Here is a 57,671-nt window from a genome sequence, read left to right as displayed (position 1 = left end):
GCCGCCCAACTCATCGGCATCGCCCGGGAACAGGGTATTAACCTGATCGACACCGCGCCCGCCTACGGCACCAGTGAAACCCGGTTGGGCCAGCTGCTGAAAGGACAGCGGGAGGCATGGGTCATTTGCAGCAAGGTCGGCGAGGAGTTCGAGCAGGGAAAGTCGTTCTTTGATTTCACCCCGGAGCATACCCGCTTCAGCATCGAGCGCAGCCTGCAACGGCTACGCACGGAAATGATCGATATTGTGCTGGTTCATTCCGATGGTAACGATGAGGCCATCATACGGGACTACGGCACCCTGGACATGCTGGCCCAGCTCAAGGCAGAGGGGAAAATTCGCGCCTTCGGCATGTCCACAAAAACCGTCGAGGGGGGGCTGCTGGCCGCCGAAAAATCCGATGCAGTCATGGTGACCTGGAATCTTCAGTACGACCACGAATTGCCGGTGGTCGATTATTGCCTGGCACAGCACAGAGGCGTCCTGATCAAGAAAGCGCTGGCCAGCGGCCACGCCGCCTTGTCGACAGGGGAAGATCCCGTGCAAAAAACCTTTCAGATGATTTTTCAGCATCCCGGCGTGAGCAGTGCGATTATCGGCACCATCAACCCCGCTCACCTGCGGGATAATATTGACAAAGCTATCCGGGCAACAGCTCCAGGAAACAGCAAGTAAGTAACCGCTTACTTTTTCTGAATTTTGCTGACGATAGCCGTTGTAGAACAGTCGTCCAGAAAATCCAGGGCTGCGATCTGACCGCCATAACCTTCGACAATTTGCCACCCCACCACTTGCTCGCGGCTGTAATCGCCCCCTTTCACCAGGATGTCAGGACGGATCAGCTCAAGCAGCCGCTCCGGGGTGTCGTCATCAAAAGACACCACCCAGTCGACCGCCTCCAGGCCCGCCAAAACCGTCATACGGCGGTCTGCCGGATTGATCGGCCGGCCTTCACCCTTGAGCCGGGTCACGGACGCATCGGAATTGATCGCGACGATCAAGCGGTCACCTAATTTCCGCGCCTGTTCCAGATAACCCACGTGGCCGGCATGGAGAATGTCAAAGCAACCGTTGGTAAATACAATCCTCTCGCCATGGGCGCGAGCATCTGCCACATCGGCAGCTAACTGCTCTTCATTGACCACGCCCCGCTCGGAGCCCTGCTCCTGTTGAATGGCGCGGCGCAGCTCCGGCATGCTGACGGTTGCCGTGCCCAATTTGCCCACCACGATACCGGCGGCAATATTGGCCATGGCCACGGCCTCAGGCAAGTTCTCACCAGCGGCTAGCGCTGCGGCCAGCACCGAGATAACGGTATCGCCGGCACCAGTGACATCGAACACCTCACGTGCCCTGGCGGGCAGGTGCAGCTCCCGCACCCCCTTGCGCAACAGGGTCATCCCCTGCTCGCTGCGGGTAATCAGCAGGGCATCGATATCCAGCTTCTCAAGTAATGCGGCACCCTTATCTTCCAATGCCTGTTCATTTTCACAGGGCCCCACCACAGACTCGAACTCGGCAAGGTTGGGCGTCAGTAGCGTAGCACCGCGATAACGCTCGTAATTGGTCCCCTTTGGATCCACCAACACGGGAATACCGGCATCCCGGGCGGCACGAATGAACGCCTGGGGTTGTTGCAGTGCGCCTTTGGCATAATCGGACAACACCAGTACACCGACATTAGCCAGTAGAGAGGCGACTTTCGCAGGCAGTTGATCGCAGTCCGCCGCCGCAAAACTTTCCTCAAAATCGAGACGCAATAATTGCTGGTGTCGACTGATCACCCGCAATTTTGTAATGGTCGGTTTTGTGGCAGAAACTTGCAGATCCGCGTGGATGCCTGCGGAATCGAGACGGGCCCGCAACGCAGTTGCGGCTTCATCCCGCCCGACAACGGCCACCAACGACGCGCCGGCGCCCAGCGTGGCAATATTCAGGGCCACATTGCCTGCACCGCCCATACGGTCTTCACACTGGGCTACGTTGACAACCGGGACCGGGGCTTCAGGCGATATCCGGGAAGTATTGCCGTGCCAGTAGCGATCCAGCATCAGATCACCGACCACCAGAACCTGAGCCTTGTCAAAGCGAGGAACAGTCAATTTCATCGGAATTATCCAAGGGTAAATTGAGGGTATCTTACCATAGGGCACGACCTTTATAATGGGCCCGCAGCAAGGACCGGAGTGTTATGAAAAAACTGACCAAGCAGGAGTATCAGGTCCTCCGGGAAGGCGCTACCGTGATTGAGGCGGACCCTTTCGGTGAAAAAGTGCTGCTTTTATCCGATGGCACCTATTTGAAGTTGTTCCGGGCAAGGCACCTCTTCTCATTGGCCCGGATATACCCTTACTCGAAGCGGTTTGTTCGCAATGCGCAGAAGCTGGCCGAAAAAGGGATCCCTACGGTGACAGTGATTGAGCTGTTTCGCATTTCATGCATCCACCGAACCGCCGTGCATTACTCCCCGTTAACCGGTAAAACACTCAAGAAGCTGGCCGACAAGATTGACCTCATCATCATAAACAAACTGGGCAGGTTTATTCGGGAGCTGCATGAGAAGGGAATCCATTTTCGCTCATTGCACATGGGGAATATTGTTGTCACCCCGGAAAACCGCCTGGGGCTTATCGATGTTGCCGACATGAAGATATACAGCAAGCCGCTGGACAGGGAATTTCGACTGCGAAACTTCCAGCACACCGCTCGCTACCCCGAAGATATGGCGGCTATCATGCGATTCCTCCCCGGTTTCATTCAGGGATACCAGGCCCGCGAGGGCTCCCCCTTTACAACAGATGAGCTGCAGGATTTATTGACGACCATCTACACCAAACAGAAGTAGCGGACTTATCGCATCCTCCCCTAAAAAAACCGTTTTGGATTTAGCATCACAATGATTGCGACTTCACAGTTTGAAGAAAAGACAAAAACACTCTTTTTTTACAGCGTTGTTTTTTTGCTGACAAGCCTTTTTTTTATCCCCGAAAAAAACCTTCACCTGAAATTATTTATACTATTTGTGTGTATTGCTTTCCCATTAATCGTCGTCAAAGGCCTGTGCAAATGGTCCGCCCTACTTGAATCACGAATAGTAATCGCCTCCTCCCTGTTTTTGGGTTTTTCCTTACTGAGCCTGTTCTGGTCCGAGCCAGAAAGAAGCAGCGACATTCTCAATCCAATTAAAAATATTTTTTATCTGGTCAGTTTCTGGGTTATTTTTTTATTTACGTTTAACGGGGCAAGCCACCGGTTACAGTCTCTCGTCAAATGGCTGATTATTGTCGGCAGTATTACCGCCGCCTGTTATGCAGCCTACCACTACCTGTATCTGGACTACCCCCTCACCAGACGGTTTGCCATTCCCGGCCCCCTGGTCGACAAGGTGCGAACCGGGTTTTGTCTTGGCGCAGGGGCCCTTCTCTGTCTCGCCAGCCTTCTCTATGAACCGGCCAACCGGGAGCGGAAGTCCACTGTCCTGCTGTTGCTGGTAGGGTTAACTGTTTTTCTGGTCACCCTGGTATTGACCCATACCCGATTGGCCATTACCGGAACCCTGTTTTTTGGTTTTGCCATGATTGTCTTTTCCCCCATCAATAAAAGAACCAAGTTTTTATTGATCGGGCTTGGCCTGATGTTACTGATAGCGGCCTGCATTTTTCTCGCACCACTCATTGATGCCTATATCGAAAAGGGACAAAGCTCCAGGCTTGATCTTTGGTCGGGCTATCTGAAGGAGTTCCATCATTACTGGTTCGGCCATGGCCATGGAACGACCATTTATATCGCTGAAGGCGGGCTAGCCGGTTGGAGTGCCTACCACAGCGTCTATCTCGGCGCCCTGCTATCAGGCGGCATTGTCGGCCTCAGTCTGCTGCTACTGATGATATTGACGGTATTGCTCACCGGCTGGAAATTGCGGGCCAACCCCTATGCCGTCGTGGCCACTGTTCTATTTGTATTCGCCTGTACAATGGGCCTGGTCAATCTCGATTCCGTGATTTCCAGACCGCGCGGCTATTGGCTGATTTTTTGGTTGCCGGTTATTGTATTATCACTCTACGAGTTGAAATCATTGCCCAGAAAAGCCTTTGTGTAACCAAAGATGAACAGTGATCAACGATATATTCTGCAACTGTGCCACTGCTACTACGATCCCTTTCTGGATTGTGCCCGGCAGTATGCCGTTTTGTTCAAGGATACGCCCTATAAGGTGATTACCGTTTTTATGACCGGGGAGCCAGACCCGGACGTCGCGAAAAAAGCTTGCTCTGATGAGGTCATTTTTCTCGGCCACAACAGCAAAGCCCTTGCAGGCGCCAAACTGACCGTTATCCGTGAAGTCAAAAAAATCGCCCGGCAATACCCTTTCTCTGCCTGTATTGCTCACCGCGCCAAATCCGCCTATGTGGGACTACTGGCAACAGAACTGCCCATTTTCAGTGTGCGCCACTCATTTGGCGATTTTGACCGCTTTGGCCGACGCCTCATGGGGAACCTGTTCAAATCCCGATTGACGTTACTTGCCGTCTCGAATGCCGTGCGCGATGAAATACGATCCCACCTGCCCGACTGGCCCGAGGAAAAAATCATCACGCTCTACAACCGTATTGATGTTGATGCCGCACGTCAGGGCCTGTTTGAACGTCGGGAGGCACGACATAAACTCCGGCTACCCGAGAACAGCTGGATACTGGGCAGCGTTGGCCGACTGCACCCCGACAAGGATCCGCAGACACTGATAAAAGGATTTGCCCGGGCACTGCCCAATCTTCCCGATGGTGCGCTGCTGGTCATGCTGGGTGACGGAAAACTGCTGCAACCACTGAAGGCGCTCGCCGCTCAACTCAATATCAGCGACAACGTCCTGCTTCCGGGCAACGTGATTGAGGCAAGGCGCTACTTCAGAGCCTTTGATGCCTTTGCCCTGACCTCGGACCACGAGCCATTCGGCATGGTTCTGCTCGAGGCCATGGCCGCAGAGCTGCCGATTATCTGTTCAGGCTGCGGCGGCGGTCCTGAGGTCGTGGGAGACACTGGCGAACTGTTCCCCTTCGGGGACGCTGACGCGCTGGCTGAAGGATTGATACGGGTTTCACAAAAGCAGCTGACAGAAGCCGACCACAATCGGATCTTCCAACGATTACAAAACCATTTCTCCGATTGCGCAGTCAGGGAGCAATTCTGGCAACTGCCTCAGGTCACCAGCACTCTGGGCAAAGCTGTTGCCGCTGATTCAGAACAATAATTCAAACAGAGTGACAACCCGGCTTGAGAACTTCGTCTATTCTTAAAATTATTCCCTACTTTGGCAAATGGCCCGAGTGGATCGACTTTTATCTTGAGAGCTGCCGGTATAACCCGGATATCAACTGGCTTTTTTATACGGATTGCGAAAAACCGGCAATCTGTCCAGCCAATGTCCAATTTATCGAAACCACGTTTGAAGACTACAAACAGCTGGCCAGTTCGCACTTGGGTATTGATTTCAACCCGGCTAACCCCTACAAGCTTTGTGACTTGAAGCCGGCATTGGGTTTTATCCACCAGGATCAACTAACCGGATACGATTTCTTCGCCTTTGGCGACATTGATATCATTTATGGCAAATTGAGGGCTTTTCTGACAGAGCGCGTACTGCAGAAATATAACGTAATCAGCAACCATGAACGGCGTATTTCAGGGCACTTTTGCCTGCTCAGAAATAGCGAGAAATATCGCAACGCCTTTCGAAAAATACCGCACTGGCAGCAACTACTTGAAAACGATCAACACCTGGGAATTGATGAATCGAAATTTTCAAAGGTATTCCTGCCGCACCGAAAGCATCCCAAATGGCTACAGTGTTTTTGGTCGTTATCGTCTTCTTACCAGCGAAATACGCTCTACAAGGAGCAATACTCTACAATCCTCTCTCCCATGCCATGGTGGGATGGGAGCATGAATCATCCTCAGCAATGGTTTTGGCAAAATGGGAAGCTGACCAATAGTAGCGACGGCGAGCGGGAGTTTATGTACCTGCACTTCATGAACTGGAAATCCAATACCTGGCTGCCGAAACCCCTTCGCAACGAGCCCTCTGCCTGGATGAAACTGGATAAGCTCGTTCACGTTGCCATTGATATCGCGGCCAAAGAGGGCTTCAAGATTTCACCGGAAGGTTTTACCGCGATCAATTCATGAAATGATCCACCACTGCGTTGCCTACGACGCCTTTTGACACGGATGCTCCCTCTACCCCGCATGATCAAGTCCTTCGGAAGAAAACCTCAAGGAAAACTGCTTTAGCAGCGCCTGAAGATCTCGGTTTTTTTCTATTCTCTCTATCTGAGTCTCCGTCAAAAATTCTCGCCAGCGTTGATCAAAGAATTGGGCGCCGCCTTTCTCCCTGACCCACTCATACTCTTTTTTCTGAGTACCGTGATGCTCAAAATTCCAGTAGCCCTTTTGCCCGGGCTCATAGTCGACATCGATCCATTTACAAATATCCGCCAACGTCTCGTCCGGCCTTAACGCCAGCTCTTTGTAGGTAACCATTCTGGCGGGCAACCCACTTGATTTCACAAAAGCGGCCATTTTTCGATTCTGGGAAATCCACTTGTAGATACAGACGGTCAACAGGTCGCCAAAAAGCAGCTTGCCGATTTTAAGTGGATTCTTTCTGATCTGCTTGATCCGCTCACGCAACCCAATCTGTTTTTCATCAAAACGCATCAGCCAGCGTCTCGCCAGGGCGCGGGGATCCCTGACAAGATGAATCAGACGAATATCGTATTCACTGCTGGGAATAAAGTTTTCAAACCATTCTGATTTTTTGGAAATGTCCACCAAAAACTCAACTTTATCATCGACCCTTGAGAATAATTCCTTATATAAATCCGGTTTCGGACATTCTTTTATATTGTGATAGAGGCGGCAGTCACCAAGATCCTCACAAATATAGCAGGAAACCGCATCAAAACTTTTATAAATATTTTTCAGTTCGCCAAGATGTTCGCCACGACTATGACTACCCAAAAGAAGTGAGAAGAAGTGCGATCCGCTGTAATTTGATGAAAGAATAAAAATTAGTTTTTTTTTCATTTTTTATAAAACCTATAAATAAAATTCTACGATTTTGGAATAATAACAATATCCCTGGAATTCTTGATTTTATTTAAGACAGAGAAATCTTTAACGGGAGCAAATCGAGTTTTTTCCCAGAGAAGGATATCGTGGTCGTAGGGAATTTTTTCACAAATATTTTCCAGCGGATAATGACGCCGATTAAATTCTAATGTAATAACTGGCTTATCTCTGAGAAGCCGACTTTTTGCGCCTTCTAAAACACCCGGCTCATAACCTTCAACGTCAATCTTTACCAAACAAACCCTTTTCTCTACATCGCTCAACAACGAGTCGATGGTCACAGACTGAACTTTCATCCCTGTTTTTTCGCTTGAAATATGCGAAATACCAATATTTACCTCCTCACTACAATCTTGAAAAAAAACGAATCCATTGCTGTTTGAAGCTGCCAGCTGATGTAATTCAACACGGTCGGCTGTATTTTTTTTTATATTTTTTTCAAGCCTGGAAAATATTTTCGGCGAAGGCTCAAATGAATAAACATAAACATGTTTGTTGGCAGCCAATGCGATTAACGTATGAATACCTACGTTTGCACCAATATCCAAAAACAGAGAGTCATCCAAGAGATATTTTTTGTAGAATGGATATATGTAATCTGGCACCGCATTAAAATAAACTACTGCTGTATTCAAGTCAGATGAAAAGCATTCAACTTCCGTTTTTTCATTTTTAATAATATTATTGAAACCAAGATTTATTTTTGTTTTTTTTGCATAAATTTTGATCGCTTTTTTAATTCTCCGTCCAAGGTATTTCTTTATTATTTTATTTTTAGACCTCAATATATTAGAGACCAAATGGTAAGATAAACTTTTCTTACTACTGTACGCAGCTTTTAGCAAATGTTGCAGCACTGACATTCTCCCTCGTTATTTAGCTTCATGCGCCCGCTTTTATCACCAACACATCTTCCATAATCAGATACTGCAAGTCGGAACCAAAAAACATATTCAGGGCATCGGTCGGCGAGCAAACCATGGGCTCTCCCCGACGATTCAGCGATGTATTCAATACCACCCCATTGCCGGTCAGCTTTTCCATCTCCTCCATTAACTCATAGTAACGGGGGTTGTATTCGCGCTTGAGCGCCTGTGCGCGAGCAGTGCCATCCTCATGGACGACTTCCGGCACTCGGGTTTTCCACTCATCGTTCACCTCGAAGGTAAACGTCATGAACGGTGCCGGGTGATCTATCCTGAACATCTGTGGCGCAACGCGATCCAGCATGCTAGGACAGAAGGGTCGCCAGCGTTCGCGAAACTTGATCTGCTCATTGATCCGGTTCGCTACTCCCGGAGCACTTGGGCAGCCCAGAATGGAGCGGCCACCCAAAGCACGCGGACCGAACTCCATCCGGCCCTGAAACCAGGCCACAGGATGTCCCTCCGTCAGCAGGGCGGCAATTTTTTGCGGAACCTGGTCAATCAACTGGTAGTCGGGCTTGTTCGGATGCACCTCACAGGCGCGAATACAATCTTCATTGCTGTAGCTCGGCCCGAGGTAAACGTGCTGCATGGGCTCCGGCTGGATGCCGCGCTTCACCAGTGCATAGGAGGCAGCACCCACCGCCGTGCCGGCATCTCCGGAAGCCGGCTGCACATAGAGCTCCTTGACTTCTTCCCGGGCGATAATTTTCTGATTCAGCTTCACGTTGAGCGCGCCACCGCCGGAAAACGCCAGTTTGCCCGTCTCCCGGAGAATGTCGCCGAGGTAATAGTCCATCAGCTTGAGCACCACGCTTTCAAACAGGGCCTGTATGGTGGCGGCATAATCGATGTAGGGCTCATCGGCGATATCACCCTCGCGTTTCGGCCCGAGCCAGTCAATCAGCTGCGGGCTGAAATAGAAACCAACGCCATCCTGCTTGTAGCGGCGCAGACCCACGGTATTGACCAGTTTGGTATTGACCCGAAAATCCTTGCCATCGAAATCGATTAACCGGGAAAAGTCATACTTGCTGGCATCGCCGTAGGGCGCCATGCCCATCACCTTGTATTCACCGTCGAGCATTTCGAAACCGAGGTACTCGGTCATGGCACCGTACAGGCCACCGAGGGAATCAGGGTCATAGAATTCCTTGATTTTATGGATTTTTCCGTTCTCGCCATAGCCAAAAAAGGTGGTGGCATATTCACCTTTGCCGTCGACCCCCATGATGGCTGTTTTTTCCTTGAAGCCACTCAGGTGGTAGGCGCTCGAGGCATGAGCCAGGTGGTGCTCCACCGGCTCAAACTCCACATCGGCCGGGTTGATCCCCAATTCACGCAGCAAGCTGAAAACCCGCTTGCGATAACGCCGGAAACGGCGATTGCCGTTGAGCAGGGCATCCAGTGCCCGGTCGGGCGCGTACCAATAACGCTTGGCAAAATGCCAGCGGGCCGGGGTAAAAAGCGAGATCGCTGCGAAGGGAACGGCAACCACATCCACCGCTTCCGGCTTGATACCGGCGAACTCCAGACAGAATTTCGCTGCCTGATAGGGCATTTTTCCCTTGGCATGCTTGTCGCGGATAAAGCGCTCTTCTTCCGCCGCCGCCACCAGCTTTTCATCCACATACAGGGCTGCGGATGAATCGTGATTCAGCGCACCGGAAATACCGAGAACAATTGTCGACACTGTTAAACCTTTTTATTGATGAGTTTAATACCGCACTGACCGGCATAGGGCCGCAACAGCTGTTCAAAATGCTGCCAGGTTTTGCCTTGCCAGTTATCCATAAAGCGCTGTAAATCCTTACCGTACGCAGCCTTGAAGAACCATTTGCAGCGGTGGCGGCGCAGCGCATCCAGATCGATCAACTGGAGCTGCTCCCCGCACACAATCAGGTTGGTGGCCTTCATATCACCGTGGCTGACTCGACCCAGCCACATGATAGCAAACAGACGACTGACCTCCCGGTCCAGCCAATCCGGAATCCCGGCGGGTCCATGCCTCAACAGCCAGCCCTGCAGACTTTCGCCACTGGACCACTCGGTAACCAGGTACGCCCCCTGGCAAAAGAGGCCAGCCCTGTTTTCCCGCATGGCCAGCGGCCTGGGTGTGGCAATACCCAGCAGTTCCAGCCGATGGGCATTTTGCCAGGAAATCCAGGCACGACTGCGCCGCAGAGCGCGCCCCAACCCGTGCCATACGTCTTTGATATTGTAACGTTTGAGCACCCAGCTACCGCTATCACCGGCCAGCTTCATCACGGTCGCGGTATTGCCGCGCTTGAGAAAGGTCGCCTGCCCCACAGCCACCTCCGGCTGGGTGATGACCTGTAGCAGTCTATCAGTGACCCGCTGTCTGGCCATCACGACAAAAGCACTCCTGACCTTCAGCCGCTGAAACTGGGTACAGTCGCGGATCGTCTTCGCCAAATAGTGGCGAATCCGTTTTTCCCGCATCCGGGCAATCAGCGGCTGCAGTTGTTCTGGTTTCGGTGCACCGGCTCCGTAGGCCTGAATCACCTGCGGCATCAGCTGATCATATTCCGGCACCATCTGCGCAAAGAACATGGCGAGATTGTGCAGCGGTTTTTTTAGCGGCTGAATGCCACCGCCGTCGATCATAAAGAGCACGCCATCTCTGCAAAGAAAATTATCGAGATGAATATCCGCCTGCATGACACCGGCACGGTGCAGACGCCCGATCATGGCAACGGCGTCGCTCAGCAATGTCAGCATCGCCTCCAGCGGCCGTGAAGCATACACCTGACGTAGACTGATGGCATTTTCAAGAAATGCGGTGGCAAGGAAATCACCACGCTTGCCCGTGCTGTCCTTCAGGGACCAGACTTCTCCAGGGCAGGGAACACCGGCATCCTCCATGGCCTTCAGGCCACTTCGTTCGCGCGCAAAGTCCTTGCGACGAAAAAAAAGCTTCACCAGCACATGGGCACCACCCCAATGGGTTCTGAACACCAGTCGACGGCCGGGGAGATGGCGATAAATCTCTTCACAGACCATGCTGTCGAGCCCGGTGGCCTGCAGGGAAAACGGTGCCGCCAACGAAAGATCACTCCGCTGCAGCGCATCCAGAGTCAGTGGGTCATTCATCCCGAGCCGCCCCCTTAGCGTACATTCTTCGCATCACGGCCTGCTCCAGCGAAGCCAGGGACCAGGGATAAGGGCTCGCCTCGTTGTACGCCGTATAGAGCAATCGGCGTTCATCCCGGGTCAGAGACGGGCTGTGGCGCAGCAGCGTGTCCAGGTCCCGCAGGCCGGCCCAGCGACTGAAGATCCGCTTGCATTTTTCCAGATCAATCAGGCGCAATTCGGTGGGATCATTATCCGAGAAATAAATATGCTTGGCGTAAAGACAGCCATGTTTCACCCCGGCGGAGTGCAGTCGGCCGATCAGCTGCCCCAATGCGCAAAGCCCGTTGGCGCGATCACGATCCGGCATTGGCCGGGCGAGCCATACATCGAAAGGCGAGAACTGTTCTAGCGCGGCAGTGGCCAGAATCGCCCGGTCCTCTCTGAGACTTTCCCGCCCGACGCAGACAACCTCTAGTGTCTGGACCCCCTGCTTTTTTAACCAGCTTATTTTCTGCCACTCCCGCAATGCAACCGGAATGCCCCGTATCGGGCTACCGGGAGTGCGGCAGTTATAGTTGGCCTGACGCTTGAGATAGAAAGTTTGCCGTTGACCGTTCACGGGAACCGACAACTGACCCACTTCGCTTCGACCACCGCGGGTCAGGTTAGGTTCGTCCACCCGCTCAATGGCGACATTCCACCAGGCGGAAAAATGGTCCAGATTCAGCGATTCAAAAAGCGCGACAAACGTTGGTTCAAGCTGAAAAAACTGCGCTTTCATCTATTCCCGCCCCGCAAAAAACGCCAGCACCTTGCGGATAAATGTCTTGTCAGCCGCAGTGAGTCGATCCCTGCCGACATAGTGAAGGTAAAAGCGCAATCGCACAGTTCGGCTGAGACAGTATTTGGCCACTTTATCGAGACAGGCGATATCCTTAATCTTCTTGTAGGCCAAAAGCGGGCCCCTCCACGTCTGCCCCATCGGACAATCGATCAGATACACTTCTGGCGTCACCTCCCCGGCCACCAGAATATTGCGCCACTTCAAATCGTTGTGGGCAAAGCTGTTGGCATGGAGCCGTTTGGCCACCTCAGCCACCTGAACCACAACCTGATCCAGCCAGGTGCGATCTCGCAACAACTCGGGCCGCTGCCTGACCAGAGAATGCAGGTCGATGGCACCGGGCACTTCCTCGGTTATCAATACGCCCCTGGCGCCGGATTCACCATAGGCCGCGATGGGCGGCACCCTGAGGCCCAGCTCGTGAAACAACAGCAGGTTTTCCCATTCGGCCCTGACGCGGCTTCGCCCCAGCCAGCGCCTGACGGCTTTGCCCCGCCGCGAATAGCGTTTCACATAATAGGATTTTCCGTCGATTTCCGTCAGGATCAACTCACTGATGGGGCAACGGGTAACCCGCCGGCCGGTAACGGCGAAGACACTGTCCAGAGAGGAGAATCGCTCGGCAGCGGTCTCACTGAGGATCGCCCTGTCGACAAACCAGCATGACATCAGGTGTGATACCCCTTTCTGATGCCCTTACGGTGCAACTTATCCGCGTCCTCGCGCACAGCATGCCAAAGTCGACGGTTTTCGTCGCGGGCCCTTCGCAGGGGCTGCTGTTTGTACTCCACCAGAAAACACGCCACATCCCGTTCGTCGAAACCCACCCGGCGCGCCGAATAAAAGAGTGCCGCCAGATCCTTGTGTCGCCAGCGGCGGGGGGTACGGTGGCGGATCTGCACCCGGTGCAGATCAATCAGATAAAGCGGCCGCTTCGACACCGCAACCGCCTCCATTGCAGAGGAGGTATCGAGCAGAAAGTGACACAGATAGTAATCCCGGTGATTGATGCCGTTGTCATGCAGGGTTCTGGAAATGCGCGCCAGCCGTCGCACCAAGGCGCGGCGTTCACTCACGCCCATTGAGGCCAGCACCTGGGGATTACAGTATTCGTCCAGGGGCAATGTGGGCTCCAGCGCACGGGTTATCAGGAAGGATTTCTCGTTGGCCGGATTCCAGCCGCGTCGACCGAACGCCACTGCCGTCATGGTCTCCACCCCCAACTCTGCCAGACGGGAGATGGCCCGGTATTCATTTTCGGCGCCCAACACCGGGGCGCGCAGATAGAGCAGGTTTTTGAGCAACTCCCCGATACCGATACCGGCATGGGTTTTCACGAAGTACGCGCCACCTTCACATTCAAAACGGGTTGTGCGGCGGTCACCCATATCCCGGAACAGTTCACCAGTCAGGGAAAACGCCGCCTCAAACGGATCGCTGTCCCGCCATCGCGACGCGAAGGGCTCGGCCAGAAACAACTTCAAGCTGTGCTCCCCAGAATAATGTCAGCCGCGCGCTCGGGCATGCTGTATAAATCGGTCTCGTCGGCAAACCGCAGGGCATTGTCGTGCCAGCGTGCGCGATCCCGGTCACTGGCCAGCATCTCCGCAAGCAGACGGTTGAAGGTCGACTGGTCGAACGGCTGAGTAGCCACACGACCACAGTCCGCATCGAGTACATAATGGGCATAACCACAAGCTTCGGTCACCAGCAGAGGCAGGCCGGCCACTAAAGCTTCCAGCAGTACGGTACCGGTGTTTTCGTGGCGGGCCGGATGCAGCAGCAGGTCTGCCGCCAATAGAAAATCCGGGACATCGGACCGGCCGCCGGGCATAAAGACCTGCGTCCCGACGCCCAACTGATCCGCCAGACCCTGCATTTTCGCAGGATCGTCAGAACCCAGCGCCACCAACCGGGTTCGGGCGCGCAGCGCTTCGGGCAGCGCCGCCAGGGCCTGAATACTGCGATCGAGTCCTTTGCGCTCAAAGTCTGACCCTATCTGAACCAGCAACAGGCCATCGGCTGGCAGGGCGAATTCTGCACCCAGCTTCTGGCGGGCGGCAACCCGCAACTCGGCAGCATTGGCCGGGGCGCGGCGGTCGGGAGAAATACCCGGCGGCAACAGATGGAAACGGTGCTCGGGCGTGGCGTAATACTGTTTGAACAGGGCCTGCTGGGTGGCAGAGATCATCAACAATTCGGTTTTTGCCGCGGGGGAGAAAACCGCTCTTTCATAGGCAGAAAAATGCCGGTAGCGCGGGCTGTAGCGATACCACGGCTTTCGCAGTCGGCGGGATTTGTCCTCGAAACAGGGGTCCGCTGCGTAATAGACATCGAGGCCGGGCATCTTGTTGAAGCCGACCACCCGATCGACCGGTCGCCTGCGCATGTCGGCCTCAACCCAGCGGGTAAACTTTTTATAGCGGCGATGATTGAGCCAGGCCCGCACCGGCACTGTTACCACTTCAAACCCCTCCGGCATATCCCCCTGCCAACTCAGCGTATAAACCCTGATGCGGTGTCCGCGCTGCTGACAGGTTTGTGCAATCCTGACCAGGTCCCGCTGCAAACCGCCAAACGGAAAATACTTGTAGAGTAAAAACGCCAGTTGCATCAAATCGCTCCATGGTCCGCCAGCAGCTTCTGCAGGCGCTCAAATACATTGTCGGGGGCAACACGGGTAAAGCATAGCGGTTGTTCGCGCTGCAGGTCGAATTGTCGAGCCTCCTCGGCGGTGGGACGGTATTGGCAGGTTTTCTGCAAACAGGGCGCGCAGGGAAAGTCGCTGGCAAGATGGACTTGCGAGGGACCATAAGCGCCGGTAAGCCCCGCATCGGTGGGGCCAAACAGCGACAGACAGGGCACATCAAGCGCTGCGGCGAGGTGCCCCAAACCTGTATCAACGGCGACGCAGGCCTGCGCTCCCGCCACTACGCCGGCCATGTCGGCCAGGGATAATGAGGGCAGCACCTGCACTCGCTGGAGGCCCTCGGCAATCCGTTCTGCCCGAGCCTTTTCCTCGGCGTTGCCCCAGGGCAGCTGAACCCCGATTTCACGCTCGACCAGCTTTTCAGCCAGCTCACGCCAATACAACTCGGGCCAGTGCTTACTCGACCAGGTGGTGCCATGAAAAAACAGCACCTGGGGCCGATCCGAGGAGAGCCCGGCCAGGGCCTGACGATTCAGACCGTAGTCACCGAGGCCCGTCGGCAAAGCATAACCCAGCGCCGCCGAAAATAACTGCCGCACCCGCTCGACCGCGTGCTGGCCTCTCGGTACGGCAATGGGCTGGTGGTAAAACAGTGCCGCCAGCGATTCCCTCGCCGACTGCCGGTCCAGACCAAATCTTCGGCCTTTTGCATAACGGGTCAGCCACGCGCTCTTCAACAGCCCCTGGGCGTCGATCACCGCGTCGTAGGGGCGCTCGGCAATACGGCTTTTGAACTCGGCCCACTCACCACTACGCCGGGCCTGCAACGGGTGTTTTCGCCAGCGCCGCAGGGCAACCGGAATCACCCGATCAACCGCCGGATGCCAGGCCGGAACCTCCACAAAGGACTCCTCCACCACCCAGTCAAAACGGATGCCGGGGATGGCGGCGGCTGCATCGGTGAGCGCCGGCAAACTGTGGATCACATCACCCAGGGACGAGGTTTTAATCAGCAGTATCGACGTCATGGTGCAGACACCAGTCGATCGAGAGCCGCCGTCACCCGTTCCGGGTATAACTCCCTGAGACACTTGAGGTGTCCCAGCGGGCATTCGCGCTTGAAGCACGGCCCACAATCCACGGGAATTGACAAAATCGCCACCTCATCATTGAGCGGCGGCGTAAAGGCGGGCGAGGTGGAACCATAAACCACCACCAGCGGACGGTTCAGGGCAGCGGCTATATGCATCAACCCGGAATCATTGCTCACCACGGCATCGACGACCGACATCAGGTCGATCGCCTCATCCAGGCTGGTTTTGCCCGCCAGGTTATGGCATTGGCTTCGCTGCTGCTCAGGCAAACCGTCGATAATGGCCTGCGCCACCGGGCGGTCTTTTTCCGAGCCCAGCAACCAGACCTGCCAGCCCCTGGCAATCTGGTGGCCAGCCACGGTCGTGTAATGCTGCTCCGGCCAGCGCTTGGCCGGGCCGAACTCGGCTCCGGGACAGAGTGCCAGAATGTTTTGATTGGCCTGAAGGTCAAACTGCTGGCGCAGTGCCGGAACCCGGTCTGTTTTCGCATGCAGGTCGGGAGCCGGCAACGAGGTTGGCAGCGCGGCGGCCTCCGGCAACGCCAGGGCATCAAAACGCTGCACCATCAGGGGGTACTGCTGCTTGTCCAGATGGCGGAGATCGTTCAACAGCAGATAGCGCATTTCCCCTTTCCAGCCAGTCCGGAGAGGGATCCGGGCTAGCCAGGGAATCAGCGCAGACTTGAGAGAATTCGGCAACACAATGGCCTGACTGTAACCTTCGGCGCGCAACTCCCGGGCAATCTGGCGGCGCACCGACCACATCAGGCTGCCGTGCCCAACGGGCATATCAATCGCCCGTTCGACCTCGGGCATACGCGCCAGCAATGGCCGACTCCAGGCCGGAGCCAACACATGAATCCGAGCGTCCGGAAACTGCTGTTTGAGAAGAATAAACAGAGACTGCGCCATCACCATGTCCCCTATCCACGAGGGACCGATGATGAGAATTTTTTTACCCGATGCCATGCAATGTCCCGGCGGATCCGGGCTTACTGCCCCACCGGCGCAAGCCACTCCTGATGCTCGCCGCGAAGGCCGCGCACCAGATCAAAGTACTGTGACTGCAGCTGCCCGGTGATGGGACCCCGTGCGCCTTCACCAATGGTGCGGCCATCCAGCTCGCGGATGGGCAGCACCTCGGCCGCAGTGCCTGTGAAAAATGCTTCATCGGCAATATAAACCTCGTCGCGAGTGATCCGCTTTTCCACTACCCGGTAGCCGGCTTCCCCGGCCAGCTGCATGACTGTTTTTCGGGTAATACCGTCGAGGCAGGAGGTCAGTTCCGGTGTATAGAGCACATTGTCGCGAACAATGAAGACGTTCTCACCACTGCCCTCGGCGACATACCCTTCCGGGTCCAGCAACAAAGCCTCTTCACAACCACAATCCAGCGCTTCCCGCAGGGCCAGCATGGAATTGATGTAGTTGCCGTTGGCCTTGGCCTTGGTCATGGCAATGTTGACATGGTGGCGGGTGAAGGACGACGTGCGAATGCGGATACCCTTTTCCAGGGATTCCGGACTCATGTAGGAAGGCCAGGTCCAGGCAGCGACAATCACGTGGGTCTGCAGGGAATCAGCCCGCAACCCCATGCCTTCGGAGCCGAGAAAGGCCATCGGCCTCAGGTAGGCTTCGTGCAGATCGTTCTCCAGCACCACCTGTTTCTGCGCTGCATTCAGTTGATCCCTGTTGAAGGGCATCTTCATGCCCATGATCTTGGCGGAATTGAACAGTCGGTCCGTGTGATCCTTGAGCCTGAAAATAGCCGCGCCGCGATCCGGCGTCTGGTAGGCGCGCACCCCCTCGAAGACGCCCATGCCATAATGTAACGTGTGGGTCAGTACGTGAACCTTGGCTTCACGCCAGGGCACCATCTCACCATCAAACCAGATATAGCCATCGCGATCAGCAAATGACATGGGTGTCTCCTAAAAATTTAGACTGACCGAAAGAACCGCCGGTCAGAGGTTTATTATTCTCCGAGCAACCGATGCCAGAGTGCCACCACCTGTTGCCGTTGCGCCGCAAACTCTGTCGCACTGACGACAAGCTCCGCCTGTTGCAGCTGAAGTCGATGGCCGGCAGATCGGTAATTTTTGTAGGCGCTGGTCAAAATGTCCACCTCCTCAACTGACAGGACATCACTTTCCTCAAGGCATTCAAGGATACGGATGTTATCGCTCCAGCGAGTCAAATCGGGAATTTCATGGGACCAGGCCAAGACCGCAAATTGAACCATAAATTCGATGTCGACGATACCTCCCGGGTCCTGCTTCAGGTGGAATACCCGGTCCTGATCCGCTTTACCACTGGCGAGGTGTTTCTTCATTCTGCCGCGCATCTCGAGCACATCGGCTATCAGCTTGTCTCTTTGCCGCGGCAGCACCAGCACTCGGTGACGAATCTCGGCAAAAGCCCGGACCAGCTTTTCGGACCCGGCTACCGGCCTGGCGCGCACCAGCGCCTGGTGCTCCCAGGTCCAGGCTTCGCCCAACTGGTACTTTTCAAATGCTGCCAGGGAAGAGACCAGCATGCCGGAGCTACCGGACGGCCTCAGCCGCATATCCACTTCATAGAGGTCACCGGAGGACGTTTTGGCGGTGAGAATATGCACAATACGCTGCCCCAACCGGGCAAAAAAAGTCGCGCTGTCCAGCGGGTGTACGCCATCCGTGGCAGCGGCCGCATCGGCGTCGTGGAGGAATACCAGATCGAGATCGGAGCCGTGCCCCAGCTCAATGCCGCCGAGCTTGCCGTAACCGACAATCAAAAATCCCGCTGTTTCCCCCTCTGCCGTTTTCGGGTAACCATGCCGCTCCACCAGCTGGCTCCAGGCCAATTGCAGCACATGGCTCAGGATCGCCTCCGCCAGCCAGGTCAGATAATCGCTCACTTTCATCAAGGGCAATATTTCTTCCAGCTCACAGGCGGCCACCCGCAGGCTGTGTGACTGCTGAAAATAGCGCAGCACTTCCATCTGGGATTCCAGGTCATCGGTGGGCACCCGGAGCAATTGCTGGTGCAACTCGTCCTCAAGGGTTGATTTTTCCGGCAGCGAAAAAAGTGTTCGGCTGTCCAGCAACTCATCGAGAAGTGCCGGATAGCGGACCAGCTGGTCTGCCACCCACGAACTGCCGGAAAAGAGCTTGACGGTGCTTTGCAACGCCGCCGGGTTTTCCTTCAACAGCAACAGATAGGCGCTGCGGCGAGCAACGGCTTCTACCAGTTTGAGCACCCGCCCAAGGGTTTCGGTGGCATTATCCCATTGTCCGCAAATGCTGATCAGTTGGGGCATCAACCTGTCCAGCCGACTGCGGGTGTCATTGGCCATGGATTGCACCGACCGACTGCCGCGCACCGTGTTGATCATCTCCGCCGCCTTTTCCGGCAGATCGTAACCCATGGTCCCGAGCTCTTCGGGCATTAACTCATCGCCATCGACAGCCTGCCAAACCTGCTCCGCCAACGGGTGTTCCTCAGGCACATTCTCACCCCCATCACCCTGATGCTGTTCGGCAACCACGTCTTCAAACAGCTGGTGAATAAACTGGCGGTATTGGTCCAGCTGTTCCAGAAACTGATCCCAGCCTGCGCAGCCCATCAGATAAGCGACCCGGCATTGGCCGAGCTCATCAGCCGGTAATGACTGGGTCTGCTTGTCCTGCCACCCCTGCAGCACATGCTCCACATTGCGCAGAAACCGGTAACCCCGGTAGAGTCTTTCGGTATCTTCGAGCGGCAGCAATCCCTCCTGCCCCAACAGCTCCAGCACCTCTTTCAGCGGTGGCGTCTGGAACCGCCGGTCGCGGCCCCCGCGAATAATCTGGAAGGCCTGGGCGACAAATTCAACCTCGCGTATACCACCCGCACCGCGCTTGACATCACTCACCAAGCCCTTTCGCTGCACCTCCCTGTTGATCATCGCCTTCATCCCCCGCAGGGATTCAAAGGCACTGAAATCGAGGTACTTGCGGTAAGTAAAGGGTCGCAACATCGCCATCAGCCGACTGCCCGCCGCCCGATCACCGGCCACCACCCGCGCCTTGATCATGGCGTAGCGCTCCCAGTCCCGCCCCTGGGTCTGGTAGTACTCTTCCATGGCATCGAAATTGAGCACCAGCGCGCCACTCTGGCCGTAGGGCCGTAAACGCATATCCACACGGAAAACAAAGCCGTCGGCGGTGGGGGTATCGAGCGCCTTGACCAGCCACTGGCCGAGACGAATAAAAAACTCCTGATTGCTCAGACTGCGGCGGCCACCGCGGGTCTCGCCGGCTTCGGGGTAAGCAAAAATCAGATCGATGTCGGAAGACACGTTCAGCTCGCAGGCCCCCAGCTTGCCCATACCCAGAATCACCAGCTGCTGGGGCTCACCGCCTGCATCAACCGGAGTGCCCCATTCGGCGCACGCCAGGGGATACAGAAAATCCAGCGCACCCTGCAGGCAGGCTTCGGCCAGCCGGGACATATCCGCGGTGGTCTCCTCCAGCTCAGCTGATCGGGAGAGATCCCGCCAGATAATGCGCACCATTTCCCGCGTTCGGAACTGGCGCAACACCTTGAGAAGCTCAGCTTCACCGGCGACATCCCCGAGCCACAGGGCGAGGTGCTCTTTTAGCGCGGTATCGGAATAGCTGGCCTCGAGATCGCCGGATTCCACCAACTGCTGGAACAGGGTCGGCTGGCCGGCACAGGTGGCGGCAACGTATTCACTGCAGGCCCAGACCAGTGGCAGCTGTCGTACCATTGTCCCGCCCTCGAGTAACGAGGCCAGCCATTCTTGCTGCCCAGCGGTGGCCCGTCCCGTAAAGTAATTCCTGCGCAGCACCCATTGCTCCTGCAGGACTGACGGTAGTTCTTCGGGGCTTTTCAACATAACGCGACTTTCTCGATTCGACAGGATAATAGGGTTGGCATTGACACAGACATGGCAGCCATCGGGGATGGTCTATCCACCCGATTCAGGGGCCACGCGCATCACCTCTTCCACCGAGGTAGACCCCGCACCCACTTTCTGCGCACCACTGAGACGCAACGTTCTCATCCCCTCTTTCATGGCCTGCAGACGCAGTGCGGAAATATTGGTATCCGAGGTGATCAGTGGTTTGATGGTTTCCGTCAACGGCAGAATCTCGTAGAGACCCTGCCGCCCGAGATAACCGGTATTGCGGCACTCCAGACAACCTGCCGGGCGGTAGATGGTCGCCGGTGATTTGACTTTCCAGGGGCGCACCAGCGACTCCCAGTCTGCCGGATCAACGGTTACCGCCTCCTTGCAGTGCGGACAGAGTGTCCGCACCAGGCGCTGGGCCATAATACCGTTGACCGTCACCTTGATCAGGTGGGCGGGAATGCCCAGGTCCAGCAGTCGGGTGATCGCTGAGGGCGCATCATTGGTGTGCAGCGTTGACAACACAAGGTGTCCGGTGAGGGCGGCCTGGATCGCCATCTGCGCTGTCTCCAGGTCCCGGATTTCGCCCACCATGATGATATCCGGGTCCTGCCGCATCAGGGTTCGAATGCCCGCGGCGAAATCGAAGTCGATTTTATGCTGTACCTGACTCTGGTTGAAGCTGTCCTCGACCATCTCGATGGGGTCCTCGATGGTACTGACGTTCACATCCTCGGTGGCAAGTCGCTTGAGGGTGGAGTAAAGGGTGGTGGTTTTACCCGAGCCAGTGGGGCCGGTGACCAGCACGATGCCATGGGGCCGACCGGTCATGATCTCCCAGCGTTTCAGGTCATCGCCACTGAGCCCCAAATCGGTAAAGCTGCGCAGCAGCACATCGGGATCAAAAATCCGCATCACCAGCTTTTCGCCAAAAGCGGTGGGCAGGGTGGACAGACGCAGCTCTACTTCGCCACCCGCTGGCGTGACGGTCTTGACCCGACCGTCCTGGGGGCGGCGTTTTTCCGCTACGTTCATGCGGCCGAGAATTTTCAGACGACTGGTGACGGCGGTCATCACCTGATCGGGCAGATCATAGACCTGATGCAACACGCCATCGATGCGAAAGCGAATCCGGCCCTTGTCCCGCCGCGGCTCCAGATGAATATCACTGGCCCGCTGGTCGAAAGCATACTGCAGCAACCAGTCCACAATATTGATAATGTGCTGATCCTGGGCATCGGGATCCTTGAGGGAGCCGATCTGTAACAACTGCTCAAAATTCGTGACACCCGACCGTTTAGAGCCAGCAATGCCCTTCGCACCAAACACCGATTTGGCCAGCGAGTAGAATTCCACGGTGTACTTGGCCAGATCGACCGGATTGACCACCACCCGCCTGATGGTTTTGCGGCTGGTCTGTTCAAGGTTTGCCATCCACTCCGTGATGAAGGGTTGCATCGTCGCGATCAGCAATTCCGTATCGTTGACGCCAATACACAGAATACTGTGGCGGCGGGCAAACTGAAAAGACATGACCTCGGTGACCCTGGCAACATCAATCTGCAACGGGTCGATATGTGCCACTTCCAGGTCGGCCTTCTCTGCCAGCCAGCGGGTCAGAGTATCGATATTGAGCTGCTTGCCGGGTTTCGAGGGGTTGTCTGGACGCTGTCCTGCGATATAGGCCAGCGGATGCAGCAGTGCCTGCTCGCGGCTGCGCTGCGCCCCGGCGAGCATATTGGCATCGCTGCGCGACAACAGGCCATCGGCCACCAGATCGTTGAGCACATTGCCCAGGTCCAGTAGACGCTCCGGCATCTCAGCGGCTGATACCATAACATTTACCCGATTTATCCGATTCACAGATCAGAGTATGACGGCTGAGGGTTGTAGCGACAATGATCACCGCATGCATAGTACAAGTACGCACCGCCGAATCAGGTCACACAAAACATATTTGTTACCCAACCCGGGCTTTCCGGGGATAATTGACTCATACTTTCAATAGGGCATTGCCCCTGTTTTCGCTAGGTGAAGGAGTCTGTCATGACCATCAGGCACGGCGAGGAAAACGCCACCCACTTCCGCTCGGAACGCATCGAGTGTATGAACGGTTCCTGGTATTTTGCCGTCCGTGAGACCCATGGCATGCTCGGTCCTTTTCCCAGCAGGGAGGCCGCGCAAAAGGCGGCCTGTGCCTACATCAAGGATATAGAGAGCGGGCATTCCGACGTTGAGGCCCTATCCAATCTCCGTGTACTGATGAAAACCCTATCCAGCAAATAAACCACTCGTTCCACCTGTCATGCGCCACGAGCCTTTAGCTGGTCGCCTGATGGTGGCAATTGCTTTTTTACCCGCCGCCCGTACACTGCAGGCCATGCAAATTATGCCCATGCTGCAACAGCTGATTGCCACCCCTTCGATCAGCAGCGTCAACCCCGCCCTCGACCAGGGAAACCGGGCGGTGATTGAGTTGTTGGCAGGCTGGCTGGAAGATCTCGGTTTTACCGTGGAGATCATGCCCCTGCAGGATCCCCGCAAAGCCAATTTGATCGCCACGCTGGGCAGTGGTCCCGGCGGATTAGTGTTGGCGGGTCACACCGACACGGTGCCCTGCGATGAAGCCCGCTGGACACACAACCCCTTAAAATTGCTGGAGAAAGACCGGCGCCTCTACGGTCTCGGCACCTGTGACATGAAGGGGTTTTTTCCACTGGTCATTGAAGCCGCCAGACAGTTTTCCCGTCAAACACTTCAGCAGCCACTGATTGTGCTGGCAACTGCAGATGAAGAGTCCTCCATGTCCGGCGCATTGGCTCTGACCGCGGCGGGCAAACCCAGCGCCCGCTATGCCCTGATTGGCGAGCCCACTGGAATGAAACCCATCAATATGCACAAAGGCATCATGGTGGAAAAGCTGATCATAGAGGGCCGCTCCGGCCACTCCAGCGATCCCACCCTGGGACGCAATGCCATGGAAACCATGCACAGCGCGATGGGCGAGCTGCTGTCACTGCGGAATGAGCTGCGCGAAAAATATCATAACCCGATGTTCAGTGTCGGCTATCCAACCATGAATCTGGGCTGTATTCACGGCGGTAACAACCCCAATCGTATCTGTGGCCACTGCGAACTGGGCTTTGAAATCCGACTATTGCCGGGCATGGATACGGTGGCATTGCAGCAACAGATAAACGACCGCATCCTGCCCTTTCGGCAGCGTGACGGGGTCGCTATTTCACTGGAGCATTACAGTGTCCCCGCTTTTGACTCAGGCGCGGATTCCACTCTGGTGAAAATTTGTGAATCCCTGACCAATTACACCAGCGGGTCGGTGTCGTTTGCTACCGAAGCGCCCTACCTGAAAGAGCTGGGGATGGATGTGGTGGTACTTGGACCCGGCAGCGTCGAGCAGGCACATCAACCCGATGAATACCTGGCCATTGACCGAATACAGCCCACAGTTGATTTTCTGGTACAACTGATCGGTCGCTGCTGCTTATAATGATGACAGGATAATCTTCAGGCCAACGCTGTGTCCGACTACGTAAAATTTCTACGCGATACCTCCCCGTACATCAACACACACCGGGGGAAAACCTTTGTTCTTGCCCTGAGCGGCGAGGCCATTGCCCATGCCAATTTCATCAATATCGTCCATGACATCGCACTGCTGCACAGCCTCGGCATAAAGCTGGTGCTGGTGCACGGCGCCAGGCCGCAGATTGAGGAACGGCTGAAGGGCAATGCTATCAGCCCACAGTTTGACCAGTACACACGGATTACCGATTCGGCCACTATGGTCTGCGTCAAGGATGCCGTGGGCAGCGCGCGCATTTCCATCGAAGCCAAGCTCTCTACCGGTGCCACCAACTCGCCCATGCACGGCGCACGGATTCGGGTACTGGGTGGCAACCTGATCACCGCCAAACCACTGGGGGTTCGCGAGGGCATCGATTTCCATCACACCGGTGAAGTGAGGCGAATCGACCACAAGGCCATTCAGAGACAACTGGAAGACGAGGCCATCGTACTGCTGTCGCCGATTGGTTACTCACCTACCGGTGAAGCCTACAATCTCAATTATGAGGATATCGCCACCCAGGCCGCCGTCAGTATGGGGGCGGAAAAGCTGATCATTTTCAGCACGGGCGGCGGCGTAAAAACCCAACAGGGCGATCTGTTGAAGATGCTGTCGCTGAACGAGGTACCCCAATGCCTCAACGTGCTGAAGGACAATGTGCCACTGCAGCATGCCTTGATGGCCTGCTACCAGGCCTGCGAGAACGGGGTGCTAAGAGGACACATCATCAGCTATGAGGACAACGGCGCCCTGCTCACCGAACTGTTTACCCTCGAAGGTAGCGGTACGCTGGTGCTGAAAAACGGTCGGGAGGTGATTCGCCAGGCCACCATTGATGACGTGCGCGGACTGCTGGAACTCATCGAACCACTGGAGCAAAAAGGCATTCTGGTCAAGCGCTCCAGGGAATTGCTCGAAACAGAGATCTCCCGTTTTACTGTCATGCTCCATGCCGAGGGGATGCTGGTGGGTTGTGCTGCACTCTACCCGTTCAGGGACGGGGTGTCGGCGGAACTGGCCTGTGTGGTAACCCATCCCGATTTTCTCAATCGCGGGTTTGCCAGTCGCCTGCTCGCCCAACTGGAAACCCAGGCGGCCCTGCAGGGCATCAGGCAGTTATTCGTACTGACCACCCGGGCCAGCGACTGGTTCAAGGAAAAGGGCTTTGTAGACAGCTCGCTGGATGAATTGCCGGCCGAGCGCAAGTCCCTGTACAACTTCCAGCGCAACTCCCGGATATTCTGCAAGAATCTCGTATAACTGCTGATTACCCGGGCCGGTCTCTGCTATCCTTGGCGCCCTGTTTTGTTGAGGAAGAGAAGAGGCCAATCATGCCGGTATATCGCTCACACACCACCACCCAAGGCCGCAACATGTCTGGTGCCCGCGCCCTGTGGCGGGCCACCGGCATGAAAGATGGCGACTTTGACAAGCCGATCATCGCCGTTGCCAACTCCTTTACCCAGTTTGTGCCGGGGCATGTCCACCTGAAAGACATGGGCCAACTGGTCATCGGCGAGATCGAAAAAGCCGGCGGGGTGGGCAAGGAATTCAATACGATTGCCGTGGATGACGGCATCGCCATGGGCCACGACGGCATGCTCTACTCACTGCCTTCGCGGGATATTATCGCCGACTCGGTGGAATACATGGTGAATGCCCACTGTGCCGATGCACTGGTGTGTATTTCCAACTGTGACAAGATCACCCCCGGCATGCTGATGGCGGCGATGCGGCTCAATATACCGACCATTTTTGTCTCCGGCGGGCCCATGGAAGCCGGTAAAACCAAGCTTTCCGAGCATAAGCTGGACCTGGTGGATGCCATGGTGATTGCCGCTGATCCCGATGCCTCCGACGAAAAAGCCAATGAATATGAACGCTCCGCCTGCCCTACCTGCGGTTCCTGTTCGGGGATGTTTACGGCGAATTCGATGAACTGTCTCACCGAAGCACTGGGCTTGTCCCTGCCGGGCAATGGCACCACGCTGGCGACCCATGCAGACCGCCGCAGACTCTTTGAAGAAGCGGGTCGCCGCATCGTCTCAATGGCCCGGGAGTACTACGAAGAGGACCACCTGGCCGTGCTGCCCCGCTCCATTGCCAGCTTCGAGGCGTTTGAAAATGCCATGACCATGGACATCGCCATGGGTGGTTCCACCAATACCATTCTCCATCTCCTGGCCGCCGCCCAGGAAGCCAACGTGGACTTCACCATGGCCGACATCGACCGACTGTCGCGGAAAGTGCCACAACTCTGCAAGGTGGCGCCCAGTACCCCGCAATATCACGTCGAGGACGTACATCGCGCCGGTGGCGTGTTCGGCATTCTCGGCGAACTGGATCGCGCGGGACTGCTGCACACGGATGTCTCTACGGTTCACACACCGACCATGGCGGCGGCCTTAGCCAGCTGGGATATCATGCGCAACAATGACGAGGCGCTGACAAAATTCTTCAAGGCCGGCCCCGCCGGCATCCCCACCCAACAGGCCTTCAGCCAGGATACCCGCTGGGGCTCCCTGGATGCCGACCGCCAAAACGGCTGTATCCGCAGCCTTGAGCACGCCTTCAGTCTGGAGGGGGGGCTGGCCGTACTGTACGGCAATATCGCCCTGAACGGCTGTGTGGTGAAAACCTCCGGCGTGGATGACTCAATTCTGGTTTTCTCCGGCCCGGCCCATATTTGCGAAAGCCAGGACCAGGCGGTCGAGGATATTCTCAACGACCGGGTCAAAGCTGGCGATGTGGTCATTATTCGCTATGAGGGACCCCGCGGCGGCCCGGGTATGCAGGAGATGCTCTACCCCACCAGCTATCTCAAGTCGAAAGGGCTGGGCAAGGACTGCGCACTGATCACCGACGGGCGTTTTTCGGGAGGGACCTCCGGCCTGTCCATCGGCCACGTCTCACCTGAAGCCGCCGCCGGCGGCGCCATCGGCCTGGTCAGGAATGGCGATATCATTGAAATTGATATCCCCGGGCGCACCATCAACGTAGCGCTCAGCGATCAGCAACTGGCGGAGCGCCGTGTCGAACAGGATGACCTGGGCTGGCATCCAGTGGAAAAACGGCCTCGCCGGGTATCTGCTGCACTGCAGGCTTATGCCGCACTGGCGACCAGCGCCGACCGCGGCGCCGTGCGTGATCTGAATCTGATCACCATCAAATAGCCACGGGCGACCGCTATAAAAAAACCGGCCAACATGGCCGGTTTTTTTAATCTGATAGATTAGTGATGTGTACAAGCCCTAAGTCGCTTGGCAACCCGCGATATCCGCATCCATCTCCATGAGTTTTTCTCTGCGGGCCGCCTCGCTGCGAACATATTGCAACCACTGCCGGGCAGTTTTACGGACATTTTGATCCGCTGTCGCCGCCTCAAATACTGGCTCTGCCTCCCGATAACAGTTCAGGTTGACCAGTGCCGCGCCGAGGGTGAGACGCGTCAGGGCCGGACGGGACAGGTCGCCTTTGCGCAGGGCATTGCGCGCCTCCCGAACGGCGGCCGAATTATCGTTGGCATCCAGATAGGCAGACGCCAACCGGGAAGCAATTGCCCCGCTATCCGACAGATTCGCCGCCCGCTGCAACACCGGCAACGCCTTGTCAGTCTCGCGTGCCAGCTGCCAGGCGCCACCCAAGGTCTCCAGGTTCTTTGCCGTCGGTTCAATGACACCACTGTTCATGCCTTCATCGAGAATCCTGGCGGCCCGAAAAGGTACCTCGGCACCCAGATAGAGATACGCCAGGGACAGCAACTGCCGCTGATCGTTTAATTGTCGCTGCAAATGCAGCAGGTCCATCACGGCAAGCTGATCGCCACTCCGCTCAAGCTGACCAAAAATCCCGCCCAGCTGCTGCCAGTAGCGGGTGCTGGGATAGTGCGTCACCAGCTGCTTGAGCACCGCTATCACTTTCTGATACTCGCCCCGCTCGTAGAAAAGTACACGCTGCAGGGACCACCAGCTCTCTTTCGGTATTTTTCCACCGGACAGGGCCTCCGCCACGATCTGGTTAACCAGACGCAGGGATTCGTCCTGACGCTTGAGGTAGTAATACGCTTGAGCCAGCAACATACGTCCATCACTGCCCGGCTCCGGGGCTTCCGCCAGCCAGGTTTCCAGCTGCCGGGCAGCCCGGCCATAATCCTCCTGCATGAAATACAGCTGGGCCACGGTATAGCGGGTAGCCACTTTCTGCCGATCGTCCACCTCTGGCTCGGCGAGCATTTTCAGGTAGTTATCGATAGCGCGGGGATACTGCTCCAGAGAATAGTGGCTATAGCCCAGCAAATTGTAGATTTGTGATTTTTCATAACTGGAACTGCAGGGCCGGTCCAGCAGACCGCCCAGCTGTTCAATCAATTCACTGAGTTGGGCCAGGGACGGGGCACTGTCGCCTTGCAACACCGCCTGAAGGGGCTCCAGTTGATTAGCGCAGGCCTGCCCAACCGCCTGTCTCTGGCGGGTCTTGGTGTCCTGATACTGTCTCTGTTCGGCGGCCTCCTCGGAGACTGCCCAGGGCTGCAAGGGCCCCAACACCAGCACCACCAGCAGCCACCAACGACTCAACCCCATCCGCTGTTGCAATAATAGCTTCATCACCTACCTGGCAATCTGGAAAGAAAATTTATACAACACACCCGGCACCTCTTCTGCCTTGCCATCGATAACCCGGGGCTTGTATTTAAGTTTTTCTGCCGCTCTCAGGGCATATTTCCCAAAACCTTTATTGGCCGGCGATTCTTCGAGCAGTCTGACATCCCGCACACTGCCGGTAACCGTGATAACCACTTCCACCACTGCATAACCCTCCACACCCTGCCGCAGGGCCATGGGTGGATAATCGGGCTGGGGCACATAGACGGGAATGTAATCCGAATCGCGGGTAAATGAGCCACCGAGCCCCACCTGCAGCCCCTCCATTGAAGGCGTCATCATATCGACGGTGCCCTTTGGCGTCTCAACATTGACCTGGAGGTCGGGCATCGGGGGTGGCGGACGCTCGGCTTCCCGGGGTTTTTCCGGTCGGACTACCTTGCGCTGCTCCTCAATGGTTCGTTGCGGTTGCCAGATATCCGCTATTTTGCGCAATGACCTGTCCGGCTCAGCCCCACCCGAGGATGTGATGAGCCCATGCATGCCCAGCAACAGTGCCAACGTCATGATCAACCCGAGAACTGCCGCCAGTGCATACCGCATCAACACCATGGGTTTCAGGGACTCCGGGTGGAAACGGAGACGTTATCTATCCCGGCCGAGCGCGCTGCATCAGCCACCTGGGACAGGGTTGCCATGGCCGCCCGGCCATCTGCCTGGATCACCAGGCCTCCGTGGGGGTTTTCAGTGCGCAGACGCAGAATATGCAGACGCAAGTTGCCTGGATCCACCTTTTGCTGGTCGATCCAGATACTGTCATCCTGACCAACTGCTACCAGAATGGCGGGTGTTTGCCCGGCACCGGTGACCGCGACCGCACGGTCCACATCAATACCGGGTTCGCGAATAAACGTGGCTGTGACAATAAAAAAAATCAGCATGATAAAAACCACGTCAAGCATGGGGGTCAGATCAATCGACTGGGGGGGATCCGGCTGGCGGTAAATTCTGTCACGCATCGTCGTCACTCACCGCCTCAGTGGTCCATGGTCAGATGGTCGGCCAGCAGCAATCGCTCCCGCTCGGCCACGCGACGCAAATAGGTATTGGCAAAAACCCCGGACAGCGCTGCCACCATACCGGCCATGGTGGGAATAGTGGCCTGGGAGACACCTGCGGCCATGGCGCGGGCATCACCACCGCCACTGAGGGATAACACCTGGAACACACCGATCATACCGGTCACCGTCCCCAGCAGCCCCAGCAGAGGAGCGACGGTCATCAGTGCCCGAATCAGTGACAGGTTACGATTGAGCTTCAGCGCCACCCGGGAGATCAATGCCTCCCGGATCTGGTGTGCCCTCACCGAATGTCGCTCTGCGCGGGCCTCCCAATAATCAAGCACCGCGCGGATGTCATTCCTGAGCACCGTGCGAAAATACCAGACCCGCTCGAAAATCAGGGTCCACATCACCAGCAGCAACAGCGCTATGACCAGCAGGACAGGTCCACCGGCATCGAGAAACTTGCCAATATCTTCCAACAGCAACACGGTTCAGGCCTCGGTTTGCTCTGCCACAATACCGGCGCTCTGCTCTTCCAGAATATGCAGTACTCGCTGGGCCGGACTGTTAATCAGGGCATGCAGCAGCACCGTGGGAATCGCCACACACAGGCCGAGCACCGTCGTCACCAGTGCCGCCGAGATACCGCCAGCCATGGTTTTTGGGTCGCCCGTGCCAAACAGGGTAATCGCCTGGAACGTGACAATCATGCCGGTGACGGTACCCAGTAACCCCATCAACGGGGCCACCATGGCAATGATTTTTAACAGCCCCAGACCTGACTCAATAGCGGGCCGCTCCTTGAGCACCTGCTCGTGCAGTTTTAGCTCCAGCGATTCTGCATCAGCGCCACGATGATCCTCGCCCACCCTGAGCACCCGACCCAGTGGATTGTTGAGATCGGCGCTGGGATTGTTCAGCTGCGTTGTGACCCGACGGGAGATGGTGGAGAGTACGGCAAAACGCCAGCCTGCCAGCAACAGCGCAATCACACCGAGCGCTGTAATCAGATAACCGATCCAGCCACCCTGATGCCAGCGCTCCAGCCAACCCGGACTATCCATCAGGGCAGACAGCAGGGTGCCGCCACTCGGTCCGGTGGGATCAATGCCGGTGCGCGTAAAACCTTCTTTGGCCGCCTGCAACGTCTGCGCGGCTTTTCTGTAATCACGCCCCGGCTGTCGCGGCAGCTCTGTGATCATCTCGGTTCCTGGCGGATAGTGCAGGTAGGCGCCATCCGAGAGCAAATTGAACAGACCGACTCTCACGACCTGCTGCTGAACCCGCTCACCCTCCGCAGTGACCACAGTGGCCGGGAAGCTCACCACGCGTCCACCCTCGATCATCTCGCGATTGATTTCGTACCAGAGCCGCTGAATATCGTCCAGAGAAGGCAAACGGGTGTTACCGCTCATCCGTTCGATCATCTCATCAAGAAAATCCGTACGGTCCGGATACTGGGCACTCACCAGGGAGTTGTTCAGATTTGCTCGGGTATCCCCGGCAGCCGCCGTCAGATGACCAAACATTTCCCTGAGGGAGCCGAGTCGGGTCTGCAACTGCTCGCGCAGGGCAGCCACTTTGATTTCATTTTCAGCGAAGGTCTTTTCCAGTGTCTCGGAGCGGCGCTCCTCGGCAGCGAGCTCAGCCCTTGCCTGCTTTAACAATTCGGCCCGCTCGGTCCTGGCTCGCCGGAAGGCCGCCTCCCGCTCCGATTGTTCGCTGGACTCACTCAGCCGGGCATTTTTGATCAGCGTCAGCAGCTCATCCAGGGAAGCGGCATCCTCTGCCTGGACGGCACCGGATATCGGCAATAGCAGGGCCAGCCCCAGTAACATCGACTGCAGTATAGAGCGGTTCATTGCACCACCTCCGGTGCCGGAATCGGCAACTGAAGCATATCCACAGCTGCCCGTTTCCGGGCAATGCGAATACCCTCTGCCACCGCACTGCGATAATCACCGCCATCGAGAACCTGCCAGCTGCGGCTCCGCTGATCCCAGGCCGCAGTGACCTGCTGATCGGGCGTTTGGTAAATCAGCGCAATGCGACCCACGCGCAACAGGATCACCTCGCGGGGTTTGCCATCCACCATGACGGTGTCTGTATGGCTGTCGATGCGAGCACCGTATTCACTCTCGATTTTGTAGGCTTCCAGCACCTGACGAAACTTTTCTGCACTACTCAGATCGGAGCGCGACTGGTTGGCATGCAAACGGGCAATCCGGTCGCGCCGCTCATCCAGCAGAAACGGCATATCCAGCGTGACAAACTGCTCCAGGGCATTGATCATTTTGAGGGTGAGCGGGGTGATCTGCCGCTCCATCAGCGTGGCATTTTCGATAGAGGACTCCAGATCAGTGATGGTCTGGTGCTGATCCGCCAACTGCGCCTCTAGCTGTGCGTTATAGACCTTCAGCCCCTCAATCTGTTTGTTGACCTGCTTGAAGCTCTGAAATAATTCATCCGCTTCATCGGCGATGGCGTCCACCCGTTGCTGGGACGATTTCGCGGCGCCGATTTTGGCTTTTTCCGCTGCCACAACATCATCGACATCTGCCGCCTGAGTGGCGGATACCATCATCAGAGAAGCACTAACCAGCAGTAACACGCCCCTGAACGGGCCACAAATCCGGTTTTCCGCAACCCGGCCAATGACGCCACCAACAGGCATGAAACGGGAAAGCAATCGATTGAAAATCACAGAAACTCCAACACAAATAAAACAAAACAAGCTAACCATTATCATTACGATTTACCGAACAAGCAAATAGTCCGACTGTAACCAGTTTCAGCGTCTGCGGCGCTCGAGCACCTGAAAGTAGTAGGGGATGTCAGCCTGATTGTCCGGCTGTTTTCGCGCCACCTCCAGCCAACAGGTCTCATCGAAATCAGGAAAGAAGGCATCGCCCTCTACCGCTGTGTCGACCCGGGTAATATAGAGCCGGTCTGCCAGCTCAATGGCGCTGCGATAGATCTGTTCCCCACCGATCACCATCACTTCTCCGGCGGCCACAGCACCGGGGTCGGCAGCAGCCAGTGCCATCGCATCGGCCAGGGAAGAGGCCGTGGCAACCCCGCTGTGTTGCCAGCACGGGTCCCGACTGATCACGATATTCAATCTGCCCGGCAAGGGCCGACCAATGGACTCGAACGTTTTGCGGCCCATCAGAATCGGTTTGCCCATGGTGACCGACTTGAAATACCTTAAATCGTCCGGCAATCGCCAGGGCAGCGTATTATTGCTGCCAATGACACGATTTCGATCCATTGCAACAATCAGGGAAAGGGTCAGACAAACCATCGGGTTACACCGCTACCGGCGCCGAAATCGGGGCGTGGGACTGATAGTTAAGCAGCTCGAAATCCTCGAAGCGGAAATCGAACAGGTCGGTCACGGCAGGGTTGATGGCCATGCGCGGCAGCGGGAAAGGTGACCGCCCCAACTGCTCTTCCACCTGCTGGCCGTGATTGGCGTAGAGGTGTGCATCGCCAAAGGTATGCACGAAATCCCCCGGTTGCAGACCGGTGACCTGGGCCACCATCAGGGTCAGCAGCGCATAGGAGGCGATATTGAACGGCACACCGAGGAACACGTCGGCGCTGCGCTGGTACAACTGACAGGACAGCCGCCCGTCAGTGACGTAAAACTGAAACAGACTGTGGCAGGGCGGCAGGCCGGACTTGACCATCACCGGAATGTCCTTGGGATTCCAGGCGGAGACGATCAGACGGCGGGAGTCCGGATTGCTGCGAATCTCCCCAACCACCTGGGCCAGTTGATCCACACCCTCGAAATTGCGCCACTGGTGACCGTACACCGGCCCCAGATCGCCGTATTGAGCGGCAAAGGCCTCATCTTCGCGGACCTTCGCCACGAACACCTTCATCTGCTCGCGCCACTCGGGGCTGTACATGGGATAGTCGTCGGCCCGCCCGGTCTGGTTGAGCCAGCTCTGGAACGGCCAGTGGTTCCAGATATTGACGCCGTTTTGCACCAGGTAGCGGATATTGGTATCGCCGCGGATAAACCACAGCAGCTCGTGGATGATCGATTTCAGGTGGACTTTCTTGGTCGTGACCAGCGGAAAACCCTCGGCCAGATCGAAGCGCATCTGGTAACCAAACACACTGAGCGTACCCGTACCGGTGCGATCTTCCTTGCGGACACCACTATCCCGAATGTGGCGCATCAGATCGAGATATTGCTTCATGTTTGACCCTCTTCCGCCACTAACGGACAGTATTGATATTACCTGACCGCAGCCAACTCCAGAGTATCAGGCCAACCCCCACGGCAATCATCGGCAGAGACAGCAACTGGCCGCGGGTCATCCAGTCAAAAAGATCAAAACCGATATGGCTATCGGGCTCCCGAAAAAACTCAACAGCAAAGCGAAAGCTGCCATAGAGCGCCAGAAACAGTCCACTTACCATACCGGCGGGGCGGGGTTTCCGGGTAAAAATCAGCAGTACCAGAAACAGTACCAGCCCCTCCAGAAATGCCTGATAGAGCTGCGATGGGTGCCTTGGCAACTGCTGTGGGTCACTGGGAAATACCATGCCAACCCACGAACTGGTATACCGACCCCACAGCTCCTGACCAATAAAATTACCTATCCGGCCCAGCCCCAGACCAATCGGCACCATGATGGTGACAAAATCCCCAAGCGCCAGAAAGGATTGATTGGTGCGGCGACTGAACAACCAGAGGGCAATCAGCACCCCCAACAGACCGCCATGGAAAGACATGCCGCCCTCCCAGACCCGGAACAACCAAAGAGGATCCGACAACCATTTATCAAGATTGTAAAACATGACATAGCCGAAGCGGCCGCCGAGGATCACGCCAAAGGCGCCATACACCACCAGATCTTCCACTTGATTGCGGCGCACCGGAGACCAGGGTCGCTCGCTGCGACGCAGCGCCAGCAACCAGGCTGCGATAAACCCTACCAGGTACATCAGGCCGTACCAGTGGACCGTCAGTGGGCCAAGGGCAAAGGCGACAGGATCAATCTGGGGATAGCTCAGCATGCAATCAGTTCATCTACAGCGGGGGAGTCTGCGGCGATCATAGCTTGTCACCGGGTGGGGTACAATGACGGTATGTGTTTGATGGTACTGGCTTGGCAAACCCACCCCGAGTTCCCGCTGATCGTTGTCGCCAACCGCGATGAATACTACCGGCGGCCCTCGACGCCGCTGCATTTCTGGGCAGAAGCGCCGGATATTCTGGCGGGTCGCGACCTGCAGGGCGGTGGCACATGGCTGGGGGTCAACCGCAACGGTCGCTGGGCCGGGGTCACCAATTACCGGGAGGGTAGGGAAAACCCGGCCCCGCGGTCCCGCGGCGACCTCACCCGGGAATTTTTACAGGGCAATGCGTCGGCTGTCGACTACACCGGGCAGGTTATCCGCAAGGGGGCGGACTTCAATGGCTTCAACCTGCTGGTCGGGGATCGCGAAACGCTGGCGTATTGCTCAAACCGCCACAGCACCGTACAGATTTTGCCGCCGGGCATCTACTCACTGTCCAATCATCTGCTGGATAGTCCCTGGCCCAAAGCGCAACATGCCAAAGCTGCGTTGACAGCCGTGCTGCAAAGGCAGCAGACGCCCGATTTTTCATCCCTGGCGGCCTGCCTGCAACGGCAGGCACCTTTTGCCGATGAAGCCCTGCCGGATACGGGGGTGGGTATCGCACTGGAAAGAATGCTATCCCCACCGTTTATCTGTGGTCAGGATTACGGCACACGCTGCACCAGCGTACTCCTGATGAATCGCGCAGGGGTTATGCAAATGATGGAACAAAATTATCAACCGGGCGGCCAACCGGGACAGCGCCTGTCCTTCAGCCTTGATGGCAAGTGTTAAGGAGGGGCCGGGGATTCAATGCATGGCCGTGCCGCGAAACAGGGCGGCAAGATCGGGCTTTTTCAGCGCTCTCTCCATGTGCCGCCAGACTGAATCGGCATCCGGCATCAGCATGACCTCCTCCAGCAATTTCGTCGCTTCCACCAGGCTCACCTGGCGGAGTATCGCTTTGACTTTAAGCAGGTTCGTGGCACTCATCGACAACACCCGAAAGCCCAGCGCCAGCAACAATACCGCACCGATCGGATCGCCAGCCATCTCACCACAGACACTGACCGGGGTGCACTCGCCTCTGGCGCCCTCGGATATGGCGAGCAAGGCCCGCAACACACTGGGATGACAGGCGTGGTACAGGTCTGCCACGCGCGGATTATTGCGATCCACTGCCAGCAGATACTGCGTAAGATCATTGGTGCCCACTGACAGGAAATCCACGCGACGCGCCAGCTCCCTGATTTGGTAGACTGCAGCGGGTACTTCGATCATGGCGCCGACATTGGGCATTTCGATCTGGTAACCCTCTTCCTCTGTCAGCTCATCGTAAACCTGGTAAATCAGCTGCAGTGCGCTCTCCAACTCCGGTACGTTGGAGATCATCGGCAACAGGATGCTGAGATTATTCAGCCCCTCGCTGGCACGCATCATCGCGCGCAGCTGCACCAGAAAAATCTCCGGATGGTCGAGACAAATGCGGATACCGCGCCAGCCCAGAAACGGGTTTGCCTCCTCAATGGGAAAGTAGGGCAGATCCTTGTCGCCACCAATATCCAGCGTCCGCATGGTGACGGTACGAGGGGAAAACATTTCCAGATGCTCCCGGTAGGCCTTGCGCTGCTCTTCCTCCGAGGGGAAGCGATCCAGCATCAGGAACGGAATTTCGGTGCGGTACAGGCCAACCCCTTCGGCGCCGCGATCCAGTGACAGCATGGAATCGAGGCGCAAGCCGGTATTGACCCACAAAGAGACATGATGCCCATCTGTCGTCACACAGGGTTTATCCGTCAGCTTTTCCAGGTCGGCCGCGAGCAGCTTCTCTTCATAGATCTGCTGGGTGTAGGCCTGAAGCAGTTCGTCGCGGGGCGAGACAATCACCTGACCGGTGTGACCATCCACGATCACTTCTTCGCCATCCAGACGCCCCCAGGGTAAGTCCATCACACCCATGACGGTGGGGATGCCGATCGCGCGACCGAGAATAGCCATATGCGAGTTGCGGGATCCTTTCACGGAGACTATGGCCGCCACATTTTCCAGTGGCACGTCGGCAAAGGAGGCCGCTGACAGCTCCTCACCAATCATCACCATTCTTTCGGGAAAGACGGTGCGCTTGACTTCCGATTGCTGAAGATAGGCGAGCACCCGGCGACCCAGATCCTCCACATCGGAGGCACGCTCGCGAAGATAGGCGTCCTGCATGCTTTTGAACAGGCGGATATGCCCCAGTACCACCTGTGACCAGGCGCTCTGGGCACAGAACCCCTCCCTGATCAGGCCGAGCACTTCACCGCCCATGGAATGATCGTCCAGCATCCGGACATAGACGTCGAACAGGGCGCGCTCCTCTTCACTGAGCTTGCTCACCATCGTCTGATCAAGAGCTCGAATATCTGTTTTCGTCTGCTCCATGGCATGACGAAACAATACCAACTCGGCCTCGGTATCGGGCACCTTTCTCATCGGCACGGCTTTCAGGTCGGCAGGCGAAGAGATCACCACCACGGTACCAATGGCCACACCGGGCGCACTGGCCACACCGGGGTAAATCCGTTCGTGAATAACCGCCTGCTGGGGGTTGAGCAATTGATCCAGCTCACCGGTAGCATCCGCATGCGCAATCACACCGGCCAGTTGTGCCGACACGGTCACCAGAAAGGATTCTTCACTCTCGTCGAAGCGGCGGCGTTCCTGCTGTTGCACCACCAATACGCCGAGTACTTTCCGGTGGTGAATAATGGGGGCACCGAGGAAAGAGCGGAAACGCTCCTCTCCCGTTTCGGGGAAAAAAGCAAAGTTAGGGTGGGCCTCGGCTTCTTCGAGATTGATCGGTTCAGCCCGCGATGCCACCAGACCCACCAGGCCTTCCCTGCTGGACAGGTGGACCTTGCCCACCGAGTTGGGGTTGAGCCCGTCAGTGGCCATTAATACGTAGCTATTGGTGCTCGGGCTGTAGAGATAGACCGAACACATACCGGTATCCATCACCTCCTTCACCAGCTGAACAATCAACCGCAACACCTCGCCAAAATCCTTGGCGGCGTTAACCTGCTGAACAATGTTCCTCAGTGATTCCAGCATCTAGCTTTGACGCTCCAGTTCGCAGTGCATGGGTGCCAACTCCTTCAATGCCCGGCGATACACCTCTTGCTTGAACTCGATAACCTGATTGACCGGGTACCAATAGCTCACCCACTGCCAGTGATCAAACTCCGGCTTGCCGCTGAGATCCAGTCTGATACGATCCTCCCCGGCCAGCAGCTTCAACATGTACCATTTCTGCTTCTGGCCGATGCACAGTGGCTTGCTGTGTCTGCGCTGCATCGCTCTGGGCAGCCGGTAACGTAACCAGCCCCGGGTACAGGCGAGCAGCTCGACGTCATCAGGCTCCAGGCCTATTTCTTCATACAGCTCGCGATACATGGCATGCTCCGGTTTTTCTCCGGGATTGATGCCGCCCTGGGGGAATTGCCAGGCATCCTGGCCAATACGCCTGGCCCACAACAACCTGCCCGCACCATCTGAAATCATGATGCCCACATTGGGGCGAAAACCTTCTCGATCGACCACCGAACCAACCCTTACCCTGTTATTTTAATAATAACGCCTATCTACGAAGTTACATCAAATAGTTAGTTGAGGACAGCCTTATCTATGGGTAAGCTAAGCCGCCTTTTTTGACTAACCATTCTCGGGAAACCCATGGCGCTTGCCCTCTTTGACCTCGACAACACACTAATCGCAGGCGACAGTGATCACGGCTGGGGCGAGTTCCTCGTCAACCACCAGATCGTGGATAAAGCGCATTACAGGCGCATGAATGACCAGTTCTATCAGGACTACCTGAACGGGGTTCTGGATATGAACAACTACCTTGCCTTTGCCCTGCAACCACTGGCAACACTGACATCTGCCGAATTGGCCCGACTGCACAGCCAGTTCATGGATGAGGTGATTGCACCGATGTGGCTACCGAGCGCCGAACGGTTATTGCAGAAACACCGGGAGCAGGGCGATCTTGTCATGATCATCACGTCGACAAACCGTTTCGTGGTGGAACCCATCTGCCGGAAACTGGGGGTTACCGAGCTGATAGCCACTGAGCTGGAGCAACGGGATGGCCGCTATACCGGACGGGTATCCGGCATTCCCAGCTACAGGGAGGGCAAGGTTGTGCGCCTTGAGGCCTGGCTGGCAAAGACCGGGCACAACCTGGTCGGCAGCTGCTTTTACAGCGACTCCATCAACGACCTGCCGCTGCTGCAGATTGTCGATCGACCTGTCGCTGTCGATCCCTGTGACGCATTGCGCCAGGTGGCGGAACAGCGCGGCTGGGAAATCATCAGCCTCCGGGGCTGACCCGTCGACAGGGCATTGCCCGGGCGTCGCCCATCCAGCACACTTGCAGGGTATTCACCAATGGCTGCCACACGCTTGCGATTAGACAAATTCATCAGCAATGCCACCGACTTCAGCCGCTCCCAGGTCAAGCACCTGATCAGGGCCAACAGGGTAAAGGTCGAGGGAATAATTGCCCGTGACCCGGGCTTGACCATCGGAGATGACGCCAGGGTTTGTGTGGATGAGCACCCTGTCAGCAAACCTGTGGCACGCTATTTCATGTTGCACAAACCTGCCGGAGTGGTGTCCGTCACAAGGGACAGCAAACACCCGACCGCGCTGGATTTGCTGGATGAACCGCGGCCGGAGCAATTGCAAATTGCCGGCCGCCTCGACATTGATGCCACCGGCCTGCTATTGATCACGGATGACGGCCATTGGAATCACCGGGTTACTTCGCCCCGCAGTCAATGCCTGAAGACTTACCGGGTCATGGTTGCCGAGCCCCTCGATACAGGCATTATTGGAAAGTTTTCCGACGGCCTATGGCTGGCCGGGGAAAAGCGCCGCTGTCTACCGGCCACACTGGAATTCATCGACAACACCGAGGTGCTGCTCACGATCAGCGAAGGCAAATACCATCAGGTCAAGCGCATGTTCGCCTCCCTCAGCAACAGTGTTATTGGACTGCACCGACTCCGCGTAGGGGACATTGAGCTGGATAGCACCCTTGAGCCCGGCGAATACCGGGCACTGACGAAAACCGAAATTGCGAGCGTAAACACCCTTGACTGATCCCGCCTTTCAATTATTGCTCGATCCGCTCCGACAGGAATCCGGCCGGCAACTGCTGGTGACCGACGAGAACCTGCACGATGCGCCACTGAACGAACTGCAAAACCGGGACGTCTTGCTGGTAACCAATCGCCACGACCTCTACGAAAGCAGTCGTGCACAGGGTATTGACAGTGAATTCAGCGATTTTGACTTCAGCCATTTCGCGGATGGCAGCTTCAGCCAGATCCTCTATCGGGTGTCCAAGGAAAAACCGATTGTGCACCACATCATCAACCAGGCACGCCGTCTGCTTCCAGCCGGGGGCGTACTGACCATGACCGGCGCGAAAAACGATGGCATCAAGACCTATGCCGAAAAAGCTGGACACTATTTTGGTGATCAGCGGCGTCCGGAAAAGCAGGGCGCCCTCTACCGAGCCCGCATCCATCATCTGACCTCCACAGAACCGGCTCTGGATGACCAGCAATATCCACTGATCAGGCCCTGTGTCGCCTGGCAGGACAGGCTGCTGTTCAGCAAACCCGGACAGTTCGGCTGGCATAAGGTTGACCAGGGCAGTGCTTTTCTGGCGGCACACCTGAAGGATTTTTTCCAGAGCCTCGATCGGCCGCCAACCAGCATTCTTGATCTCGGCTGCGGCTACGGCTATCTCTCTGTCATGGCGGCACAGTTGACCGATGCCGAAATCACCGCCACTGACAACAATGCCGCCGCCGTTGCCTCGTGCCAGAGAAACTTTACTGAACAGCAGATTAAAGGTGCGGTCGTCGCATCGAACTGCGGGGACAGTCTGACACAGCGCTTCGATGCCGTGATTTGCAATCCACCCTTTCACCAGGGCTTCAACACCGACCACGGACTGACCAGACGCTTTGTCAGCAGTTGCCACAGGCTGCTTCGCAGCGGCGGACGTGCGCTGTTTGTGGTGAATCGTTTCGTGCCACTGGAGCGTTTTGCGGAGGCGGACTTCAACGTAGAAAAGTTCGATGAAAACCGCAGTTTCAAGCTGATGCTGTTGACCCGGTCAGCCAGTCGTCGTCAATAGAGCGCCCGACCTGCGGGAGCCGAGCGATCGGTAGCAAAGGTTTCAATCAATTGCGCAAGCTGTTCCCCCGCCTGCGGGGCAAGATCAATGATCTGACAGCCCGCCCAAACCCTGTCCTGCTGACCCATGGCCCGGGTCCACAGACAATCAATCCCCATCGGAATAACCTCGAGCTGATGATCGGGGGCATGGGCGAGCAGAGCCACCTGATAGAGCCGTTCCGGCCGGAAAGACAGCTCGCCCATCATCAGAAACCCCTCCAGATGAACATCCACCAGCATGCCGAGAAAATCTCTGCTGAACTGATCGACCACGTCAACCTGAACATTCAGCTCGTGGCGTATTGAACCCCTGCGCTCCTGCTCAACCCACATGGCGACCCTTCTGGGAAACTGACTGAACCTGCAGGTTCAAATCCTTAAAAATGGTCTCCATGGTGCGCTCCACCAATGGCTTGGTTTTGCCTGTCACGATTTGCAGATCACCGGAGAGTATTGCCTGCGCCAATTGCTGACCACTTTTCATACCGGTGCGCTTGCCGGTTTGGTCGACAAACAGAAACTGCATCGAGTCCGGATTAAACCAGGCGACCTTTTCGCGGTGCCCGTCGCGGAATTCAAACCAGCTGCCAAACTCCAGCAGTCGCAGTTTTTCCAGCACGGCCTTCTCTCGATCAGTGGACCGGGGGCGCTCCCTGGCGCGCCGCTCCGCCAGTTGCACCAGCTTGTTGCGAAGCTCTGCGGGCGCAGCCTCTGGCTGCAGGTTTTTCTCCCGCAATTGATAAATGCGATCGATGGAGCGCTTCAGCTTGAAAGCTTTATTGGTGTCGTAGCCGATCATATCGAAGCCCTTCTGGATTTGTGATTCCATCCAGGGGTAGTGCTGACGCCAGCGCCGCCATTCACTCTCGGCGCCCGTCAGCTCGAGGCCCCAGAGCATATCGTCAATCAGCTCCAGACTCTGTCTCCAGGCTTCACCGGCATCGCCAAAACGGAGCAACACCAGCACCATGTAATCGGTCCAGGGCTGCAACAGGAACAGCAAGGGAGCGGAGGGGATATCTTTTTCAGCAACACGCTGGTGAATCTCCCGATTGACCCGCTGTTTAACTTCATACAACTGGTCTTCACCCCGGGCTTGCTCCATGGCCCGCTTCTCCAGAAGCTTCACCCGCAGCTCCACTTTCTGCACAAAGCTGTTGATGCTCATTAACAGCGATGCAATTAACCTGGTATCCACATCCTGGTGATCGAGCACGGAACGAACCGTTTTTCTGATCTGCTCGAGCATGTCGAATTCACAGGAGCCATCGTTACTGACCCATTTGGCGCCGGCATCGGCCAACGCATTCAACAACAGTCGGGCCGGATGATCCTGCTGGCGGAAAAAGTCCGCCTCGGCAAACGCCAGTTTTAAAAAAGGTGTATGCAGGTAACTGAGCAGGGCCTTGACGCAGTCGGGAATCTGCTCATCATTGAGGATGTACTCGAACAGCATGCCCACCAGGTCGATAATACGGGCATCGTCTGTGCCGAGCGCCGGCGCCTCTTCCGAATCCGTGATCTGCTGGAGCTGGCTGACCAGCTGTTCTCTGGCACGCGCTATGTCAAACGGCTTGATCTCCCGGGCAGTCTCCAGAACGTCCGCAGCCATCAACTGATTGAATTGCTGCAATTGAACCGCCGCCTCAACCAGCTGACGCGCCGAATATTGCAGTGGTTGCCCGGGGGACTCAGGTCGCTGACCCGGTGTTCGAGCCACCAGGCGATCCTGCAATAGCTGGATGCTGTCGAGCAGCTGGTTCTGGTATTCGGCGGGGGAAAGCTGCTCCGAGGGCAGCGCCAGCGGGGCAGGTGACACCACATCCTCCAGTGTCGGGATTTGTAGCGATGGCGGCGGCTGAGGGGCACGTCGCTGTTGCGGCTGCGCCCCGGTGAACCGGGCAGAGTCAGCCGATTCTGCCTTGTGGATCTGATAGCGAAGATCCGGAAGCACACCAAATTCTTCAAGTCGCACAGAGCACTGCCCGTAGAGCTCCGCCAGTTGCCTGACAAACTGGCGGTCAAACAATTTGTAGATCACCAGCTTTACGGGCAATTCGATATCGATATCCGCAAGGGATCGCTGCAACGCCTGACAGAAACATCCCGGCGAGACAGGCACCCGGTGCTCCGTGCTTTTTCCCCCGACCAGTCTGGTCATGCGGCGCGTCAGCACCCACAGCTGCTCCGTATAATCCACGCTGGCCCGGGTGCGAATCGCCGACAGCGCCAAATCCTCCTCGAGTACATCCTGATTCATTAGTGCCAGCGCTTCATCTCCGCCGCCCTCAACTGTGGGGTCACGCAGCTCGCCGGAGGCGAATTGATCAAAATAACGATCCATCTCACGCACGAAAATACGCAGTATTTCATTGTGCCGGTTACTGATTTGCGCCCTTGCATGGAGGAACTCAAAACCCCGTGTTTCTTCAGAGGGTTTTTGGGCATAGTCGATAAGGCGATCATGGACGGTGTGCAGAAACGTTTTAATGGCATCCCGCGAGAAAGCCAACGTCATTTCACGAACGGCGGCCAGCCCCCTGCCAGAATATTCTCGTAAATTGTCGGTCGATCCGCTGTTATTCATCGAGTGGCTGGCCACGCTTGGTTTCGTTCAAATGCTGATAGTGTTCTGAAATAACTGGAAAAACAAGTGGATCTCAACATCCAAAGAAAATCGTGCTACTGAAGTGCGCCGATGCGTGCGAGCAGTGACTGGAGGTCGGCCTTGACGGCCGGATTCCGCCCCGCCAGGGGTAACCCCTGGCGCGCCAGCTGTTCCGCCAGACGCAACTGGGTCATGGCAAAATAGTTGGACGCCATCACCAGATAGACCTCCGGTTCCGTATGATTAATACGCAGCGCTCGCTCAGCCACGGCATTGGAGCGATCGTAATCCCCGGCTTTATTGTACCGCCAGGCTTCTTCCAGCAGGCGCGATACCGCACCACCCGGCGCCACCTGAACCGGCTCTGAAGGGGTAATTCGCCGATCTTCGTCATCGGGCACAGCAACCGGCGGAGACCGGTCGGTTTCTGGCGGTGGCGACGAAGACTGCGGCGGCGGCGCGGAACCCGACTCGCTGATGGGCGCATAAACGGGCGCGCAACCACTGAGCAGGGCAACAGCCACCCACATCACGAACAGCAGACTTTTAGGGATAGGGTTTACCATCGAAATTTATCCTTTAACCAATCCATGACGCCATCAATCGCGCCCGGGCGACAGGTACTTTGTCGGGTGGGCTGGCTGCCATCAATAAAAGGCAGGTACCTGGCACCGTCACAACCCTCCCTGCTGAGGAGTCCAGCCTCGGGCTCGACCCAATAATAGCTGACGCCCTCAGGCTGATTAAAGACCATGGAGCGATTGTCCAGCGTCGTCATGATGTCGGTCCAGAGTTGCAGGGCACCAGTGCCACCGGTCAATGGCATCATGCCATTGTCGTCCCGACCCAACCAGACCACGCTCAGGTAATTGCCACTGAAGCCGGCAAACCAGCTGTCTCGCTGATCGTTAGTGGTACCGGTTTTTCCACCCAACATCAGATCCCCCGGCAACCGCTGATAGGCCGTTTTTCCGGTACCCTCGCGCAAGACAACCTGCAAAGCATAGTGCAGCAGGTGCATGGATTTTGGATCAAGGCGCTGCTCCCCCTCGAAGGGATAGCGCTTCAGTGGCACATTGACGGAGGTAAATACCGAATTAATGGCCCGCAGTGGCGAGTAGAAACCATTTGCTGCGATCGTGTGATAAAGCTGGGAGACCTCCAGAGGAGACATGGCCACAGCTCCCAGGGTCAGGGATGGCAGTGCCGGCAGTGAGCCCTGATAACCCAGCTGCCTGACTGTCTCGGCCACGCGATCGACGCCAATATCCATCCCCAATCGGGCGGTAGCCTGATTATAGGAGTTGGCCAGTGCTTCGTAGAGCGGGACCGGGCCGTGGCTCTTTCGCTCGTAATTTTTTGGTTGCCAGACATCACCATTGGGCAGCTTCACGGATAGCTCGCTGTCATCAATCATCGATGCGATGGTGTAACGAGATGGCTGGGACAGGGCACTGAGATAAACCGCCGGTTTGATCGTGGAACCGATCTGGCGTCGGGCATCCAGGGCGCGGTTGAAGCCGGCATAACCCGCCTGCCGATCACCGGCCACGGCGATCACTTCACCGGCTCCGACCCGGACAACCACGGCGGCGCCCTGCAACTTGCCCTGCTCGATACGGTAACCGGATTCAAGATTGTCGATACGGCTGGCCACCCGCTGTTCCAGCTTGCGTTGTACCTGGGGGTCAAAGTGAGTGAAGATTCGCAGCCCCTCGGTCTGTAGATCGGACTCCTTGTAATCCTGACGCAGCTGGCGTTTCACCAGCTCCAGATACGCCGGGTACTGCCAACGCCCACCTCCATCGGACTGCGCCATCACATCCAGCGGCTGCTGTTGAGCAAGGCGGGCGCTCTCGGCATCCAGCAGGCCCTGCTCAGCCATCATCCCCAACACCAGATTGCGGCGCGCCATGGCCCGTTCCGGCTGACGCCACGGGTTGTAGTAGGAGGCGCCTTTGACCATACCCACCAGCAGCGCTACCTGATGCACATCCAGGTCGGTTATCGACTGCTGAAAATAATGGCGGCTGGCCAAACCAAAGCCGTGCACTGCCCGAGCACCTGACTGCCCCAGATAGACTTCATTGATGTAGGTTTCGAGAATTTCGTCCTTGCTGAAATGCATTTCCAGCATGACGGCCATGACCACTTCCATCAGTTTGCGCGACAACGTGCGTTCGTGACTCAGGTAGAAATTCTTGACCAGCTGCTGGGTCAAGGTACTGCCGCCCTGGGCCACACGGCCCTGCTTCAGATTCGCCAGCATGGCGCGGGCAATGCCCCGAAAGGAAACGCCGTAATGGTCGTAAAAGTTCTGGTCCTCCACGGCCAGCAGGGCATCGGCCAGCGAGGGCGGCAACTGGCTGAGCTTGACCAGCTCCCGATCCTCTTTGTGGGCGGGGTAGATACCGCCCATCACCATCGGCTCGAGCCGGGCCAGATCAACGGGGTTGCCAGTGGCATCGCTCAGCGCACGGATTTTCTGGCCGGCAAAACTCAACCGCATCAAACGGGCGGATTCCTTGCCATCCCAAAACTCAAACCCCCGGGAAAACAGCTCGATTCGTTCGGCAGCTACGCTGTACTGCCCCGGTTTTTTGGCGGCACTGACCCGCTGGTAGCCCAGCTTCTCCAGCTCCCACTGCAAGTCTGTACGGGCGAGAGCCTGGCCGGGGTACAGCTCCAGCGCCCGGCTGTAGACATGGGAGGCAAGGGACCATTTTTTCCCGGAAAACTTCTGGTACACCATGGCGTCGAGCACCAGCAGTGACACCGCCGCAATCAGGATTAGCAATATCAGCAGACCTGTTAGCCAGCGTCGTCCGCTGCGCACCCCGGTCACCCGTTTGCTGCTTTTCTTTCGCCTTCTGGCCACCATGTTCTCCTGCAAATTACCAAATCGTCAAAACCGCATGTACCCGGCGACCTTTACTCCTGATGTCAGCGGGGCATAATAGCTGCCCCCTTGATTTTCTCAATGCCACAAACTTATGAAAAAGAAATATCACGTCTATGGTATCGGCGCCGCGCTGGTGGATACTGAGATAGAAGTCACCGATAACGACCTGCAGCAACTCAGCATTGACAAGGGACTCATGACCCTGGTCGATGAGAAGCGCCAGTCTGAACTGGTGGAACAACTCTCGGATCACCTGACGGCCTGTCGCAGAGCGAGCGGTGGCTCCGCTGCCAACACCATCATTGCGGTTAGCTGTTTTGGTGGCAAGACATTCTACTCCTGCAAGGTGGCCGACGACGACAACGGGCGCTTTTACCTCGATGACCTGGGCAATGCCGGCGTGGATTATCACACCAACGGTGAACTGCCGAGCGGTATTACCGGTAAATGCCTGGTACTGATTACACCGGATGCCGAGCGCTCCATGAACACCTATCTGGGTATCAGTGAAACCCTGTCCGAAACCGAGCTGAATCACGATGCGATCGCACAGTCGGAATACCTTTATCTCGAGGGTTATCTGGTCACGTCGGACACCGGCCGCGCTGCCGCTATCCGCGCCAGGGAGATTGCCGAACAGCAGGGCGTCAAAACGGCCCTGAGCCTCTCGGATCCCGGCATGGTGGCTTTTTTCAAGGGCGGCTTGCAGGAAATGATCGGTGAGCAGGTCGATCTACTGTTTTGCAACAGCGACGAAGCCCTGGGCTGGACCGAAACGGACATCTTGGACACCGCCGCCGAAAGACTTCAGGCGATCGCCAAAACCTTTGTCATCACCCTCGGCGCGAAGGGGGCCCTGGTTTACGACGGCAACGCCCTGATCCCTATCCCGCCATACCCCGTGACCGCCGTGGACAGCAACGGTGCCGGTGATATGTTTGCCGGCGCGTTTCTCTACGCCATCACACAGGGTCACAGCCACGAGGTGGCCGGTCATCTCGCCAGCATGGCATCAGCCAGTGTGGTCAGCCAATATGGTCCCCGGCTCGATCACCAGCAATACCCGCATCTGCTCAACCTGCTCGACAATGACCATGTCGGCGCAGCGGCTGAATCAGGATAATTGGGCCAACGGCTGTGGGCGGGCAATCAGAAAGCCCTGGGCATAATCCACACCAATTTCCTGAAGCATCGATAACTGGGTATTGTTCTCGACGCATTCGGCAATCGTAGCAATGCCCATGATGTGCCCGAGGTGATTGATGGTACTGACCATGGAGTAGCCCACTTCGTTTAATTCCATGGTGCGGATGAAGCTGCCGTCAATTTTCAGGTAATCCACCGGCAGTTCCTTGAGATAACCCAGTGACGAGAGGCCGCTGCCAAAATCATCCAGCGAGAAATAACAGCCCAGGTCCTTGAGAGCATGAATCAGGTCCATGGCGCGGTCAAAATGCCTGATGGCAGCGGTCTCGGTCACCTCAAACTGCAGCTGTGAAGGACTGACACCGGTAGCCTCAAACTTGCCAATGATGTAATCCTTGAGATCCTCATCACTGATCGTGTTACCGGAGAGATTTACGGCGAAACGCTGGTCGGCCTTTGCACTCTTTTCCAGATAGGCAAATATATTGTTCAGTACCCAGCGGTCGATTTCTTCCACCAGACCATAATGCTCGGCAGCGGGAATGAATTTTCCCGGCAGAATGATGGAACCATCGCGGTCAACCATGCGGACCAGCACTTCATAGTGCCGAACTGCGGCCTTGTCCTGGCTGGCCACCGGCACAATCGGCTGGCAGTACAATACAAAGCGGTTTTCTTCCAACGCATCGGTAATCACGGGGATCCATTCAGCGAGACTGTGGCGCTCTGCCACCTCGGCGCTGCGATACTGGAAGTTGATTCGATTGCGCCCCGATTCCTTGGCCGCAGCACAGGACGTACCCGCCGCCACCAGCACATCAATTTCAGAAACGGTATCGCGGTCTATCACCTTGGCACCAATACTGGCACCTATCTTCAGGCGCCGCTCCTCCCAGGGAAAGCTGAACGCCTTGATTTGCCAGAGGAGCTGTTCGGCAACCTCCCGACTCTCTTCTACCGTACGATCATTCAGCAACAGTGCGAATTCGTCGTTGCCAATTCTGGCCACCACATCCCTGCTATCGGCCTGCTTTTCCAGCAATCGAGCAAACTGGCAGAGCAACTCATCCCCGGCATTGTGGCCACAGGTATCATTGATGACGGAGAAATTATAGAGGTCGATGTACAACAGGGTATGGGTACTGTCGTCGGCGTGCGCCACATCAATGGACCTCAGGATCTCATTCTCCAGATGGCGTCGGTTGGCCAACTGGGTGAGAGGGTCGTGGGTCGCCTGCCAGGTAAGACGGGTCGAGATCCGCCGCGCTTCACTGACAGAGCGAAATACCAATACGGTGCCAGTTACCTGATTGAGCCGGTTGCGCAGTGGTGTCGCTGTGGCCACCACCGGAAAAGGTTGTTGGCCCGGCACAGACAGCATCGCGTTATCGACAACGGAGACGGGCTTGCCGCGGGTCAGGGCCGATCGGCAGGGGGATTCCACCGGTTCACCGGACTCACTGAGCAAGGTCATCAGATCATCAATATAACGGTTGGGCTGGGGATCATTGATACCCAGCAGTTCCATACCAATGGGGTTGAGGTGTTCCACAAGGCCATGCCGGTCGGTCAACAAAATGCCGTCCACCACCTGACTGAACACCGTATTGATTAATTTGCGCTGATGAAACAGGGCCTCGAGGTTGGCCGACTGAAGCGTAATATCCTGAAACAGCAACACGTGGCAATCGCGGTGGGTGACGGAGGGAAAACAGCTCACTCTGAGCACCAGGTTTTCACCGTCTGCAGTAGCCCCTTCCAGGGCCGGACCCTGCTCCCTTCCATCTCCGCCCTCGAGTGCACCCTTGATATCATCGGCAAGCTCGGCATTAATGGTCGGCAGCAATACCCGCAACGGCCTGTTTTTTAGTTGCCCGACACTGTAACCGAACAGGGTTTCCAGGGGTTCGTTCCCATCCAGAATCAGATGGTGGCTGTCCAGCAACAGCAGGGGCACCTGGTCGGTGTCCAGATAGGCGGGAAACCGTTGACTGTCGGAAACCACTGCTCGCTGGGATTCCTTTTTGAGCACCGCTTTATCCAATGTTGCGTCAAAAGGCGCTTCATCGATCTGAATCAGGCAGCAGTGGCCAACGTCGGGTAATTCCAGTGGTGTAAAACTCACGCGATACAGGGGCAATTCGCGACGACTGCCCGCCATAACTGACTCGGTAAAATCGAGAAAATCCGGATTTTCCCGCTGACTCCAACGGGTACCGACTCCCTGAAACAGGGCCTCATCTATCGCCTGGGCAAATGGGCTGCCAACCAGTGCCGGGAACAGTGAGTCAAAAGCGCGCTGGGCGACATTTTCCGGCGACATACCGGTCCACTCTCCCAGCCATTGATTCCAGTACCGGATCACCAGGCGGCTGTCCAGCAACAACACGCCCAGGGTTTGGGTATTGAGCAGCACATCCTCAAGGCTGCGATCAGACAGGGCATCACGCCTGAACTCAGGTCGAATATCAACACTCATAGGTCGCAGGCACCATAGTCACTTTTGACGCTGTTGCCAGGAACAGCGCGATCAACCCTGATCAAGCAGGTCTCGCAAGTCGATAATCGAAGCATTTGCCCGGCTGACATAGGAGGCCATCACCAGTGAATGATTGGCCACCAGGCCAAATCCACCACCATTCAGCACCATGGGGCTATAGATTGCTTCCTGGCTCGACTCCAGCTCACGAATAATCTGCTGCAACCCGACCCTGGCATTTTTTTTGCGAAGCACCTCATCGAACTCCACCTCGATCGCCTTGAGCAGATGAACCAGCGCCCAGGTGGTACCCCTTGCCTCATAAAAGACGTCATCTAGCTCCAGCCAGGGCGTTTTAACGTTGACCTCGGCGGCCTGCCCGACGTCTGGTTCACTGATCACCGCTGTCTGATCCATGTTGATTCGCCGTTGGCCAACACTGGCACTGAGTCTCTGCGAGAGACTCCCCAGACGGGTTTCAACGGTACCCAACCAGTAGCGCAGACTGTCGGCACGCGGGTAGAATCTCGCGCCGGTACTGTCGTCAGGCAACCGTGCCAGATAGCTTTCGAGGTAGCGGATTCCGGCCCGGTACTCCGACTCCGTCGCAGGTAATATCCAGCTGTGATGGTCGAAGTTCAAACGGGGTTCTGCCAATGCCAGATCCCCGTCCTCAGTAGACTGGGAGCGCGACCGACTAAAGGCCTCCCGCATGGCCTTACTGAAATCACGCACCTGAATGATGACCCCGTACTCCCAGTTCGGCAGGTTATCCAGCCAAATTCCGGGCGGCGCAATATCATTGCTCAAGTACCCACCGCGCTTTTCCAGCAGGGTTTCAATCACAGCAATCAGGGTGGCCGTAGCGGTCGTTCCCGGGGCTTGGCGCTCAATGCGCTGAGCAGCATTGTCACTGACATCAAATAATGGTGGCTCTTTTGTCCAATACCACCCGATCAGGAAAACCACCAGAAGATATACACCCATCAACCACAGGGCCGTACGCCACCAGGGGAAACCGGTTGCAGAGGCTTCGGCGCGAAACTCCCGGGCATCATCGGCAATGCCATTGCGCCATGACTTGATCTTGTCGGTCATCTTCATCGGCCACCACCTTCTCGTAATACATCGCGCACAGGAACATTGAGTTGAACGTCAGGGCAGGCTTCAAACAACAGACTGAGGGGATACGCCTCCCCATCCACCAGAGGCGTCTGTAGACCAAACAGCATCAGGTGGTAACCACCGGGTTTCAGATCCACCTGGCTACCGGCGGGGATACGCAGCTCCGGAACCCGGCGCATGGACATGACACCGTCCTGATGGCTGTGCTGGTGAAGTTCAGTACGACTGGCAACCGGTGAGGCAGCGCCCAACAGGCGGCAGTCATGATCGTAGCCGTTCCGGATTGTCATAAAGGCCGCGGTAACCGTCTGCCCCGGAGGCAATCCGCGGATATAGGCTTCACTCACCAACAGCTCTCCGGCATTGACCTGGGCCATTAACAATATTGGAAAAATGACAAAATAACGTTTCAAAAATGACAAGTCGTTCTCTCCTGCTCAGAGTGACGACTATAACACTGCCATGGGTACCGGCAAATCACTCGCCTCTATCTCGCCGGCTCCGTACAATACGAACTGATTCCGCAAATGCCTGTCTCAAGGTCTACACACTGACGGCGGTGCTTCAATCCGCGTGCACAGGCCGCGATAAACGACCGCAACATTACAGAGAAGTCTGAATGCATCAACGGCTCCCCAGTATCCTGACAGTTTTGCTGTTGCTCGTCGCCTGCTTCGCCAGTGCAGAGCAGATCTTTCCCTCGTCGTCGTCATCCCCAGCCAACCTGCTGGGCGCCGATGCCACCTTCCTGCCCATTGAAGAGGCCTATCAGCTGGAGGTGTCTGCAGAGGGCGGACAACTGTCACTGGACTGGCAAATCGCGCCTGGCTATTACCTCTACCAACATCGCTTTCAGTTGCTTGACCGCAATTGGCAGCCGATTGAGACCAAGCCAGACTTTCCGGTGGGGAAACAGATCTATGACGAGTACTATGAAAGAGAGCTGACCGTTTACTATGAACAGGTCACCTTTGACCTGCCACTGAACCCCTCTGCTCGAACCCTGTTCATCGAATCCCAGGGCTGCGCCGATGCGGGACTCTGCTACCCACCCCGAACCCAGAAAATCACTATTGATCCGGACACCGGGGCCACATCCATCACCGATGTCGACTCAGCTGCCATGCCAGCGGAACCGCCCCCGGCGCGCGCGCCCGCCACAAGCCTTTATCTCATCCTGTTGTTTGCGCTACTGGGCGGCATCATCCTCAATTTGATGCCCTGTGTTTTTCCAGTACTCTCGATCAAGGCGCTGAGCCTCACCAGCCATCACCTCAGCTCCCACGGCCGGCACCTGCACGGTCTGGCGTACACACTGGGCGTTGTGCTCAGCTTCATAGCCATCGCGGGGCTCCTCATTGCACTGCGACAAACCGGTGAGGCAGTGGGTTGGGGCTTCCAGCTGCAATCACCGGTGTTTGTCGGCCTGCTGGCTTATCTTTTCATCCTGATGGGCTTGAGCTTTTCCGGACTGCTCACACTGGGTACGGGACTGATGAACCTGGGCCATTCCGCCACCACCGGCCACAGCCTGCAATCCTCCTTTATGACAGGCCTGCTGGCCACTGTCGTTGCCAGCCCCTGCACAGCACCTTTCATGGGAACAGCACTGGGCTTTGCACTGGTGCAGCCGGTCTGGATCGCATTGTCGGTATTTATGTTTCTGGGTCTGGGTATGGCGCTACCCCTGCTCTTGCTGTCCTGGTGGCCATGGCTGGGCACCCGGCTTCCCCGCCCCGGCCCCTGGATGGTAACGTTCAAGGAGCTCCTCGCCTTCCCCCTCTACCTGAGTGGCGCCTGGCTCCTCTGGGTACTGGGCAGGCAAGCGGGAAGCGACACGGTCATTGCGATGGTCACGGGCATTATCCTGATACTCTTTGCCCTCTGGCTGCTCAAACTGCGCAAAACGCCATTCACCCGACTGGTTGCCGTTACCGCCGTCATCATTGCCCTGATTCTCCCCTGGCAAACTTATCGGGGCAGCGGGGTACAGGTCACCCACTGGGAACCCTACACCGAAACGAGACTGCAGCAGCTGCTTGATCAGGGCGACGCCGTTTTCGTCAATCTCACGGCCGACTGGTGTATTACCTGTCTCGCCAACGAAAAAATGGCGCTGAGCTCTACGCGCATCACGTCGGCCTTTGCCGAGCAGCAGATCACCTACCTCAAGGGTGACTGGACCAACTACAATCCAGAGATCACCCGACTACTCAATCTGCATCAGCGATCTGGCGTCCCGCTTTATCTGTTTTACCAGAAAGGGCATCACCAGCCCGTGATTCTGCCCCAGCTACTAACGGAAAGCATCGTTATATCCGCTATATCGCCACATTTAGCCCAAAAATAAGCCATATTTCCCAGAAGTTGCAACATATAGCAAGAATTTGCTGCCATCCTCAGCCAACTACCGGAAAATGGCTATAAAACTGCCCGCGGGCCTTGGTATCAACACCGATAAAACAGTTATTTTCGTTAAACATGTGTCAAAAAGAAGCTAAAATCCGCAAAATATAAAAAATTGGACAGCTTTTCATTTTTGTTGCAGACTTCCACCCGTTGACCGGCCACAACAGCTGGTTTTTGTTAATTCTCTGATGACATCCCAGCGGCGGGGACATTATGGCCACCATACTGGTATTACACGGCCCCAACCTGAATCTCCTCGGCACTCGCGAGCCAACGCTGTACGGCAGCGAAACCCTGCAGGATATCAACCAACGGCTGACCGATCAGGCGGCAGAGCAGGGACACCACCTGCTGACACTACAGAGCAATGCAGAATACGAGCTGGTGGAACGGGTACACGAGGCCAGCAGGGAAGGGGTAAATTTTATTATTCTCAACCCTGCGGCGCTAACCCACTCCAGCATCGCCCTGCGCGACGCGCTACTGGCGGTTGATATCCCCTTTATAGAAGTTCACCTCTCCAATGTGCATGCTCGCGAAGCCTTTCGGCACCAATCTTTTTTCTCGGACATCGCCAGAGGCGTTATTTGCGGCCTGGGTGGCCAGGGCTATGCTCTGGCACTGCAAGCTGCACTGAAACAACTGGATACCTGATTCACACTTTCACACCATTTGGAGCAACCGCAGATGGACATTAGAAAAATCAAAAAGCTGATTGAACTGCTCGAAGAGTCCGATATTGGCGAAATCGAAATCAAGGAAGGCGAAGAGTCTGTCCGGATCAGCCGGAATGGCCCGGGTGTCATGTCGATGCCCATGATGATGCCGGCACAGATGCAGGCGCCTCAGCAACCTGCCCCGATGAGCCCGGCAGCAGCCACTGCCGAGCCGGAAGCACCTGCCGAACCCGCTGGCCACGCCGTCAAATCACCCATGGTTGGCACTTTTTACCGCTCGCCGTCACCCGGCTCAAGCGCCTTCATAGAAGTCGGCCAGCAGGTCAAGGCCGGTGAAGTACTCTGCATTGTTGAAGCCATGAAAATGATGAACCAGATTGAAGCGGATAAAGCCGGCACCGTTAGCGCCATTCTGGTGGAAGACGGTGAGCCCGTTGAGTTCGACCAACCCCTGGTCATGATTATTTGAGCCGTAGCCCACAGGAGCATCAGCAATGCTGAAAAAAGTGCTTATTGCCAATCGGGGCGAAATTGCACTGCGCATTCTGCGCGCTTGCAAGGAACTCGGCATTAAAACCGTGGCCGCCCACTCCAAGACCGACGTCAACCTGAAACATGTGCTGCTGGCCGACGAAACAGTCTGCATCGGGCCGAACCCGTCCAGCCAGAGTTACCTGAATGTTCCCGCCATCATCAGCGCCATGGAAATCACCAACGCCGATGCGGTACACCCCGGCTACGGCTTCCTGGCTGAAAATGCCGACTTTGCCGAGCAAGTGGAAAAAAGCGGCTTTATCTTTATCGGCCCCACCGCTGGCGTGATCCGCATGATGGGCGACAAGGTCGCGGCCATTGACGCCATGCGCAAGGCGGGCGTGCCCACCGTGCCGGGTTCAAATGGCCCCCTCACCGATGATGAAGATCGCAGCCGCGCTGTTGGCCTGGAAGTGGGCTACCCGGTGATCATCAAAGCGGCGGCAGGGGGCGGTGGTCGAGGCATGCGCGTGGTGCGCGAAGAAAGCGAACTGCTGAAAGCCATTCAGGTGACCCGATCAGAGGCAAAATCTGCCTTTGGCGATGAAACGGTTTACATGGAAAAATTCCTGGAATACCCCCGGCACGTGGAAGTCCAGGTACTTTCCGATGGCCAGGGCAACGCCATTCACCTCGGTGATCGCGACTGTTCACTGCAGCGGCGTCACCAGAAAGTACTTGAAGAAGCCCCGGCACCGGGCATTCCCGATGACGCGCGCCAGCAAGTACTGGAAGCCTGCGTCAACGCCTGTGTAAAAATTGGCTACCGGGGGGCCGGCACATTCGAGTTTCTCTACGAGAACGGGCAGTTCTTCTTTATCGAGATGAACACCCGGGTTCAGGTGGAGCACCCGGTCACCGAAATGATTACCGGGGTCGATATCGTCAAACAGCAACTGCTGATCGCCAGTGGCGAAAAACTCAGCCTTCGCCAGGACGATATCATTTTTCGCGGGCATTCCTTCGAATGTCGCATCAACGCAGAAGATCCCGTTACCTTCATGCCCAGCCCCGGCAAAATTACTGCCTACCACCCACCCGGCGGTAACGGGGTGCGCGTCGACTCCCACATCTACGCGGGCTACACCGTTCCACCCTATTACGACTCGCTGGTCGGCAAGATCATCACTTACGGCCAGACCCGGGAAGCGGCCCTGTCACGTATGGCCAACGCCCTCGACGAGCTGCATATCGAGGGGATCAAAACCAACATTCCCCTGCAGCGGGATCTGGTCTGTGATGCCAATTTTCGCAAGGGCGGGGTGAACATTCACTATCTGGAAAAAAAGCTCAATCTCTAGAATAACTCTCGGGATATCACTGAACTTTCAGCCAGCTTAACCAAGCCCCGTATACCGGGGCTTTTTGTTCCACAGAGGTCATATGCCCTGGCTACAATTGATCATTAACAGTTCACGCCAATCTGCCGAAAGCATTGAAGATGCCCTGCTGAATAGCGGCGCCGTCTCGGTTACCTTCGAAGACAATGCTGACCAACCCATCCTGGAACCCGCCCTGGGAGAAACCCCTCTGTGGCAGCAAACCCGGATTACCGGCCTGTTCGATGCCGGAATATCCACTGAGCGGGTGACCCATCAACTGACGGAGCAGCTGGGCGGCCAACGGCCTGATTACCGCTGGTCACCACTGGAAGATCGCGATTGGGAACGGGAGTGGATGCAACACTACCAACCCATTCGCTGCGGCAAACGCCTGTGGATTTGCCCAAGCTGGCTCGCACCACCGGAACCCTCATCAATCAACATGCTGCTGGACCCCGGTCTCGCTTTTGGCACTGGCACACACCCGACCACCTTTCTCTGCCTGCAATGGCTCGATGGCATTGAGCTGGCCGGAAAAACCGTCACTGATTACGGCTGCGGTTCCGGCATTCTGGCCATTGCTGCCCTGCTACTCGGCGCAGACTCGGCCAACTGCATTGATATCGACCATCAGGCACTGCTGGCGACCGCAGACAACGCCCTGCGCAATAAGCTGGCACCAGAAAAGGTACTGACCTACCTGCCGGAACAGGCACCACAGGTCGCCACCGATCTGGTCATCGCCAATATCCTGGCGGGGCCACTCGTATCGCTGGCACCGAAACTGAGCGCGCTCACCCTGTCCGGTGGTGCCCTCTGCCTCTCCGGCATCATTGATACTCAGGCCGACGAAGTCATGTCTGCCTATGCGCCCTGGTTTGATTTCGACCCCCCTGCCAGCCGGGAACAATGGGTCAGACTCACCGCTATCAAGCGTTGAGTCATACCGCTAAACTAGGACCTGTTAACAGGCCCTAGCCCGACACAGGCGATTTTCCGGCAACCAACCATGAACGAAATCATCACCCGCTGCCCCAGTTGCTCACTTTCTTTCCGGGCAATGCCGGCCCACCTTCAGGCCGCCAATGGACTGGTTCGATGCGGCGCCTGCCTGATGGTGTTTGACGCGCGGGAAAACCTCGTCGACGGGTCCCTGGCTGATAGCCATGCCAATCATGCACCCCCCGATCAGAACGATGACGCCAGCAATCCTATAGAACAGGAACAGGAACAGGAACAGGAACAGGAACAGGAACAGGAACAGGAACAGG

Annotated in this window: 52 protein-coding genes (1 of these 52 running past the window's edge); 20 read left to right on the top strand and 32 right to left on the bottom strand. The window is 56.5% G+C overall.

Annotation, left to right across the window (positions count from 1 at the left end):
• Window positions 1-675 carry the 3' portion of an aldo/keto reductase gene (locus QZ516_RS11950; protein WP_297190135.1) on the top strand. 129 nt of this gene lie to the left of the window's left edge, so the window shows 675 of its 804 coding nt (coding positions 130-804); its start codon lies off the left edge, out of view; the stop codon is at window positions 673-675.
• An 8-nt stretch (window positions 676-683) separates the two neighbouring features.
• On the opposite strand, the gene hldE is transcribed toward QZ516_RS11950, so the two are convergent.
• Entirely contained in the window at window positions 684-2,108 is a 1,425-nt protein-coding gene (gene hldE / locus QZ516_RS11945) for a bifunctional D-glycero-beta-D-manno-heptose-7-phosphate kinase/D-glycero-beta-D-manno-heptose 1-phosphate adenylyltransferase HldE (protein ID WP_297190132.1), read from the bottom strand.
• Between the two features lie 83 nt (window positions 2,109-2,191).
• Here hldE and QZ516_RS11940 point away from each other — a divergent pair, with 83 nt between their 5' ends.
• The 4 genes from QZ516_RS11940 (at window position 2,192) to QZ516_RS11925 (ending at window position 6,183) form a co-directional block, all read left to right on the top strand.
• Window positions 2,192-2,845 carry a hypothetical protein gene (locus tag QZ516_RS11940; protein WP_297190130.1) on the top strand — a complete coding sequence of 218 codons (654 nt, stop codon included), beginning with the start codon at window positions 2,192-2,194 and terminating at the stop codon, window positions 2,843-2,845.
• A 177-nt stretch (window positions 2,846-3,022) separates the two neighbouring features.
• On the top strand, window positions 3,023-4,099 hold the full coding sequence (locus QZ516_RS11935) for an O-antigen ligase family protein (RefSeq protein WP_297190127.1): 1,077 nt from the start codon (window positions 3,023-3,025) through the stop codon (window positions 4,097-4,099).
• Between the two features lie 6 nt (window positions 4,100-4,105).
• Window positions 4,106-5,248 (top strand): glycosyltransferase, encoded by a 1,143-nt coding sequence (locus QZ516_RS11930; protein WP_297190125.1) that lies wholly within the window; start codon window positions 4,106-4,108, stop codon window positions 5,246-5,248.
• A 23-nt stretch (window positions 5,249-5,271) separates the two neighbouring features.
• Window positions 5,272-6,183, top strand: coding sequence for a DUF6625 family protein (locus tag QZ516_RS11925; protein ID WP_297190124.1), 912 nt, complete (start codon window positions 5,272-5,274; stop codon window positions 6,181-6,183).
• Window positions 6,184-6,234: 51 nt separating this feature from the next.
• Here QZ516_RS11925 and QZ516_RS11920 read toward each other — a convergent pair whose 3' ends face one another.
• From QZ516_RS11920 to QZ516_RS11860, 13 genes are all read right to left on the bottom strand, one after another.
• Entirely contained in the window at window positions 6,235-7,083 is an 849-nt protein-coding gene (locus tag QZ516_RS11920; RefSeq protein WP_297190121.1) for a hypothetical protein, read from the bottom strand.
• A 26-nt stretch (window positions 7,084-7,109) separates the two neighbouring features.
• The gene (locus QZ516_RS11915) at window positions 7,110-7,991 is read right to left on the bottom strand and encodes an FkbM family methyltransferase (protein WP_297190117.1); all 882 of its coding nucleotides are present in this window, start codon (window positions 7,989-7,991) and stop codon (window positions 7,110-7,112) included.
• Between the two features lie 19 nt (window positions 7,992-8,010).
• Window positions 8,011-9,747, bottom strand: coding sequence for a carbamoyltransferase (locus QZ516_RS11910; protein ID WP_297190114.1), 1,737 nt, complete (start codon window positions 9,745-9,747; stop codon window positions 8,011-8,013).
• Window positions 9,748-9,749: 2 nt separating this feature from the next.
• Complete coding sequence (locus tag QZ516_RS11905) at window positions 9,750-11,168, bottom strand: lipopolysaccharide kinase InaA family protein (protein WP_297190112.1); 1,419 nt, start codon at window positions 11,166-11,168, stop codon at window positions 9,750-9,752.
• A complete protein-coding gene (locus QZ516_RS11900; protein ID WP_297190110.1) occupies window positions 11,161-11,931 on the bottom strand; it encodes a lipopolysaccharide kinase InaA family protein in 771 nt (256 codons plus the stop codon). Before QZ516_RS11900 ends, QZ516_RS11905 begins: the two co-directional genes overlap by 8 nt.
• On the bottom strand, window positions 11,932-12,663 hold the full coding sequence (locus QZ516_RS11895; protein ID WP_297190107.1) for a lipopolysaccharide kinase InaA family protein: 732 nt from the start codon (window positions 12,661-12,663) through the stop codon (window positions 11,932-11,934).
• Window positions 12,663-13,478 (bottom strand): lipopolysaccharide core heptose(I) kinase RfaP, encoded by an 816-nt coding sequence (gene rfaP, locus QZ516_RS11890; protein ID WP_297190104.1) that lies wholly within the window; start codon window positions 13,476-13,478, stop codon window positions 12,663-12,665. Before rfaP ends, QZ516_RS11895 begins: the two co-directional genes overlap by 1 nt.
• On the bottom strand, window positions 13,475-14,608 hold the full coding sequence (locus tag QZ516_RS11885; RefSeq protein ID WP_297190102.1) for a glycosyltransferase family 4 protein: 1,134 nt from the start codon (window positions 14,606-14,608) through the stop codon (window positions 13,475-13,477). The genes rfaP and QZ516_RS11885 overlap by 4 nt, the downstream gene beginning before the upstream one ends.
• Window positions 14,608-15,672, bottom strand: coding sequence for a lipopolysaccharide heptosyltransferase I (gene waaC / locus QZ516_RS11880; protein WP_297190099.1), 1,065 nt, complete (start codon window positions 15,670-15,672; stop codon window positions 14,608-14,610). The genes QZ516_RS11885 and waaC overlap by 1 nt, the downstream gene beginning before the upstream one ends.
• A complete protein-coding gene (waaF, locus tag QZ516_RS11875) occupies window positions 15,669-16,706 on the bottom strand; it encodes a lipopolysaccharide heptosyltransferase II (RefSeq protein WP_297190096.1) in 1,038 nt (345 codons plus the stop codon). Before waaF ends, waaC begins: the two co-directional genes overlap by 4 nt.
• Before the next feature lie 23 nt (window positions 16,707-16,729).
• Window positions 16,730-17,659 (bottom strand): branched-chain amino acid transaminase, encoded by a 930-nt coding sequence (locus QZ516_RS11870; protein WP_297190093.1) that lies wholly within the window; start codon window positions 17,657-17,659, stop codon window positions 16,730-16,732.
• 53 nt (window positions 17,660-17,712) lie between these two features.
• A complete protein-coding gene (gene glnE, locus QZ516_RS11865; protein WP_297190090.1) occupies window positions 17,713-20,616 on the bottom strand; it encodes a bifunctional [glutamate--ammonia ligase]-adenylyl-L-tyrosine phosphorylase/[glutamate--ammonia-ligase] adenylyltransferase in 2,904 nt (967 codons plus the stop codon).
• A 72-nt stretch (window positions 20,617-20,688) separates the two neighbouring features.
• Window positions 20,689-22,467 carry a GspE/PulE family protein gene (locus QZ516_RS11860; RefSeq protein ID WP_297190087.1) on the bottom strand — a complete coding sequence of 593 codons (1,779 nt, stop codon included), beginning with the start codon at window positions 22,465-22,467 and terminating at the stop codon, window positions 20,689-20,691.
• Between the two features lie 210 nt (window positions 22,468-22,677).
• On the opposite strand from QZ516_RS11860, the gene QZ516_RS11855 reads away from it, so the two are divergent.
• From QZ516_RS11855 to ilvD, 4 genes are all read left to right on the top strand, one after another.
• Window positions 22,678-22,917: a DUF6316 family protein gene (locus QZ516_RS11855; RefSeq protein ID WP_297190085.1), complete on the top strand. Its 240-nt coding sequence runs from the start codon at window positions 22,678-22,680 to the stop codon at window positions 22,915-22,917.
• Between the two features lie 94 nt (window positions 22,918-23,011).
• Window positions 23,012-24,139 carry an acetylornithine deacetylase gene (argE, locus tag QZ516_RS11850; RefSeq protein ID WP_297190212.1) on the top strand — a complete coding sequence of 376 codons (1,128 nt, stop codon included), beginning with the start codon at window positions 23,012-23,014 and terminating at the stop codon, window positions 24,137-24,139.
• Between the two features lie 30 nt (window positions 24,140-24,169).
• On the top strand, window positions 24,170-25,477 hold the full coding sequence (gene argA / locus QZ516_RS11845; protein WP_297190082.1) for an amino-acid N-acetyltransferase: 1,308 nt from the start codon (window positions 24,170-24,172) through the stop codon (window positions 25,475-25,477).
• A 71-nt stretch (window positions 25,478-25,548) separates the two neighbouring features.
• Entirely contained in the window at window positions 25,549-27,390 is a 1,842-nt protein-coding gene (gene ilvD, locus QZ516_RS11840) for a dihydroxy-acid dehydratase (RefSeq protein WP_297190079.1), read from the top strand.
• A gap of 78 nt (window positions 27,391-27,468) precedes the next feature.
• On the opposite strand, the gene QZ516_RS11835 is transcribed toward ilvD, so the two are convergent.
• The 9 genes from QZ516_RS11835 to lgt form a co-directional block, all read right to left on the bottom strand.
• Window positions 27,469-28,821: a tetratricopeptide repeat protein gene (locus QZ516_RS11835; protein WP_297190075.1), complete on the bottom strand. Its 1,353-nt coding sequence runs from the start codon at window positions 28,819-28,821 to the stop codon at window positions 27,469-27,471.
• A gap of 3 nt (window positions 28,822-28,824) precedes the next feature.
• Window positions 28,825-29,430 carry an energy transducer TonB gene (locus QZ516_RS11830; protein WP_297190072.1) on the bottom strand — a complete coding sequence of 202 codons (606 nt, stop codon included), beginning with the start codon at window positions 29,428-29,430 and terminating at the stop codon, window positions 28,825-28,827.
• 5 nt (window positions 29,431-29,435) lie between these two features.
• Window positions 29,436-29,837 (bottom strand): biopolymer transporter ExbD, encoded by a 402-nt coding sequence (locus QZ516_RS11825; protein WP_272992678.1) that lies wholly within the window; start codon window positions 29,835-29,837, stop codon window positions 29,436-29,438.
• 17 nt (window positions 29,838-29,854) lie between these two features.
• Window positions 29,855-30,370, bottom strand: a complete 516-nt coding sequence (locus tag QZ516_RS11820; RefSeq protein WP_297190069.1) for a MotA/TolQ/ExbB proton channel family protein — start codon at window positions 30,368-30,370, stop codon at window positions 29,855-29,857.
• Window positions 30,371-30,373: 3 nt separating this feature from the next.
• Window positions 30,374-31,744: a MotA/TolQ/ExbB proton channel family protein gene (locus QZ516_RS11815; RefSeq protein WP_297190066.1), complete on the bottom strand. Its 1,371-nt coding sequence runs from the start codon at window positions 31,742-31,744 to the stop codon at window positions 30,374-30,376.
• Entirely contained in the window at window positions 31,741-32,586 is an 846-nt protein-coding gene (locus QZ516_RS11810; RefSeq protein WP_297190063.1) for a DUF3450 domain-containing protein, read from the bottom strand. Before QZ516_RS11810 ends, QZ516_RS11815 begins: the two co-directional genes overlap by 4 nt.
• Window positions 32,587-32,673: 87 nt before the next feature.
• Window positions 32,674-33,186, bottom strand: coding sequence for a dihydrofolate reductase (locus QZ516_RS11805; RefSeq protein WP_297190059.1), 513 nt, complete (start codon window positions 33,184-33,186; stop codon window positions 32,674-32,676).
• Between the two features lie 4 nt (window positions 33,187-33,190).
• Window positions 33,191-34,096: a thymidylate synthase gene (thyA, locus tag QZ516_RS11800; protein WP_297190057.1), complete on the bottom strand. Its 906-nt coding sequence runs from the start codon at window positions 34,094-34,096 to the stop codon at window positions 33,191-33,193.
• Between the two features lie 19 nt (window positions 34,097-34,115).
• Window positions 34,116-34,919 (bottom strand): prolipoprotein diacylglyceryl transferase, encoded by an 804-nt coding sequence (lgt, locus tag QZ516_RS11795; protein ID WP_297190054.1) that lies wholly within the window; start codon window positions 34,917-34,919, stop codon window positions 34,116-34,118.
• A gap of 81 nt (window positions 34,920-35,000) precedes the next feature.
• Between lgt and QZ516_RS11790 the strand changes: the two genes are divergently transcribed.
• Window positions 35,001-35,759 carry an NRDE family protein gene (locus QZ516_RS11790; protein ID WP_297190049.1) on the top strand — a complete coding sequence of 253 codons (759 nt, stop codon included), beginning with the start codon at window positions 35,001-35,003 and terminating at the stop codon, window positions 35,757-35,759.
• A gap of 15 nt (window positions 35,760-35,774) precedes the next feature.
• Here the strand turns inward: QZ516_RS11790 and ptsP are convergent, their stop codons facing one another.
• Complete coding sequence (gene ptsP / locus QZ516_RS11785; protein ID WP_297190047.1) at window positions 35,775-38,054, bottom strand: phosphoenolpyruvate--protein phosphotransferase; 2,280 nt, start codon at window positions 38,052-38,054, stop codon at window positions 35,775-35,777.
• Complete coding sequence (locus tag QZ516_RS11780) at window positions 38,055-38,543, bottom strand: RNA pyrophosphohydrolase (RefSeq protein WP_297190045.1); 489 nt, start codon at window positions 38,541-38,543, stop codon at window positions 38,055-38,057.
• A gap of 132 nt (window positions 38,544-38,675) precedes the next feature.
• On the opposite strand from QZ516_RS11780, the gene QZ516_RS11775 reads away from it, so the two are divergent.
• From QZ516_RS11775 to QZ516_RS11765, 3 genes are read left to right on the top strand one after another with little or no spacing between them, the layout of a single operon-like run.
• Window positions 38,676-39,332: an HAD family hydrolase gene (locus QZ516_RS11775; RefSeq protein WP_297190042.1), complete on the top strand. Its 657-nt coding sequence runs from the start codon at window positions 38,676-38,678 to the stop codon at window positions 39,330-39,332.
• Window positions 39,333-39,392: 60 nt separating this feature from the next.
• Window positions 39,393-40,109, top strand: coding sequence for a pseudouridine synthase (locus QZ516_RS11770; RefSeq protein ID WP_297190039.1), 717 nt, complete (start codon window positions 39,393-39,395; stop codon window positions 40,107-40,109).
• Window positions 40,102-41,157 carry a methyltransferase gene (locus QZ516_RS11765; RefSeq protein ID WP_297190037.1) on the top strand — a complete coding sequence of 352 codons (1,056 nt, stop codon included), beginning with the start codon at window positions 40,102-40,104 and terminating at the stop codon, window positions 41,155-41,157. Before QZ516_RS11770 ends, QZ516_RS11765 begins: the two co-directional genes overlap by 8 nt.
• Here the strand turns inward: QZ516_RS11765 and QZ516_RS11760 are convergent.
• The 4 genes from QZ516_RS11760 to mrcB form a co-directional block, all read right to left on the bottom strand.
• Window positions 41,151-41,531 carry a hypothetical protein gene (locus QZ516_RS11760; RefSeq protein ID WP_297190034.1) on the bottom strand — a complete coding sequence of 127 codons (381 nt, stop codon included), beginning with the start codon at window positions 41,529-41,531 and terminating at the stop codon, window positions 41,151-41,153. The two genes, QZ516_RS11765 and QZ516_RS11760, sit on opposite strands and share 7 nt — an antisense overlap.
• Window positions 41,521-43,785, bottom strand: coding sequence for a DUF1631 family protein (locus QZ516_RS11755; RefSeq protein WP_297190031.1), 2,265 nt, complete (start codon window positions 43,783-43,785; stop codon window positions 41,521-41,523). Before QZ516_RS11755 ends, QZ516_RS11760 begins: the two co-directional genes overlap by 11 nt.
• A gap of 95 nt (window positions 43,786-43,880) precedes the next feature.
• Complete coding sequence (locus QZ516_RS11750) at window positions 43,881-44,372, bottom strand: hypothetical protein (RefSeq protein ID WP_297190028.1); 492 nt, start codon at window positions 44,370-44,372, stop codon at window positions 43,881-43,883.
• The gene (gene mrcB / locus QZ516_RS11745; protein WP_297190025.1) at window positions 44,366-46,687 is read right to left on the bottom strand and encodes a penicillin-binding protein 1B; all 2,322 of its coding nucleotides are present in this window, start codon (window positions 46,685-46,687) and stop codon (window positions 44,366-44,368) included. The genes QZ516_RS11750 and mrcB overlap by 7 nt, the downstream gene beginning before the upstream one ends.
• Before the next feature lie 112 nt (window positions 46,688-46,799).
• Between mrcB and QZ516_RS11740 the strand changes: the two genes are divergently transcribed.
• Window positions 46,800-47,831, top strand: a complete 1,032-nt coding sequence (locus tag QZ516_RS11740; RefSeq protein ID WP_297190022.1) for an adenosine kinase — start codon at window positions 46,800-46,802, stop codon at window positions 47,829-47,831.
• On the opposite strand, the gene QZ516_RS11735 is transcribed toward QZ516_RS11740, so the two are convergent.
• From QZ516_RS11735 to QZ516_RS11725, 3 genes are read right to left on the bottom strand one after another with little or no spacing between them, the layout of a single operon-like run.
• Window positions 47,823-50,333, bottom strand: coding sequence for an EAL domain-containing protein (locus QZ516_RS11735; RefSeq protein ID WP_297190020.1), 2,511 nt, complete (start codon window positions 50,331-50,333; stop codon window positions 47,823-47,825). The two genes, QZ516_RS11740 and QZ516_RS11735, sit on opposite strands and share 9 nt — an antisense overlap.
• Before the next feature lie 51 nt (window positions 50,334-50,384).
• Window positions 50,385-51,437, bottom strand: coding sequence for a DUF2333 family protein (locus QZ516_RS11730; RefSeq protein WP_297190017.1), 1,053 nt, complete (start codon window positions 51,435-51,437; stop codon window positions 50,385-50,387).
• Window positions 51,434-51,880: a copper chaperone PCu(A)C gene (locus QZ516_RS11725; protein WP_297190014.1), complete on the bottom strand. Its 447-nt coding sequence runs from the start codon at window positions 51,878-51,880 to the stop codon at window positions 51,434-51,436. Before QZ516_RS11725 ends, QZ516_RS11730 begins: the two co-directional genes overlap by 4 nt.
• A 197-nt stretch (window positions 51,881-52,077) precedes the next feature.
• Between QZ516_RS11725 and QZ516_RS11720 the strand changes: the two genes are divergently transcribed.
• From QZ516_RS11720 to QZ516_RS11695, 6 genes are all read left to right on the top strand, one after another.
• Entirely contained in the window at window positions 52,078-53,808 is a 1,731-nt protein-coding gene (locus tag QZ516_RS11720) for a protein-disulfide reductase DsbD domain-containing protein (RefSeq protein WP_297190011.1), read from the top strand.
• A 272-nt stretch (window positions 53,809-54,080) separates the two neighbouring features.
• Window positions 54,081-54,521 carry a type II 3-dehydroquinate dehydratase gene (gene aroQ / locus QZ516_RS11715; RefSeq protein ID WP_297190009.1) on the top strand — a complete coding sequence of 147 codons (441 nt, stop codon included), beginning with the start codon at window positions 54,081-54,083 and terminating at the stop codon, window positions 54,519-54,521.
• Window positions 54,522-54,554: 33 nt separating this feature from the next.
• A complete protein-coding gene (gene accB / locus QZ516_RS11710) occupies window positions 54,555-55,013 on the top strand; it encodes an acetyl-CoA carboxylase biotin carboxyl carrier protein (protein ID WP_297190006.1) in 459 nt (152 codons plus the stop codon).
• A gap of 25 nt (window positions 55,014-55,038) precedes the next feature.
• Window positions 55,039-56,379, top strand: a complete 1,341-nt coding sequence (accC, locus tag QZ516_RS11705; protein ID WP_297190003.1) for an acetyl-CoA carboxylase biotin carboxylase subunit — start codon at window positions 55,039-55,041, stop codon at window positions 56,377-56,379.
• 82 nt (window positions 56,380-56,461) lie between these two features.
• A complete protein-coding gene (gene prmA / locus QZ516_RS11700) occupies window positions 56,462-57,340 on the top strand; it encodes a 50S ribosomal protein L11 methyltransferase (protein ID WP_297190001.1) in 879 nt (292 codons plus the stop codon).
• Window positions 57,341-57,409: 69 nt separating this feature from the next.
• The coding region (locus QZ516_RS11695; RefSeq protein ID WP_297189999.1) for an MJ0042-type zinc finger domain-containing protein at window positions 57,410-57,671 on the top strand (262 nt) is incomplete at its 3' end.

The sequence above is a fragment of the uncultured Porticoccus sp. genome (assembly GCF_913061305.1).
Lineage (GTDB): Bacteria > Pseudomonadota > Gammaproteobacteria > Pseudomonadales > Porticoccaceae > Porticoccus.
The sequence above is the reverse complement of the archived record's forward strand: the minus strand, read 5'-3'. Positions and strand labels throughout refer to the sequence as shown.

Excerpts from the sequence above, each read along its gene's own strand:
- hldE (WP_297190132.1), bottom strand. The coding sequence starts at position 2,108 with ATGAAATTGACTGTTCCTCGCTTTGACAAGGCTCAGGTTCTGGTGGTC.
- QZ516_RS11940 (WP_297190130.1), top strand. The coding sequence starts at position 2,192 with ATGAAAAAACTGACCAAGCAGGAGTATCAGGTCCTCCGGGAAGGCGCT.
- QZ516_RS11930 (WP_297190125.1), top strand. The coding sequence starts at position 4,106 with ATGAACAGTGATCAACGATATATTCTGCAACTGTGCCACTGCTACTAC.
- QZ516_RS11920 (WP_297190121.1), bottom strand. The coding sequence starts at position 7,083 with ATGAAAAAAAAACTAATTTTTATTCTTTCATCAAATTACAGCGGATCG.
- QZ516_RS11915 (WP_297190117.1), bottom strand. The coding sequence starts at position 7,991 with ATGTCAGTGCTGCAACATTTGCTAAAAGCTGCGTACAGTAGTAAGAAA.
- QZ516_RS11905 (WP_297190112.1), bottom strand. The coding sequence starts at position 11,168 with ATGAATGACCCACTGACTCTGGATGCGCTGCAGCGGAGTGATCTTTCG.
- QZ516_RS11900 (WP_297190110.1), bottom strand. The coding sequence starts at position 11,931 with ATGAAAGCGCAGTTTTTTCAGCTTGAACCAACGTTTGTCGCGCTTTTT.
- QZ516_RS11895 (WP_297190107.1), bottom strand. The coding sequence starts at position 12,663 with ATGTCATGCTGGTTTGTCGACAGGGCGATCCTCAGTGAGACCGCTGCC.
- QZ516_RS11885 (WP_297190102.1), bottom strand. The coding sequence starts at position 14,608 with ATGCAACTGGCGTTTTTACTCTACAAGTATTTTCCGTTTGGCGGTTTG.
- waaC (WP_297190099.1), bottom strand. The coding sequence starts at position 15,672 with ATGACGTCGATACTGCTGATTAAAACCTCGTCCCTGGGTGATGTGATC.
- waaF (WP_297190096.1), bottom strand. The coding sequence starts at position 16,706 with ATGGCATCGGGTAAAAAAATTCTCATCATCGGTCCCTCGTGGATAGGG.
- QZ516_RS11870 (WP_297190093.1), bottom strand. The coding sequence starts at position 17,659 with ATGTCATTTGCTGATCGCGATGGCTATATCTGGTTTGATGGTGAGATG.
- glnE (WP_297190090.1), bottom strand. The coding sequence starts at position 20,616 with ATGTTGAAAAGCCCCGAAGAACTACCGTCAGTCCTGCAGGAGCAATGG.
- QZ516_RS11860 (WP_297190087.1), bottom strand. The coding sequence starts at position 22,467 with ATGGTATCAGCCGCTGAGATGCCGGAGCGTCTACTGGACCTGGGCAAT.
- QZ516_RS11855 (WP_297190085.1), top strand. The coding sequence starts at position 22,678 with ATGACCATCAGGCACGGCGAGGAAAACGCCACCCACTTCCGCTCGGAA.
- argE (WP_297190212.1), top strand. The coding sequence starts at position 23,012 with ATGCAAATTATGCCCATGCTGCAACAGCTGATTGCCACCCCTTCGATC.
- ilvD (WP_297190079.1), top strand. The coding sequence starts at position 25,549 with ATGCCGGTATATCGCTCACACACCACCACCCAAGGCCGCAACATGTCT.
- QZ516_RS11835 (WP_297190075.1), bottom strand. The coding sequence starts at position 28,821 with ATGAAGCTATTATTGCAACAGCGGATGGGGTTGAGTCGTTGGTGGCTG.
- QZ516_RS11830 (WP_297190072.1), bottom strand. The coding sequence starts at position 29,430 with ATGGTGTTGATGCGGTATGCACTGGCGGCAGTTCTCGGGTTGATCATG.
- QZ516_RS11825 (WP_272992678.1), bottom strand. The coding sequence starts at position 29,837 with ATGCGTGACAGAATTTACCGCCAGCCGGATCCCCCCCAGTCGATTGAT.
- QZ516_RS11815 (WP_297190066.1), bottom strand. The coding sequence starts at position 31,744 with ATGAACCGCTCTATACTGCAGTCGATGTTACTGGGGCTGGCCCTGCTA.
- QZ516_RS11805 (WP_297190059.1), bottom strand. The coding sequence starts at position 33,186 with ATGGTTTGTCTGACCCTTTCCCTGATTGTTGCAATGGATCGAAATCGT.
- thyA (WP_297190057.1), bottom strand. The coding sequence starts at position 34,096 with ATGAAGCAATATCTCGATCTGATGCGCCACATTCGGGATAGTGGTGTC.
- lgt (WP_297190054.1), bottom strand. The coding sequence starts at position 34,919 with ATGCTGAGCTATCCCCAGATTGATCCTGTCGCCTTTGCCCTTGGCCCA.
- QZ516_RS11790 (WP_297190049.1), top strand. The coding sequence starts at position 35,001 with ATGGTACTGGCTTGGCAAACCCACCCCGAGTTCCCGCTGATCGTTGTC.
- ptsP (WP_297190047.1), bottom strand. The coding sequence starts at position 38,054 with ATGCTGGAATCACTGAGGAACATTGTTCAGCAGGTTAACGCCGCCAAG.
- QZ516_RS11775 (WP_297190042.1), top strand. The coding sequence starts at position 38,676 with ATGGCGCTTGCCCTCTTTGACCTCGACAACACACTAATCGCAGGCGAC.
- QZ516_RS11770 (WP_297190039.1), top strand. The coding sequence starts at position 39,393 with ATGGCTGCCACACGCTTGCGATTAGACAAATTCATCAGCAATGCCACC.
- QZ516_RS11760 (WP_297190034.1), bottom strand. The coding sequence starts at position 41,531 with ATGTGGGTTGAGCAGGAGCGCAGGGGTTCAATACGCCACGAGCTGAAT.
- QZ516_RS11755 (WP_297190031.1), bottom strand. The coding sequence starts at position 43,785 with ATGAATAACAGCGGATCGACCGACAATTTACGAGAATATTCTGGCAGG.
- QZ516_RS11750 (WP_297190028.1), bottom strand. The coding sequence starts at position 44,372 with ATGGTAAACCCTATCCCTAAAAGTCTGCTGTTCGTGATGTGGGTGGCT.
- mrcB (WP_297190025.1), bottom strand. The coding sequence starts at position 46,687 with ATGGTGGCCAGAAGGCGAAAGAAAAGCAGCAAACGGGTGACCGGGGTG.
- QZ516_RS11740 (WP_297190022.1), top strand. The coding sequence starts at position 46,800 with ATGAAAAAGAAATATCACGTCTATGGTATCGGCGCCGCGCTGGTGGAT.
- QZ516_RS11735 (WP_297190020.1), bottom strand. The coding sequence starts at position 50,333 with ATGAGTGTTGATATTCGACCTGAGTTCAGGCGTGATGCCCTGTCTGAT.
- QZ516_RS11730 (WP_297190017.1), bottom strand. The coding sequence starts at position 51,437 with ATGAAGATGACCGACAAGATCAAGTCATGGCGCAATGGCATTGCCGAT.
- QZ516_RS11720 (WP_297190011.1), top strand. The coding sequence starts at position 52,078 with ATGCATCAACGGCTCCCCAGTATCCTGACAGTTTTGCTGTTGCTCGTC.
- aroQ (WP_297190009.1), top strand. The coding sequence starts at position 54,081 with ATGGCCACCATACTGGTATTACACGGCCCCAACCTGAATCTCCTCGGC.
- accB (WP_297190006.1), top strand. The coding sequence starts at position 54,555 with ATGGACATTAGAAAAATCAAAAAGCTGATTGAACTGCTCGAAGAGTCC.
- accC (WP_297190003.1), top strand. The coding sequence starts at position 55,039 with ATGCTGAAAAAAGTGCTTATTGCCAATCGGGGCGAAATTGCACTGCGC.
- prmA (WP_297190001.1), top strand. The coding sequence starts at position 56,462 with ATGCCCTGGCTACAATTGATCATTAACAGTTCACGCCAATCTGCCGAA.